General features: G+C 43.1%; 41 protein-coding genes and 1 pseudogene (1 of these 42 running past the window's edge). 14 read left to right on the top strand and 28 right to left on the bottom strand.

All coding sequences use genetic code 11. The annotated features are described in order from the left end of the window. Nucleotides 1-360 carry the 5' end (the start) of a sensor histidine kinase gene (locus tag BWI97_RS13995; protein WP_102201419.1) on the bottom strand. It extends 1,374 nt beyond the left edge of the window, so only the first 360 of its 1,734 coding nucleotides appear in the window; the start codon lies at nucleotides 358-360; its stop codon lies beyond the left edge, outside the window. A gap of 435 nt (nucleotides 361-795) precedes the next feature. Here BWI97_RS13995 and BWI97_RS13990 point away from each other — a divergent pair, with 435 nt between their 5' ends. Both BWI97_RS13990 and BWI97_RS13985 read left to right on the top strand, forming a co-directional pair. Continuing rightward, on the top strand, nucleotides 796-2,322 hold the full coding sequence (locus BWI97_RS13990) for a type IV secretory system conjugative DNA transfer family protein (protein WP_102201418.1): 1,527 nt from the start codon (nucleotides 796-798) through the stop codon (nucleotides 2,320-2,322). Nucleotides 2,323-2,353: 31 nt separating this feature from the next. Next, entirely contained in the window at nucleotides 2,354-3,121 is a 768-nt protein-coding gene (locus tag BWI97_RS13985; RefSeq protein WP_102201417.1) for a hypothetical protein, read from the top strand. Nucleotides 3,122-3,526: 405 nt separating this feature from the next. Here the strand turns inward: BWI97_RS13985 and BWI97_RS13980 are convergent, their stop codons facing one another. After that, the gene (locus tag BWI97_RS13980) at nucleotides 3,527-3,730 is read right to left on the bottom strand and encodes a hypothetical protein (RefSeq protein ID WP_102201416.1); all 204 of its coding nucleotides are present in this window, start codon (nucleotides 3,728-3,730) and stop codon (nucleotides 3,527-3,529) included. A gap of 476 nt (nucleotides 3,731-4,206) precedes the next feature. On the opposite strand from BWI97_RS13980, the gene mobF reads away from it, so the two are divergent. Both mobF and BWI97_RS13970 read left to right on the top strand, forming a co-directional pair. Continuing rightward, the gene (mobF, locus tag BWI97_RS13975; protein WP_233207853.1) at nucleotides 4,207-6,951 is read left to right on the top strand and encodes a MobF family relaxase; all 2,745 of its coding nucleotides are present in this window, start codon (nucleotides 4,207-4,209) and stop codon (nucleotides 6,949-6,951) included. Next, nucleotides 6,935-7,339 (top strand): hypothetical protein, encoded by a 405-nt coding sequence (locus BWI97_RS13970; RefSeq protein ID WP_102201415.1) that lies wholly within the window; start codon nucleotides 6,935-6,937, stop codon nucleotides 7,337-7,339. Before mobF ends, BWI97_RS13970 begins: the two co-directional genes overlap by 17 nt. 107 nt (nucleotides 7,340-7,446) lie before the next feature. On the opposite strand, the pseudogene BWI97_RS13965 reads toward BWI97_RS13970, so the two are convergent. The 8 genes and pseudogenes from BWI97_RS13965 to BWI97_RS13930 all read right to left on the bottom strand — a co-directional run. Further along, nucleotides 7,447-8,205, bottom strand: a pseudogene (locus BWI97_RS13965) (endonuclease/exonuclease/phosphatase family protein); the annotation flags it as partial. 57 nt (nucleotides 8,206-8,262) lie between these two features. Beyond that, nucleotides 8,263-8,514 (bottom strand): hypothetical protein, encoded by a 252-nt coding sequence (locus BWI97_RS13960; protein ID WP_102201413.1) that lies wholly within the window; start codon nucleotides 8,512-8,514, stop codon nucleotides 8,263-8,265. A 158-nt stretch (nucleotides 8,515-8,672) separates the two neighbouring features. Continuing rightward, complete coding sequence (locus BWI97_RS13955; protein ID WP_102201412.1) at nucleotides 8,673-9,284, bottom strand: hypothetical protein; 612 nt, start codon at nucleotides 9,282-9,284, stop codon at nucleotides 8,673-8,675. Between the two features lie 133 nt (nucleotides 9,285-9,417). Further along, on the bottom strand, nucleotides 9,418-11,019 hold the full coding sequence (locus tag BWI97_RS13950; protein WP_102201411.1) for a T9SS type A sorting domain-containing protein: 1,602 nt from the start codon (nucleotides 11,017-11,019) through the stop codon (nucleotides 9,418-9,420). A gap of 192 nt (nucleotides 11,020-11,211) precedes the next feature. Continuing rightward, nucleotides 11,212-11,646, bottom strand: a complete 435-nt coding sequence (locus BWI97_RS13945; protein ID WP_102201410.1) for a hypothetical protein — start codon at nucleotides 11,644-11,646, stop codon at nucleotides 11,212-11,214. Nucleotides 11,647-11,650: 4 nt separating this feature from the next. Beyond that, the gene (locus BWI97_RS13940; protein WP_102201409.1) at nucleotides 11,651-16,360 is read right to left on the bottom strand and encodes an RHS repeat-associated core domain-containing protein; all 4,710 of its coding nucleotides are present in this window, start codon (nucleotides 16,358-16,360) and stop codon (nucleotides 11,651-11,653) included. Between the two features lie 21 nt (nucleotides 16,361-16,381). Continuing rightward, nucleotides 16,382-22,480 carry a CARDB domain-containing protein gene (locus tag BWI97_RS13935; protein WP_158242758.1) on the bottom strand — a complete coding sequence of 2,033 codons (6,099 nt, stop codon included), beginning with the start codon at nucleotides 22,478-22,480 and terminating at the stop codon, nucleotides 16,382-16,384. Between the two features lie 98 nt (nucleotides 22,481-22,578). Then, nucleotides 22,579-23,631, bottom strand: a complete 1,053-nt coding sequence (locus BWI97_RS13930; protein ID WP_102201407.1) for a hypothetical protein — start codon at nucleotides 23,629-23,631, stop codon at nucleotides 22,579-22,581. 629 nt (nucleotides 23,632-24,260) lie between these two features. Here BWI97_RS13930 and BWI97_RS13925 point away from each other — a divergent pair. Next, complete coding sequence (locus BWI97_RS13925) at nucleotides 24,261-25,049, top strand: TIR domain-containing protein (RefSeq protein WP_102201406.1); 789 nt, start codon at nucleotides 24,261-24,263, stop codon at nucleotides 25,047-25,049. 36 nt (nucleotides 25,050-25,085) lie between these two features. On the opposite strand, the gene BWI97_RS13920 is transcribed toward BWI97_RS13925, so the two are convergent. From BWI97_RS13920 to BWI97_RS13900, 5 genes are all read right to left on the bottom strand, one after another. After that, nucleotides 25,086-26,018: an ArdC family protein gene (locus BWI97_RS13920; RefSeq protein WP_102201405.1), complete on the bottom strand. Its 933-nt coding sequence runs from the start codon at nucleotides 26,016-26,018 to the stop codon at nucleotides 25,086-25,088. A gap of 213 nt (nucleotides 26,019-26,231) precedes the next feature. Further along, nucleotides 26,232-26,708, bottom strand: coding sequence for a JAB domain-containing protein (locus tag BWI97_RS13915; RefSeq protein ID WP_102201404.1), 477 nt, complete (start codon nucleotides 26,706-26,708; stop codon nucleotides 26,232-26,234). Further along, entirely contained in the window at nucleotides 26,709-27,356 is a 648-nt protein-coding gene (locus tag BWI97_RS13910) for a hypothetical protein (RefSeq protein WP_233207851.1), read from the bottom strand. It lies immediately after the preceding gene. 350 nt (nucleotides 27,357-27,706) lie between these two features. Next, nucleotides 27,707-27,871 carry a helix-turn-helix domain-containing protein gene (locus BWI97_RS13905; protein WP_233207859.1) on the bottom strand — a complete coding sequence of 55 codons (165 nt, stop codon included), beginning with the start codon at nucleotides 27,869-27,871 and terminating at the stop codon, nucleotides 27,707-27,709. A 306-nt stretch (nucleotides 27,872-28,177) separates the two neighbouring features. Further along, nucleotides 28,178-28,867: a hypothetical protein gene (locus tag BWI97_RS13900; protein WP_146010936.1), complete on the bottom strand. Its 690-nt coding sequence runs from the start codon at nucleotides 28,865-28,867 to the stop codon at nucleotides 28,178-28,180. 151 nt (nucleotides 28,868-29,018) lie between these two features. Here BWI97_RS13900 and BWI97_RS13895 point away from each other — a divergent pair, with 151 nt between their 5' ends. Continuing rightward, nucleotides 29,019-29,786, top strand: a complete 768-nt coding sequence (locus BWI97_RS13895; RefSeq protein WP_102201400.1) for a LysM peptidoglycan-binding domain-containing protein — start codon at nucleotides 29,019-29,021, stop codon at nucleotides 29,784-29,786. A gap of 10 nt (nucleotides 29,787-29,796) precedes the next feature. Here BWI97_RS13895 and BWI97_RS13890 read toward each other — a convergent pair whose 3' ends face one another. Beyond that, nucleotides 29,797-31,047: an integrase arm-type DNA-binding domain-containing protein gene (locus tag BWI97_RS13890; protein ID WP_102201447.1), complete on the bottom strand. Its 1,251-nt coding sequence runs from the start codon at nucleotides 31,045-31,047 to the stop codon at nucleotides 29,797-29,799. 782 nt (nucleotides 31,048-31,829) lie between these two features. On the opposite strand from BWI97_RS13890, the gene BWI97_RS13885 reads away from it, so the two are divergent. Genes BWI97_RS13885 through BWI97_RS13870 form a run of 4 tightly spaced genes read left to right on the top strand, consistent with a single transcriptional unit; the run spans nucleotide 31,830 to nucleotide 39,395 of the window. Further along, nucleotides 31,830-32,750, top strand: coding sequence for a DUF4007 family protein (locus BWI97_RS13885; RefSeq protein ID WP_233207850.1), 921 nt, complete (start codon nucleotides 31,830-31,832; stop codon nucleotides 32,748-32,750). Next, a complete protein-coding gene (locus tag BWI97_RS13880; protein WP_233207849.1) occupies nucleotides 32,740-35,961 on the top strand; it encodes a hypothetical protein in 3,222 nt (1,073 codons plus the stop codon). Before BWI97_RS13885 ends, BWI97_RS13880 begins: the two co-directional genes overlap by 11 nt. After that, entirely contained in the window at nucleotides 35,958-37,061 is a 1,104-nt protein-coding gene (locus BWI97_RS13875) for a phosphoadenosine phosphosulfate reductase family protein (RefSeq protein ID WP_102201398.1), read from the top strand. The genes BWI97_RS13880 and BWI97_RS13875 overlap by 4 nt, the downstream gene beginning before the upstream one ends. A gap of 30 nt (nucleotides 37,062-37,091) precedes the next feature. After that, nucleotides 37,092-39,395 (top strand): DUF262 domain-containing HNH endonuclease family protein, encoded by a 2,304-nt coding sequence (locus tag BWI97_RS13870; RefSeq protein WP_102201397.1) that lies wholly within the window; start codon nucleotides 37,092-37,094, stop codon nucleotides 39,393-39,395. A gap of 76 nt (nucleotides 39,396-39,471) precedes the next feature. Here BWI97_RS13870 and BWI97_RS13865 read toward each other — a convergent pair whose 3' ends face one another. From BWI97_RS13865 to BWI97_RS13805, 12 genes are all read right to left on the bottom strand, one after another. Then, nucleotides 39,472-40,614 (bottom strand): cysteine desulfurase family protein, encoded by a 1,143-nt coding sequence (locus BWI97_RS13865; RefSeq protein WP_102201396.1) that lies wholly within the window; start codon nucleotides 40,612-40,614, stop codon nucleotides 39,472-39,474. Between the two features lie 286 nt (nucleotides 40,615-40,900). Next, entirely contained in the window at nucleotides 40,901-41,368 is a 468-nt protein-coding gene (locus BWI97_RS13860) for a hypothetical protein (protein WP_102201395.1), read from the bottom strand. Nucleotides 41,369-41,419: 51 nt separating this feature from the next. Beyond that, the gene (locus BWI97_RS13855) at nucleotides 41,420-42,754 is read right to left on the bottom strand and encodes a radical SAM protein (RefSeq protein ID WP_233207848.1); all 1,335 of its coding nucleotides are present in this window, start codon (nucleotides 42,752-42,754) and stop codon (nucleotides 41,420-41,422) included. Nucleotides 42,755-42,923: 169 nt separating this feature from the next. Then, complete coding sequence (locus BWI97_RS13850) at nucleotides 42,924-43,565, bottom strand: recombinase family protein (protein WP_102201394.1); 642 nt, start codon at nucleotides 43,563-43,565, stop codon at nucleotides 42,924-42,926. 426 nt (nucleotides 43,566-43,991) lie between these two features. Then, complete coding sequence (locus tag BWI97_RS13845) at nucleotides 43,992-45,206, bottom strand: site-specific integrase (RefSeq protein ID WP_102201393.1); 1,215 nt, start codon at nucleotides 45,204-45,206, stop codon at nucleotides 43,992-43,994. A 670-nt stretch (nucleotides 45,207-45,876) separates the two neighbouring features. Then, the gene (locus BWI97_RS13840) at nucleotides 45,877-46,368 is read right to left on the bottom strand and encodes a hypothetical protein (protein WP_146010935.1); all 492 of its coding nucleotides are present in this window, start codon (nucleotides 46,366-46,368) and stop codon (nucleotides 45,877-45,879) included. Between the two features lie 717 nt (nucleotides 46,369-47,085). Next, on the bottom strand, nucleotides 47,086-47,982 hold the full coding sequence (gene bla / locus BWI97_RS13830; protein ID WP_102201390.1) for a class A beta-lactamase, subclass A2: 897 nt from the start codon (nucleotides 47,980-47,982) through the stop codon (nucleotides 47,086-47,088). 381 nt (nucleotides 47,983-48,363) lie between these two features. After that, a complete protein-coding gene (locus tag BWI97_RS13825) occupies nucleotides 48,364-48,612 on the bottom strand; it encodes a hypothetical protein (RefSeq protein WP_094811127.1) in 249 nt (82 codons plus the stop codon). A 782-nt stretch (nucleotides 48,613-49,394) separates the two neighbouring features. Then, nucleotides 49,395-50,321: a PPC domain-containing protein gene (locus BWI97_RS13820; protein WP_102201389.1), complete on the bottom strand. Its 927-nt coding sequence runs from the start codon at nucleotides 50,319-50,321 to the stop codon at nucleotides 49,395-49,397. A gap of 83 nt (nucleotides 50,322-50,404) precedes the next feature. Then, nucleotides 50,405-51,109 (bottom strand): 2-phosphosulfolactate phosphatase, encoded by a 705-nt coding sequence (locus BWI97_RS13815; RefSeq protein WP_094811123.1) that lies wholly within the window; start codon nucleotides 51,107-51,109, stop codon nucleotides 50,405-50,407. Nucleotides 51,110-51,217: 108 nt separating this feature from the next. Beyond that, nucleotides 51,218-53,050 (bottom strand): DNA polymerase III subunit gamma/tau, encoded by a 1,833-nt coding sequence (locus BWI97_RS13810; RefSeq protein ID WP_102201388.1) that lies wholly within the window; start codon nucleotides 53,048-53,050, stop codon nucleotides 51,218-51,220. A 140-nt stretch (nucleotides 53,051-53,190) separates the two neighbouring features. After that, nucleotides 53,191-53,814: a Uma2 family endonuclease gene (locus BWI97_RS13805; protein WP_102201387.1), complete on the bottom strand. Its 624-nt coding sequence runs from the start codon at nucleotides 53,812-53,814 to the stop codon at nucleotides 53,191-53,193. A gap of 337 nt (nucleotides 53,815-54,151) precedes the next feature. Between BWI97_RS13805 and BWI97_RS13800 the strand changes: the two genes are divergently transcribed. From BWI97_RS13800 to rpmA, 4 genes are all read left to right on the top strand, one after another. Next, nucleotides 54,152-55,324, top strand: coding sequence for an aminotransferase class I/II-fold pyridoxal phosphate-dependent enzyme (locus BWI97_RS13800; RefSeq protein WP_102201386.1), 1,173 nt, complete (start codon nucleotides 54,152-54,154; stop codon nucleotides 55,322-55,324). A 47-nt stretch (nucleotides 55,325-55,371) separates the two neighbouring features. Next, entirely contained in the window at nucleotides 55,372-56,211 is an 840-nt protein-coding gene (locus tag BWI97_RS13795; protein ID WP_102201444.1) for a prephenate dehydrogenase, read from the top strand. 213 nt (nucleotides 56,212-56,424) lie between these two features. Further along, the gene (gene rplU / locus BWI97_RS13790) at nucleotides 56,425-56,736 is read left to right on the top strand and encodes a 50S ribosomal protein L21 (RefSeq protein ID WP_094811119.1); all 312 of its coding nucleotides are present in this window, start codon (nucleotides 56,425-56,427) and stop codon (nucleotides 56,734-56,736) included. Between the two features lie 70 nt (nucleotides 56,737-56,806). Continuing rightward, a complete protein-coding gene (gene rpmA / locus BWI97_RS13785; protein WP_094811117.1) occupies nucleotides 56,807-57,079 on the top strand; it encodes a 50S ribosomal protein L27 in 273 nt (90 codons plus the stop codon). The last annotated feature ends 592 nt before the right edge of the window (nucleotides 57,080-57,671 follow it).

Below are 57,671 nucleotides of genomic sequence, written 5' to 3'. Positions count from 1 at the left end.
GATGTAATGATTTTCCGATAACCGGGTGTAGACCTTCCCCACGGCTTCGGAATATCCCTTCGGCTCTCTGATTCGTAAGCTTCGGAAAAACCACTGATTGGCAGCTAAGTAATCGCCGAGTGCGACGTAACGTTTACCAAGCAAATAACACACTTCACCTATTTGATCCGAGTCCTTCTTTGCTACTGCTTCACGATACCCTAATTGAGTATCTAGTAAGCGGGTATAATTTGTTTTTCCAATGATGGGCTTAACTCCTTTGGGGATAGCAAAAACCGCAGAATCCGATTGTCCATAGCTATCGTAAGGACAAAGGGAAAATACTACATAAATAAGAATTAAACGTAGAAAATAAACCACTAGCGGATGGGTAAATACCCTAGATAAGAGACATTACAAATAATTACAAATCACGAATACTGCCAAATAAATATACTTATTAAAATTTATTTAGTTATATAAAGTTTTGAATTAAAGTCACTTTTGTGAATGAATAAGCTATTGAATGATGGTTAATAGGTTTTTATTTAAGAGCTTTCTTTAAGAGAAAAGAAGTATTCGTTTGGTGGAAAGTGGCTTTGCTTTGGACTTCTCAGCGGCAATTAAAAAAGGGAATTATTTTGAGTATTTATAATCCCTTTATAAACCTATCCGCCATGCCATTCTACCGATCTATCGTTCGACTAAGGCTCTTTTTTTGTATGGTCGGTTCTGACCGCATGATCTTTTCCTCGGCGAATACTAATCACCAGTACTAATACTTTCCAGTACGTTTACGTAAGCCCACCCAAACCGATGAAGTACGTATGTGATCTCGACCAGCCCATCCTGACGCTGGACGCGTCAGCAGGACGCGGGTACTGGACCATTCGCCATGCCGTCGAAGGGGTACAAATTTTTGGAGGCATTGGCTCCGGCAAGACCTCGGGCTCGGGTAGAATGCTTGCACTCAAATACCTCAGGGCAGGCTTTGGCGGATTGGTGCTCACCGTCAAACCGGATGAAAAACAATCTTGGATCGACTACTGCCAGCAAACGGGGCGGAGCGGTGATCTCGTCATTTTGGAACCTGGCGGCCCGCATCGGTTCAACTTTCTTCGCTATGAGTCGGCTAAGTCCAGCGGTGGCAGTTCCCTCACCGAAAATCTGGTCGATGTCCTTAAGACCGTCATTCGAGCCGCCGAGGAAAAAGATGCGGGTAAAAGTGATGACGCCTTTTGGGAAACAGCCTTGGACATGCTCATGTTCAATGTCATCGACCTTTGTCAATTAGCATACGGCCATGTGTCCGTTAGTGATCTTTATAACATTGTTCAAACTATACCCAAGACCATTGAAGACTTAAAAACTGACGATGAGCACGGCGGTACCAAGCATTTTCATGAAGCCTTTGAACGGGCCAAATACCAAGTCAATGCCCTAGCTGAAGAGTGGTTCACAGGCTTGTCATTTGCTGAGCAGCAACGCTTACAACAGGAGCCAGAGGTTGAAATGGCACTTCTGGATGCTGTCCCTCAAGCCCGGCTTTTTAAATATATTGATCAATTCTTTGTGGAAAACTTTATTCCGCTCACGGATAAGACTCGCTCCATCATCGACTTTATTTTTTCAGGATTTCTTTTCCGATTACTTCGAGAACCGGTCTATTCCCTGTTCTGTCGGTACGATCAATCTACCATCACACCTGAAGATTCGCTTTCGGGTAAAATCATCCTCCTCAACTTGCCCGTAAAGGTTTATCACAAGGTGGGGCGGGACTGCCAGATCCTATTTAAGTACCTCTGGCAACGAGCCATGGAGCAGCGTGATCCGCAAAAGAATGAACGACCCGTTTTTTTATGGGCGGATGAAGCTCAGAACTTCATGCACGAACACGATGCCGATTTTCAAGCCACGGCTCGAAGTAGCCGGATTGCTACCGTCTATATTTCGCAAAACCTGCCCAACTATTACGCCTCTATGGGTGGAACGAAGGCTGAGTTCAAAGTCAAAAGTTTTTTAGGAACATTGGCTACTAAGATCTTTCATGCTAATGCGGATATTGAAACCAATAAATATGCTTCGGAACTCATTGGCGATGCTCTTTTTGAAGATCGTTCCGAAAGTATAACGGTCGCCCAAAATTTCTCTCAAACGCATTCACGATCCCTGAAGCTGGAACGGGTCGTTAGACCGGAAGGCTTTGTACGGCTTAAAACGGGTGGTCCCCTCAATGATTTCCGGGTGGAAGGCTATCTCCATCGACAGGGTGACAGTGTGTTCGGAAATGTCAACTACGTGAAGATGCGTTTTAACCAGCAATACCAGCCTACAGATTCATAAGTGTATCCTTTAACTACCTCATTAACTAATTATGAAAAAAAATCTTTACTACCGCAGTGTGTTTAAACGAACGTCGAACGCGAAAGGAGGTATTCTCGTTGTTATCCTACTCTTCTCTTCTTGGCCGCGATTGTTACTGGAAGTCTTCTTGCGGAGAAATATGGGCGAACGCTATTTTTCTTTTTCAACCGCACTTTCCATCACGGTAGCTTTATCTCTAATTCCTCCACTATTTGCTTTAATCTCAAGCAATGTAATCCCAAACTATGGATTTGTTTTTTTCCTGTTGACGTATGGCACTTGGTACGTATTCCTAGGATTTTTTGTTTTCATGGCCATCCAGCGACGTGAAGAAATCAAGCGACTACCCTCCGTTTTTGACTTTGCTCGTTTTAGTCTTTCCACCGGACAAGCACACCCTTTTTTTATAAAGTTTAAATGGAGAGGTCGTTCGGGTGACCGGCGAACGATTGAAACACTCCTTGAACCAGGCTTCTGTTTCTTGGTGGGTCTCGTCTTATGGTTCTTAGCTCAGTACATAGGAGCCGTTATCATGATTAGTAGTGTGATGTACGGCTTAAGTTACCGAGCTCTTTATCGGCAAGGGGATCACTTCATTATGGATAAAATTGATGAACGCATTAGTAACGAAGAGCTCACGAAAGCTTTCGTCGAAGGGCGACCTATGGATGAAACGCGGGGGTTTCCATTTTACGGACGAGGACCAACGGATCCCGACATGCGACGCGAGCTCGCCAGCTCATTTATGGTTGATGATGAGGTCGTCGATGTTTCGTGACTAGCCTTAGCAGTGCTAAGGGGAGATGTCTGATGCAAAAATGATTGATGGGGATTAACGACTCTGTGAGCACGGTCACCCTTTTCGCTACACTGCTTTGAGTTTTATGGTCTTTAATATCAAAGCAAATAAAGGGGCATATGTGGGGGCTAGCGAGAGACTAACGTTTTGTCAGCTAGCTCAGCTAGTGGTCGAACAGATTAGGCATGCAGGTAAGCGGTCCTCGTATAAATCTTCGACCAAGCGTTTGATAAGGCTCTATGAAGGACAATGGATCAACATGTCTGGCTGTGAAGTGTGCAGAATAAATGGCGTCTTTGTGGATCATTTCCATTCGAAAGAGACACGAAAAAGCCGGGCAAATGAACCTGCCCGGCGAAGTGATTAAGCTTTAACAGAAGACTGCTATTCTTTCGGTTTTACCTTGCGTACAACCAGCGGGATCTGCTGACCGAACAGATGAAGCGAGAGGTTCATGCCGTCATTGTCCAGATGAATCCAGGCAGCACCGGCTTTGTTCCATTCTTTCTGGTCACTGCCCTTTTTGTCCGTCAGGAAGTATACAGCGTGAGTTGGGTATTTCTTTTCGGTTGAGGTTTCTGTAGTCATCGTAAATCTCCTTTCAGGGTTGGTCGATGATGACAGCGAAAAATAGTGCAAAACAGACGGGACAGCTCCCCGGAGCGAAGCGGAGTCGTCAGATGATTTTTTACACCGTAAAAAATCAGTGATAAGCGTCGTCCCGTCCGGATTGCACTACGCTGACAGCATAGATCGACATACCCTGAAAGGAGATGCTCTCCCATGACGTTAAACACAAAAACGATAGAAGCTACTCTAATGATCGCCATACTGCCTGGTGGAACATCGCTTGTGAGTCAGCAAATGATCAACTAGCTGATTCGTTTAGCGAAACAGGGCTTTCGTATGACACTTCACCTACTGGTTTTCTGTTTTCCGCTGTGTTCTTTAGCTTGAGGCATTCGGTAGGCTATTCGACGGCTCGGCATTAAAGCTGTTGCTTCGTCGTTAAGGCCCGATGGAATTAAAAGCTGGTTTCAAGCTCCTATGGTAAGCTTACTCCCATGATCCGGATGATTCAGGCCAGCAACGCTGACCACGCCAAATCGTATTTCAGTCAGGCCCTCTCCAAAGCTGATTATTATATCAATGATCAGGAGATGAACGGTTATGTGCGGGGCAAATTGGCCGAACGATTGGGATTAATGGGTCCAGCTAGCAAAGAGTTGTTCTTTGCCTTGTGTGAAAATGTCAATCCAACGACGGGAAAACCCCTGACGCCTCGAACCAACGAAGAGCGACGCGTGGGGTATGATATTAACTTTCACAGCCCAAAATCTTTATCGATTCTGCACGCCCTAGCCAAGGACGATCACCTGCTCAAAGCCTTCGAGGCGAGTGTTCATCAAACGATGCTTGATATTGAAGCCGATAGCAAAGCCCGCGTTCGTAAAGAGGGTGAATACAGCGATCGATCCACCGGTGAACTGATTTGGGCGGACTTTATTCACCAGACCGCCCGGCCTGTTAATGGGCATCTTCCGGATCCTCACTTGCATGCCCACTGCTTTGTCTTCAACGCCACGTTTGATGAAGCCGAAGGCCGCGTCAAAGCAGGCCAATTCGGCGACATCAAACGCGACATGCCCTACTACCAGGCCCGATTTCACAAGTATCTTTCAGATCAGCTCATCGATCTGGGGTATGAGATTCGTCGAACCGAGCAATCGTTTGAAATTGAAAACGTCCCTGAAGAGGTCATCAAGCTGTTTTCCAAACGCACGGACGAGATTGGCCGGGTTGCCAAAGAAAAAGGGATTACGGACATCCACGAGCTTAGTGAACTGGGAGCCCGCACCCGCAGTAAAAAACAAGCGGGTGTGGGCATGAACGAGCTGAAAGCCGACTGGCGACGGCAAATCCGGGAGCTAAACCCGCAAGGGAGCCCGGATGACGGAGCCCGGATCATCCGGCACGCACCGGAGATGATCCGGGAGATCGTCCATGCCAAGGATTGCGTTGATCAGGCCGTGCTCCACGGATTCGAGCGGGCTTCCGTGTTGCCTGATCGCCGCCTATTGGCGAGTGCCTACCGGCAGAGCATTGGACAGCGATCCATTGCACTCGATGCTGTGGATCGCTGTCTCCAGGCCGATCCACGGGTCATCGCGATTGACGATGGGAATCAGAGGCTCCTAACGACCCGGCAGGTCATTGCCGAGGAACATCGTATGGTCAAGCTTGCTCGCAGTGGTCAGGGCAAACTCAGACCCTTGTATCTAGAAGCTCCCAAGCTTGCCCTGGACGGGAAGCAAGCTCAGGCCGTCGAACATGTCCTGACTACCTCGAACCGGGTTTCCATTATCCGCGGGGTAGCTGGTTCTGGTAAAACGACATTAATGCAAGAAGCCGTCAAGCACATGGAAGCTGCGGGCAAGACGGTCACCGTCATCGCTCCCACATCGGAAGCCTCGCATGGGGTCTTACGAAATGAAGGTTTTAAGCAGGCAGACACGGTCACGCAATTGCTCCTCGATAAAAAAAGGCAGGAAACCCTGGCAGGGCAAATTCTTTGGGTGGATGAAGCGGGGCTTTTGGGCACTCAGGACATGACCGCTCTGCTGGAACTAGCGACCCGGCAAAATGCCCGGCTTATCCTGGGTGGTGATACACGTCAACATTCCAGCGTGGTTCGCGGGGACGCCTTACGTATTCTCAATACCGTTGGGCGAATTCAAACAGCTGAGGTAACTAAAATTTACCGACAGCGTAACGAGGATTATCGATCGATCGTCACGGATCTGTCCCATGGGATGGTTGAATCGGCCTTCAAAAAACTCGATGGACTGGGGGCAATTACACCGGTTGATCCCCTGAACCCCACTAAGGAACTACTAGTGGACTATAAGCAGGCGATCAAAAACAAAAAGTCCATTCTGGTCATTTCTCCTACCCGTCAGCAGGCAGATGAATTAACGTTGAGCATCCGTAAGGACTTGCGGGAAGAAGGTCTTTTGGGAAAGAAGGAGGTCGTTGTGAATCGGCTAGTGAATCGTAATCTAACCGAAGCTGAAAAAGGAGATTGGTCGATCATTGAAGAGGGAAATATCATCCAATTCAACCAGAATCTTTCGGGCATTCAGCGGGGGAGTCGCTGGAGAGTCACGGAGCGTACGGATCATCACGTAAAAATTGAAAACAGTCAGGGTGAAACGCAAGTGTTACCGACCGACAAAAGCAGTTCCTACGAAATCTATCGATCCAAGCCCTTAGCCCTTTCCAAAGGAGACAGAATTCGTATTACCCGTAACGGTTTTGATGATCAGGACAAACGGCTCAATAATGGGCAATTGTTGGAGGTGGCATCCATCAAGAAAGACGGTCAAATTACTCTGCTAGGTTCAGGTGGTAAAACCCGCTATCAGGTAGGTAAGGAGTTTGGCCACCTTGCTCATGCGTATTGTGTAACCAGCCATGCCTCGCAAGGGAAAACCGTTGACGAAGTTTTCATCTGGCAGCCCGCTGGAACGTTTCCGGCAACGACCTCGAAACAGTTCTACGTTTCAGTTTCGCGTGGCCGAGATCGGGCTCGCATTTACACGGACGATAAAGAGACGTTATTAGGCTACGCCAAGCGGGTGGGAGATCGCACTTCTGCTTTAGAGCTGTTGAGAAAGCAGCCTCAAGCCCAGCAACTGGCCGAGCAAAACATCCGCCAGCAATTGCCAAGACAACCGATCAAGGACCCACTTAAGCAACCCGCTCCCAAACAAAAGCAGATCAGTAAAGACGATGGACCACGGATTTAAAACTCGCTTTGACCAGATGCGGGAAAACAACCCGGCGAGTTTAGAAGCCAAACAGCCGGGGCAGATTGTACCAAATCATGAGGAGTTTCACTCCATCGGCTACGCCCGTAACCTGTGTCTAGTTTGGCCCGATGGGAGACGTTATATTCTTAATTATGCTTATCTGATTGCCGCTGAGTTTTTACCCGGCCAGGATATGAACCAGATCCGATTGGAGTTTGCCTCTCATCAGGTGATCTTGAAAGGCTATGGATTAGAATCTCTTTTTATGCAATTGCTGGACCACTTACCTCGCATCGTTACAGTAGTCCATCCCCGCTATGTAAGCACAGGAATTGAGGGAGAATGTATAGTTATAGGCATAGAGGTTCAAACGGCAGCAATGTAAATACCAAGTTGAACTATTTGCCGGGTCGCTTTTATCAATGGAAACACTACAACAAGCCGATAGTTGTAGGTTAATGGCATAGTATGTTCAACTGTTAGAAACTACTTCTAGGGTAATAGAAACTCTGCAACTACGGCTGCATGATCAGATGTCTGATTGCGAGGGCTAGTAACTGTTGGGTAAGGAATCCATTTTGTCTTTGTGTATACTCCTCGCCGCTCAAGCCTAACGTTTTGTAGGTGGTGCTTTAAAGCTTCAGAGACAAACACATAATCTAATTGCTTCTTACTTGTCCCATAAGTGCCGCGTTGCGTTTCAGGAAGTTGTAAGAGCGTATTGTAAAGATGATTCTTATTTATTAAAGGAGCCATAGATGCACTGGAAGGATCCGAGTTTAAATCCCCTGCTACGATGACATAGTCTTTGGTAAGGTCATGCTTATCCAATAGTTCGACTACCCGTTCAGCTTGCCCCAGACGTCGTCTATTGCTCAGGGGATCAGATGGAGAGCTATAGCCCATCGACTTAAAATGATTGATTTTTAAGTGCAAAGCTTTTTGATCTGGAGCCTCAAGTTCTACTTCCAAGCAATCGCGCGAGAATGTTTTAACCGTTTTTCCATCATAAAGTGTTGTCTCGTGAATGTGACTGCAAAAGGACGTTACCGGAAGGCGTGAAAGAAACGCTACATCAATACCTCTTGGATCATTTCCATCAATCAAATAGACATATTTGTACTCTGCTTTGTTTGCTGGCTCTAAAAAGTCCTTGTACAGTAAGCCATCATGAAATTTTTGAAGTAGGTTACGATCCTCCACCTCAATTAAGCAAATGACATCAGCATCTACATCAGCAATTACTCTTGCCGTATTTTCAACAGCAGCATCAGAAAAACCCGTTCGAGTTAGTTCGACTCCGCCAAGTCAATCTTTTGCTCCAAGCACTGAAGCAGAATCGTGCTTACCACGCAAATCATTAATTGTCGCAAACCCTTTGAGTTTACTTTCTAGTTGTTTGATACGAGACTTGTCAAAAATATCATTTTTAAGTGCTTCCTGCAACTCCGAAACATACCCTAGCAACTCTTTGGCTTTAGCGGGGGTCTGTTCAAAAATTTTGGGACGACTAAACAAATTTTCACAGTTAAAAGTCGCAATACGTAGAGTATGAGGCATATTCTTATATGGATAGATAAGTAGCAAACGACTCAGTTTCAGACTATACTTTAAATATAATGTGGGGAATGATATTTTTTAATAGTTCCTTTTAGAATAGTTACTGAAATGGCTAAAGTATTATCTCTACTCATGGAGCGAGTGTGTTATTTTACAAATCATATAACTTTCTTGCCTAGTACCCATAAATAGACATTACTCTTTTTGTCTTTTTCAATGATTTCAATTTTTATATCAGAGGATAGATCTATTTTATTGGTTACAGTATTATTCTCTCTATCTATCTCAATATTATTGTTTGGGCCTAGTTTTATTATAATACCTGTACAGTAGCTTTTGCTTCTTAGTTTTTTTATTTTTAAAGTTATCTCAGGTGATAATACTAAATTCTCCTTTTTAATTGATGATAAATTCACTCCAATTAGATTGCGCTCTACTCTCGCAACAGGTTCACCATTAGGTTGATAGGCATGAGAACCACTCCACGCAACTGTGTTATATTGATAACGCAACATAGATCCGTTCCAAGCATGATTTTTATCCGGATAGTAAACAATATGCCCGTCCCATAATCTTTTATTCTCTTTATAATAAACCGTTTTGCCCTTAAAAGCAGCTGTTCCATTAGAATAATTAGCACGGTTACCATTCCAAGCAAGTTTACCATCCAGATGCTTTGCAAGAGATCCGTTCCAGGCCGTGTTACCATTTGGATATCGTAATATGACTTGCATCAATAAGCATGTGATTAAAATACTTAAAATTTTCATTGCTTTAAGTTAGTGATTGTCTCTCCTTTTGGAATTTAAACAGTTAGGAATATTGATTGCATTACTTCAAAGTGCCACAAATGCAGACACTCTTGAGTGAAGCATTATAAAAAATCGCTCTGACGCGGTTTCCTTATTCCTTAAGCATCCTGAACGTATATTGCTTATCCTGAATAGATACCCGTAAAACGTACACACCACGTGGCAGGACTGGTAACTCATCCAGTAAAATAGTTGATCCGTTGGCGTTTTTCAGGTTTTTCTTGTAGAGTGATTTTCCATCGCTTGAATATAATACTACCTGATCCCGTTCAGACGTTGGAGCAAGATTGACGAATTCTAACGTTAGGGTCTGCTTAAACGGGTTGGGATATGCTTTAACTGTAGGCTCAGGTCCGCCAGGGGTAAGCTGAACAGAAATGATGGAGGAATGGCTCCGAATACCGTCTTTATCCACCTGCACCAATCGGTAATAGAGGACGTTGGTTTTCAATTGCAAAGCTTCAGCATCCAGGTATTGGTAATTCCTCGTTTCACGGGACTCTCCGGCAGCAGTGATTTTGCCAAGATCGGTGAAATGCTTACCATCCAGAGATCGTTCGATTACAAAATGATCTGTATTCACTTCCCAGACGGTCGCCCACGAGAGGTAGACTCCTTCGATTGTTGGTTTTCCTTTAAAGAAGAGCCATCGCACGGGCAAGCCGGTTTCGGCCAGAATTTTTACGGAAGCATCAGCTCTTGATTTCATGGCCTCCTGGTTCCCCACCAAGTCAGTAGCCAGAGTAAAGAAGCCGTAGGTATTACCAACGGCCCCGGTAAATTGCGTTGAAGCCCTAGTTAAGCCAGATTTGTAGAGAGAGAATGGCCCGCTATTTTCAGACACATATAAGCTATACTCCCGAATGCCAACGCCGTGTAAATCGTCAGCTCCTTCCCAGGAAACGTTGAAGGAACGGGCATGAGCTTCCGCTGCCATGGGTTTGACCTTGCTTTGAGGCATACCTGCATCAATCGTGTTCTTCCACAGATTAGTGGCAATGATCTCTTCTACATCAAATATGATGCTGGCCCGGGCTGAAATGGTATCCTGGGTTTGACTATTGCTCAGAGGCAGAAGACTGAATGTAACATAGCCCTCACCATTGTGTTTCAGACTGTCATTGACGGGTAGAAAACCTGCGTTAGCCGGCAAGGTAGCAGCTAACCCCGTCGCGGGATCGATGCTTTGGAAAATCCAAAATGCCCGACGGTTGGTTACATCCAGGCCCGCTGTGACGTCAACAAATACACCGAGACTATCCCGCACATCCAGGCGATTAGTATAGACGCTGGTATTGGGCGGAACGGAAAAATTAAAACGGCCAAATCCAAAATCACTAACCCGGAGCGAAGATGGGTTTAATTTGGCATGGATGGGGACATAAATGGTGACGTTCTGAGCCGGAGCCGTGGCAAAATCTGGATCGTTTTCAAATAGCACCTTGTATTCCTGCGTCTGCTTGACCGACACCCAACGCCTTAAGGTGTCATAACCCGGACGGCCAATGATTTCATTGGGGTCTGAAGCACGAACCACTGGAATAGAAATGCCAGGAGGTAAGTTTTCTAAGCAATCGCCGCTGGGGCAACCGGGTTTACCCTCTGAATCTCCTGGATTGCAGGGAGGCTTCGTCTGGGGAAAGCAGATACCTAGCGACAAAAAAAACACTAGTATTCCATATAGATATTTCATTACGATTGAAATTCTTAATGATTATAGAATTACAGATAGAGGCATGTATAAATATGTTTATACATGACATAAATTATACTTATATTTTCATAATGAATTGATTGAAATATATTTCAATCAATTCATTATTTTTTATTTTAAAAATCTACCAATAAGAATTTACTGTACCACGCATAGTACAAAACATTCAACCTAAGTATCTTCTAATTCCATTTTCCTAACGAAGTATGTTTGCTGAGCCACTTCATCTCTATTTATAATAATATTTTCATATGAGTTCATATCAAAACAAAGCTCATAATAACCAAATATAGATTGAATAAAAGGATATATCATTTCATTTTTTTCTATTAATCTAAAGTGCCAATTTGGGCTTATATTATGATCAATTATCTCAAATAATTGACATGGACATAGAGTTATAAATCCATCATCATCTATTAAATAAGCCTGATAGTTTCTAAAAATTATCAATCCCATAACCAGGTAGGTAGAACCAACTTTTATTTCATTATATTCACTATATTCAGAAACTCCAAATCTTCCAAATTCACTCGGATTACCTAGGGTGCTGTACTCAAACTCCCTAAGGGCTTTACCTGTATTAAATATGCAACGAACTTTCATGAGATTACTTGAATTTAAAATCGTCAACTGCTTTCAGAACTCCATTTTCTATCTTTCCTACATAATGTATGGTAGTTTTAGTTCCGTCCAATGAAGTGTGAGTATATTGCATTTTATCCCAACCTAGCCAACGCTCATCTTTTAGCCCCTCCATTACTTTATTACCAAGTTTAGGATTAGACATAATTTCCTCCATTGCCAACTTTTCTGTGAGATTTACTGGTTCTGTTCTTCCAGTAGAACCCAAACCCAAAGGTTTAAGACTTGATTTAGCAGCAATATTAGCTGCTTTCCTTGCTATTGCAAGTCCTCCCAAATTCAATGCAAGATCTGCCCCAGTTGCTACTCCTTGTAAAAATTCGCTGCATGGATTAATTTTACGGGCTATATCATTAAATAGTGCCCCAGTACTTGGCCCTTCACTATCATTGACAGCATTCCAAAAATTCGCTAAATTTGCAGCTAAGCCATATGTAGAATTAACTAATATAGCACCCCCTAAGATCAGTCCTCCTCCAGTAGAAGCTAATCCAATCCCACCAACAATTCCTCCTATATTTCCAACGATCCCAATGCCTGATGCAATTGCTTGGCTTACTCGAATTGTTCCTAATGGATCCGTTGCATTAATGGTGTTATTATTAACATAAGCATAATTGTTAAGCCCATCGATATACTCTAGCGGATCCCTCTGAGCAAAACGTCCCAAGATCGGATTTAACTCTCGATTCCGATAATGATAAGTTTTAAAAGCAAATTCGTAAGGTCTTCCCGTATATAGCAGATTATTAATGGAAGAAGCTGCTAGCTCTACATCTGCTGGACTAAAGACATGAGGAGTGCCAAATGGGTCGTAGGTATAATATTCCAGTAAATTTCCCGAGCCGTCAGTTATTGATTGAACCGTATTGAGATCGTCGGTCTGGTAGAAGTAGTCTTTGCCTGCGGTGTTGCTGTAGAGTATTTGATCAATCCCGTCTCGATACACATAGGTTTTGGTTGACGTACCTGTCACTTCCTCAATTACTTGATCTAGATCGTAGTAATATTGGGTGGTCATACCGTTTTGGGTTCGGCTGATGCGGCGTCCTAGGGCATCATAAGCATATGTTATCCGATCCGTTCCCTTCTGGATGGAGGTGACCCGGTTTTCAAAGTCATAAGTATAGGTATTGAGCCCATCGCTAAGCAGGTTCCCATTTCGGTCATATACCGGAGGAGCGTTGCTGCCATTTGTATTGATGGCTGTGTATTGGTTGACGTAGTTGGACGAATAGGTCTTCTCCGTCGAGCCTTCTACTGCTTTAGTTCGATTGCCTAAAGCATCGTAGGTGTATTGAAAATTCAGGTTAGGGCTGAGCTGATTGTTACTATACTGCCCAACTTTCGCACTGATTAGCTGAAAATTGGCATCATAGCCGTACTGCTCTGAGCGGGTGGGTTTATGCACTCGTTCCGTTAATGTTCGTTGATCCGCCGCGTCGTATTGATAGCGTAGATTTAACTGGGACGCAGGCGTTGCCGTCAGACTCAACAAATTGTTCATCTTATCGTAGCTGTAGCTGGCGGACGTTCCGTTTTGAAACGTTTTCTTCATTAGTCGATCCGCTCCGTCGTATTGCAAGCCAGCCAACGAAGCCCCATTTTTCTTGATGTCGAGCAGTCGATCCCGCACATCAAGCGTCCATTCGATCTTCGTTCCTCCGGGGTAAGTTATAGTCTTCGTCTTCCCAGAAGGGTTGTGGGTATAAGTCGTCGCCTTACCATTGTTATCTTCTTTTAGCAACCGCCCAGCAGCATCGTAGGAGAGTGTGATGATTGCATTCGCGTTAGCCGCTTTGGTGAGAAAGCCAGTAGCGTCATACGTCAGGGTTTCCTTGACATTGCCAGGGTATTGACGTTCAGTCATTCGTCCCAGAGCGTCATAGGTATATTGAATCTTGGTCCCGTTACCCGTCGTTTTTTCGATTAACCGTCCAGCTGCATCGTAGGCAAAGCGTTTGGTTGAACCATCTGCATAGGTTTGCAAAGCAACCTGGTTGCGAGCGTCGTACGTATAGGACGTTGCATTCCCCTTGGCATCCAGAATATTGACCAAATTGCCTTTTGCATCATAAACAAAGCGGTTGGGGTGCCCCAAAGGATCGGTCAAGGTCGTGGTCCGATTGAGTTTATCATACACCAAGAGCGTCACATTCCCTTTCTGGTCAATCTCTTTAATCTTGTTGCCATTGGCATCATAAGCCCGCTGAATCGTCGTTTGATTGGGAAAGGTGGTTTTAATTAGCCGGTCATTGGCATCGTATTGGAAGGAGGTACTATTGCCGTTACCGTCTTTTTCTGTGAGCACATTACCGTTGGCATCATATGTATAGGCAATGATTGCCCCCAGTTGATCCGTTGTCGCCAACAGCTGACTATTGTCATCGTAAGTATGCGTTTCGAGTTTGCCATTGGGATGAGTAACTGTTTTTTCGTTTCCTAAGGCGTCATATGTATAGGCCGTTACTTCATTCAGAGGGTTTGTCACACGCATCAGACGACCCAGGGCATCGTAGTTATAGGTAGTGGTACGGTTCAACGGGTCTTTTTCCGACGCCCTATTTCCCATTGCATCATACGTGAACGTCGTTACTCCACCCAACGCATCGGTGAGTGTTTTACGTCGATTGAGTTTATCGTAAGTGGCCGCGGTGATACGGTCTGTTTTGTCTTTTACCGATAGACGGTTGCCTACCGCGTCATACGCATATTCTTCCGACTTTTGGAAAGGGTCGGTCGTTTTTACGAGCCGTTGCAAGGCATCATATTGGTAAGTCGTCGTGTTCCCATTCGGATCAATCTCGGCGATGCGGTTTCCCATCGCATCGTAACTGTAGGTAGTAACGCCACTCAAAGCGTCGGTAACTTTAATCAGACGATACAGGTCATCATACGTGAATCGGGTGATGTTACCATTCTTATCCGTTTCACTGGTTTTATTGCCGGCTCCGTCGTACTCGTAGAAGACCGTATGTCCCAAGCCATCCGTGATTGATAAAGGCTGCTTACGACTGTTATAGGAATATTGGGTGACACTTCCCCGGCTGTCAGTTTCCCTGATGAGGTTGCCTTGCCCATCATATTCGGACAGCGTACTGTTTCCCATCGGAAATGTGGTTTTGATGCGCCTTCCTAACCCATCATACTCGTATCGCGTGGTTTTTCCTAAGGCATTCTTTTCTGATTCCAGCAGACGAAGCTTGTTATAGGTATACGTTGTCACTTGACCTAAAGCGTCTGTCATTTTGATCCGCTGATTCAGAGCGTTGTAGGCGTAAGAAGTCTGGTTTTCATTCGCGTCGGTTTCCGTCAAAAGGTTGCCGTAGCAGTCATACGTGAACGTCCGAATACCGCCTTCAGGGTCGGTTGTTTGCGTCAGCAATCCAGCAGCATTGTAGGTATAGCTGGCGGTTGCATTGTTAGCGTTCGTATAGGACTGGCGGTTACCTTTGGCGTCGTAGGTAGATTTTTCAGTACTGCCTAGCGGCTTACTAATGGTTAGTAAGTGACCCTTAGCATCGTATGTATAAGTGGTTTTGTTGCTCTTTTTATCCGTTATACTGGTAACTCGATTTAAAACCGGATCATAGGTATAGGAAGTCACATGGCCAGCCGGATCCGTTTCTTTCAGTACATTTCCTCTAGCGTCATAGGCGTAAAGGGTTGCTTTCTTGTTGCCATCCGTCAAACGAATGATGTTGTTATTGGCATCGTAACCATATTCGAGATGATAGCCACAGCAATTCCCATTTTTTTCAGTGACGCGGCCCTTTTCATCAAAGGTGTAAGTGGTCACTACATTCTGTCCGTTGACCTGTTCGGCGACGAAGGTTTTAAACTGACGAGATAGATAGCTGAAGGTGTGGCTGGTGGCACAGGAAATCACTCGGGAAACGGCCCCATTACGGTTATAAAGGAAACTCATGTTATTTCCTCCTTCGTCCGTATATCCCGTGATGCGAGCAGACGTATCCGCGTAATAACGAACGTAATCACCGATAGGATTCGTTACCTTGGATGGGTTACCATCCTGGTCATATTCGTAAGTCAACTTACGTTCAGGCGAACAGGTACGATCCTCGATTGTCGCCAAACGTCCCTGCGTCCAGGTAAATTGTAAGGTATGACCCGAGGAATGGGTAAGTGACTGTAACAGGGTATCCGAATAAGCTAGATTAATCTGATTGCCATCCAGATCCTGCATTCGGGTCAGTCGTTTATGACGGGAATTGTCGAAGTAATACCGTAGTCCTTCTTTGGTTTCGACGTAGAATTTACCCGATTCATACTCTCTCAATACGTCGTAAATGCCTGTCGGGGAGTTGTAACTAGCACCTGCTTTCAAATAAAAATCCCGACGACCATCGGCTTGTTCAACCCAAATTCCTTTTGGATCGGGGTAATAGGCCATATTGTAAGTGAAAGTCCAGCCTTTCCCTAAACCCCAGTTCCGCGAACGACGACTGACGTTGTACGAAAACGTAACGTCAATGGGCATACCCTGAGCGAGTATACTGACATCGGTTCGACGGTGGTAAAGATTACCCGTATAGCTATTGACTTCAAAACCATTGGGGACCGGAACCGTAGGCCGGGTCCGGTTCTGTGCCAACAGCTCAGGACTGGCAAGGCCCATGAAAAGAAAGCTTGCGACAAACAGCAGGCGGACCATAGACGTTGGGGGTATAGACAATTAATCGGTGATTACAATATCAATGGACGGAATAGTACGATTATTCGAAACCGTATAAACCTTGAAAAAGCCTTTGGCTCCGGGTCGAAGAATGCCTGGAGGCCCTCCCTCTTCCTTGAACTCGAGTACCAGCTCGCTGTTGTTCGCTTTTAACTGATCGACCGAAAAGGCAACCGGGTTATTCTCATTCAAGGAGAGTAGGTATTTTGTAGGAACTGGGATATCCACCGATCCATTATTCTGATAGCTAACGATGAAGGACGTTACTGCTGCAAAACGGACACTCGCCGGAGTTAAGAGTTCGGTTTCAAACTGATCTTCAAATCCGACGTTTGTAATGGAACACACAAAACCAGATCCAACCGTAGTGCCAGCATTGGTGGACGTAAAGAGATTACCCGTTCCTTGTGTAATGGTGAAGCTCTTTGGCAACACAGCAGTAGTCCCGCCAGCTTGCACGGCCTCTACATCGTATAAGCCAAGGGGCTTGTTGAGCAGATTGAATGTGACGTAAACCAGCGTCTGATCTATGTACTGTATGCGATACGCCGTAATGGACTCCGAGCCGCCTTTCCTAAGTCGGAAACTGGTATGAGAATCGAACCGAGCACCAGTGATTTTCAAGGTCGCTAAACCCGTGTTTCCGCCTTGGTTAGCATCGACCGTTTTAATTCCAAATGGAATGATTCTCGCAAAAAGTGAAACGGGTTGATTTTGTGCCGTCGAATATCCACCGGTCACTAACAAGTAATACGTTCCAGCCTCCAAAGACGGTATTATTAATTCCTGATTAGCCAGGAAAGGTGTAGCCCCGCTGTACTCATATTGATTAACGGTAGGCATGCTTCCCTGACGGATAAAAAGCCGGTTGATGGCACCTTTCGTTGAATCTCCTTTTAAGGTCAAAGCCAAGGTTTCACCTGCTAGAGAAGCCGGAATTTCAACCCGGTAATACAGCGGAGCCGTCGCTGGTAGCGTTGCAGCTGTCAAGGTATTTAAGCGTAATTCTTTGACAGAGACGGCGAAGGTGTTGGTTGATACCGCCTGATTGTTGGTTTCATTTTGCTCAACAATAGTATTGAGAATGTCCGTTTTGACAATGGCGTAATACTGGCCAGTAGGCAGGTTTGCTAATGGTTTTTCCAGCGTATGAACAGTACTCGCTTGAGCCGAAAGGTTAATTACACTTTCTAATGTACCTAGTAATACATCTGTTGCATCCCAAATCCCATCTTGTGAGATATATACTGCTTCACGAAGGATTCCCTTGGAAGCATTCGTTCCGATGTTGTTGAGCGTCCAACGAATAGCGATTTTTTCTCCTGCAAAAGACTGTCCACTGGGCAGTGTTACATCCTTAACGATGAGATCGGAGGGTTGCTGCTGGTTAATAAACAAATTTGCATGAACCACATTGTTATTTTCATTACCTCGTTCAAAGACGGCGTTCGTGGCATCTGTTTTAAAGAGCAGGTAGTAATTTCCATTCACATTCGCAGGGATAATGAACTGTAGTGTATCTATGTATTCTGTTCCTGCTGCTAATGTTGCTGAGTGTGAGCGAGACCCCAACAGTAGATCATTCGTTCCTAACTGCGTATCGGTAGACAGATAGAATTGATCAATCCACGTCTGAGCTGGTGTCGAACCCAGACCGTTATTTTTTACCTTGTAACGAATTGTTAGTGGCTGAGCAGCGATAGCATTGGCAGGAGGTGCTAGCAGCGTAGGAACCAAGTCCACGGGTGGAGGTGTCACAACGGGAATGCTTGTATTCCCGTTCGCTAAACGCATGGTTTGACTGTTATTAGACCGGTTCGGGTCTGCTAACTGTTGCTGACGATCCGTGACAACGATGAAGAACACGTTTCCGCTGATATCCTGTGGTAGCGTAACTGTTAGGTTACTGGTATAAGAACTACCTGGCGTTAAAGGAGAAATAACTGCAATACTTCCCAACAACGCATCCGAAGCATCCCACGTAGCATTCGTACTCAGGTAAACGGCATCTGACCACGTTGGAACTGCAGTTGGGCTTGCACTATTATTTTTAACCGACCATTGTACATTCACAGTCTGACCTGCGATAACAGTAGAATTAAGAATAGAGGCTGTTGATACAGCCAAGTCCGTAGCAGGTAAGGTTACGAGTTTAGTGGGGGTGCTCGCTAGCTTTTCGTTATTCGCTTTAGATCCATTTTCAAAAATAACCTGATCAATATCCGATCGAACGGCAATGTAGTAGGAACCAGCCGGGAGGTTACTGGGACTGGAGAAACCGGTTTGCTGGTTATACGATTGTCCACTCGTGAGACTACGGCTCTGATGAGTAGTGCCGAGTAGAACCCGAGTGGATTCATTGAGAACGGGCGTAGGCGACAAGTAGATCGCATCTGTCCAGCTTTTATTAAGCAGGGCTCCAGCTCCATTGTTCCTAACCGTATACCGAATAGTTATTGGTGTCCCCAGCGTATCTACGGAAGGCGTTACGAGCGTCGTTACTTCCAGATCAGCCCACGAAGAAAGGGTAAGGGTAAGAGGAGCCGTGACAAGGTTATTCGTTTCAATACGTTCAAAAATGGTGTTGGTAGCGTCACTTACCAAGATCAGGTAATACGTTCCAGAAAGGTACGGAGGTAAAATGGCAGAAGCATTTTTAGTATATTCTCCGCCTGGGTCAAGCAATTGATTAGAAGGATTTTCAACTAGTAGCACATCGGATGCTGGATCAAAGGTTTGATCTTTGGACAAGTAAATTCGATCTATCCATTGCCCGGTATAAAGAGTGGCGGCACTTTCGTTTTTTACTTTCCATTGCAATGCTATGGTTGTTTCTGAAGCAGCGGTAGAGGGGCTGGATAGGCTTTCTGGTTTCAAGTCCGGATTCAAAACCTTGATTTTACCTGTTGCGAGGGCAATATTATCGGACTCATCCGTATTTTCATAGACTTGTTTGTACAGGTCGGCTACGACGAATAGATAATAGTCCCCTTCTTTAAGATTGAGTGGAATCTGGACATTCTGCTGCGTTTGAACGCTGCTGAGTGAAAATAGGCTATCCCGTCGAGTCAACTGAGAAATTAAACGTGCGGAGGTAGCATTGAATGTTTGCTCCGATGAAAGATAAACTCCGTCCGCCCAGCTTGGTATAGCCGTTAGAGCCCCGTCATTAGCCGTTGTCCAATTGACTGTAATAGTTTGACCTGCTGATGCTTGCGTGACTGAGCTGCCAACGTTATTAACGACCAAATTGGGGTTCGGTCTTTGAATAATTGTCATGGCAAGACTACTTAGACTATTATTGTCTTCCCGGTTGTATTCAAAAACCCCATTGTAGCGATCCGTCACCACATGAACGTAATACAGGCCTGAGAGATCCAGCGGTAGTTTTAGCCTTTGGGTTACCTGATAGGAACCTTCTTTATTTAGCGAACCCTGCCTGCTATACGTATACAGAATTTTATCTGTAGTTACATTAACCGTTTGTTCTTTGCTGATAAACACTTGATCAGTCCAGCTGGTTGCGGTTGTAGGTCCTGTCCCTTTATTAGAAACCGTGTATACCAGTGTGACTTCACCACCAGAAAAAGCATTCAACGGCGAAACCGTTACGGCCGTCACTTGCAAGTCTGGTGGAGGTGCTAAAGAAATCTTTAGCGTGGAGCTGATTTTTTGATTATTCGTCAGGCTACTTTCTCGAATGGAACGGGTAGCATTAGCAGTAACAATGATATAGTAATCTCCTTGTACGGCCTGCGGAATTTTAAAGCTTAGATTAACCGCCCGGTATGATTGCCCCGCCGATAGAGCGGTTAAATTAGCAACTCTGCCCATTAAAAACTTTTGCGTGCTTTTATCCAGATCAGGCTGATCACACAAATAGACTTCATCAAACCAAGAACTACTAGTTCCCCCTTTTCCCTGGTTTTTGATCGTCCAGTTAACCGTCAATTCTGTTTCTGAAATCGCTGTAGTTGGAGCAGACATAGACTCTACCACTAAATCGGGCAGTTGACTTGTCTGGAAGGACCTAACAGGGCTCGTTAACTCTTTACAGTCACGTTTAGCAACCACCTGCCATTGATAGGTTTGGTTATTGCGGATCAGATTCGTATCAGAAACGACGTGATTAATCGTGCTGATATTGGCAATAGTAGGAACCGTTGGTTTGGAGGAATTTTTAGGCCAGATATACAGATCATAAAGTGTAGCCTTGGCTATAGGAGACCAGGTAAAAGCTACAGGCATGGATAAATTCGTTTCATTATCCTGTGGAAGCAGGTTTTGAAAACTACCCGTCAGAGATTCATTGAACACATTTACAGCGAGTGTTTTCATGGAGTCACTTCCCGCACAGACGCCAGTATAGTTAACCCGGATCGTATGCAGGCCAGGCGTGGCCCACTGAATCGTAGATGTAGTACCATTAGACTGCAAGCTGCCTCCACCAGAAAGAGACCACTTATACAGCCCCGCAGTAGCATCTGCGTTTTTCAAAGCGTAGGTTTTAACGCCTATGCAGGAAACCGTATCTCCTGTTACACTAAATACGGAAGGCACGCGGCTAATACTTAAAGGGATGCTGTTCACAGTACTAATCCGAACGGGATTACTGGAGGTAATCCGAATGCGGTAATTGCTGCCCGGTGGCATAGAATAAGGAATGGTTCCAACAATGGTTCCAGACGAAGTGCTCCGAAAGGTGCCTAAATTTTGAGGTGATGAAAAGTCGCCTTTCGCATCTGACAGCTGAGCCGTAAATACATTACCTTCCGAAAACGGACTATTGACAGTAAAAGGAATGGAAACCTGCTTGCCTATGCAGAGCACCGTTTCGAGTACTCCCATGGTAACAAAGACCCCTGTTGGTGGCTCTACGCGGAATGTACTCCGATTAGTAATCCCCCATTGTCCTTGCTTATTTTTAGCTCTCACGTAGAGCATATGATCACCTAAGGCAAGATTCTGAGCATCAATTTCAAAGACCAAAGCATCAATAGTTGTTGCAGGGGTAAAGGCGAGCTGTTTTCCTTTTCCAAAGCCAGGGTCTTGATCCAGAAAATATTCGACCTGTGTAATTTCAGAAGGTGGCTGCGTCTGAGGGAAATCCTGCTTGTAAAAAGATCGGACATTCGTTTGGCTCCAGCTTCCATTTTCGTTTTTGATGCGGGTGTAGAGTTGATGGACACCACTGGATAAGCTTGAAACATCAACCGCAAAGTCTACACTGGTGGAGGTAGTACCGCCAGGTAGGGAAATGACTTTTGCCTTACCAAAGCCTGGGTCTACATCAACAAAATATTCGCCCTGAAGGATTTTAGGCAATGTGCTTGTGGGGGCAAGGCTGACATCTTTGTAAAACGTACGATTAGCCGTCTGTCCCCAATGCCCCGTGGCATTTTTAAAGCGTGTATAAAGTCGATGAAATCCTGGCGATAGGCCACTGAGGTCACAGATTAGCGAAACATTGTTAATATCTATACCACGCGTAAAGGAAATGGATTTCCCCTGACCAAAGCCCGGATCCTGATCGATGAAATACTCACCTGCAACAAGCGGAACTAAAGTAGAGGATTCTAAAGATACATTTTCCTTATAAAAGGTTCGCATTTGCGTAAGGCTCCAATGCCCTTTGTTGTCTTTAAAACGAACATACAGGCGATGAAAGCCACTGGGTAACGTTGTGAGATCAAACGTCAAAGACGTTCGGCTAGAGTCCGCCACTGAGGTAATGGATACATTCTTGCCCTTTCCAAAACTCGGATCTACATCAATAAAATATTCGCCCTGGATGATTTTAGCGGATGTGAGAGCTGGGGTGTCAAACGTTTCCTTGTAAAATACACGCGTTTGAGTCAACGACCAGCCGCCCTTGGTCACAGTCACAGCTCCCTCATTTACCTGGTAGGGTTTTACTTTTGACCGCACATATAACGTATGAAAGCCTGTCGATAAGTTTTTGACGTCCACCGAGAAGTTGGCCGTGATGTCTTGACTAGCCGTAATAGAAACGGGGGCGGCTTTACCGAATCCTGGATCTTTATCAACGAAATACTCAAGTTGCGAGATTTGTTGGGCACTTAGTCGAAAGGGTAACAAACAGCATAGCAATGCTATCAACCTAATCCCATAGGTATATAGTAGTCTCATACCAGCAGTATTCTAGTAGATTGACGGAGAAAGAATATGCTTAGTGCCTAGTTGTTGGATCGCACCTTAATAGTTACATCTATTGGATCACTATTGCTGCCGACGGGTTGATTCGTGAAGAAATAAATCGCAGGTATGGGTGGAATCCCAGAAAGCACATAGGGAGCTGGTCCGCTAAAGATGCCGCAATCAATGGAGTTTTGAGCAGTACTTCCGTAACCAGCAGCAAGAGCGGGAGAGCCGGCTTTTAATTTCCAATAGGCGTCTCCATTCGTAGTGGCTTCGAAAACCGTACTCATGTTAACGTTCGCTTTATTGCCATTTTGCGAGCCAAACTGCGTGCCTGACGCAATATTATTGGAAATAAGATTGCCTGTTCCTTCGAAAGTTCCTGCGTAAAGGATGTTGTTGGTGATGGTGCTGTTATGAGCCGTCACTTTTCCCCGTCGAAATATATTATTCTGCAGAATAACAACGGCATCTGCATGCATGCTTAAAGCTGTTGCATTTGTGTTTTCGCCAGAAGATGCATTGTATGCTATGTAGTTATTGGTGATGATGATACCGTTGGATGCATAGACAATATGAATCGTAACGCCGTAATTTTGATTGATTAAAATGTTCGTTACGGGCGTGCTAGCGTTTTGCTTATTGTATAAATAAATTACTCCTGTATTTTGATCTGGAATATTTGAGCTGATACGCGAAAACTTATTTCTTTTTACAGTAATGTCATTGCAATAAATCGATAAACTACCACTATCAAAATCTAAACCCATAAAAATTGAACCCTCTGCTCCTACATTACAGGTTACAGCTGAAACGGTTGCTGACAGTGTTAAAACCTGGAGCCCAGAATTTAGATCCAAAAAGTAACCAGGGCCTAAAATAACCAGCTTTTTAACTGAGGTTAGCGAGCCATAACTAGTGGGTGAGCCTTCCAAGTGTAGTGTATCACCGGACGCTGCACCATTATGAGCGGCCTGCAAAGTGGTAAAATCAGCGGCAACTCCGTTATTATTATTAACTCGCCAGATTTTTGCATGGGCACTCATGCATGTACATGCCAGAACCGCTACCAGAAGTAGAATGTGTTTCATACAGAGATTAGGTTAATTGATGGGTGTATAGCAAGCTCATTTATAGTTAAAAATAAGTTTGCTATGTAAAAATTAAAACTTAAACACTGAATTGGATATACGAACAAATGGACTAAATATAACTGAATAATAAAATGCCTATAAATGGGTATTTGACTGTTAAGGCAATACTAAGCGTTAAAATGTTTTTATGCTTCATATTCTTTACGCTACTTCTTATAAGAATAGACCAAATATAAAGCAATAAATGAACGGATTTTTAGATAGCAAGAGACTATATGAATAATATATTCATAGTTTTAATTAACTACAAACTATCTCCCCTAAGCACTGCTTGTCTAAACACAAAACTAAAAAAATACCAATGCTCAATTTTTGTTCGTACAGTAATGATCACGGTTAACCAAGCAACTCAGCAATGGTTGATTTATTCTTATCTCATACCTAAGAGTAATGGCGGTTATTTACGCGATAGAAAAAATGGCTGCTACAGAGAAAAAGATTGGTTTGTTGGCTTCACATTTACCATAGGCAAGGGCTATGGCGAAACAGTGTATTTTTAGTCAACCCTAGGGAAAAGAAAAAATAGTTCTTATTTTAGATTATATATAATAATTCACTTACCACTAATGCATTTAGACAAGACAAAGCTTCGTCAATTAATAGAGAAAGCCAATACCCTAGATATAGGATTATCAAATGGCTTTCAGACCATCTCAAAGCAGACGCCCCCGGCGAAACAATTAAGTACTTTACTTTCGGGCCTTTCTGGATGGTTAACAAAACATCCTAATCTAACCAATGGGGCGTCGTATGGAAGGAAACTTGCTGAACTAAAATCTAAATTACCTGACTCCAACAGCCGTCAGGGTTCATGGATTTCAGATCAAGCATTAAAAGAATTGCGAACAGGTCTTATCAATCTTCTGCGATTGATTGATAAGGAAAATAAATCAATATTTATCGTTCATGGTAGGGACTTATCCATGCGTGACAATGTTCAGAGTGCCTTAAGAGGATTGGGATTGCCAACGGTTATATTAGAACGGGAAGATGATGGTGGTCAGACGGTGATCGAGAAATTCATTAAAGAGGCTGATCGCTGTGAATATGCTGTGATTCTTTGTTCAGCGGATGATGAAGGGCGTCTGCGTGTAAAAGGCCGTAGCAACAAAGATGCACCAACAAAGCCGAGAGCACGGCAGAACGTTGTATTAGAGCTGGGCTATTTTTTAGCCAAATTAGGCCGCAAAAATGTCTTTGTACTACACCCTGAAGAAGCTATTGAACAACCCAGTGATTTTACTGGTGTGGTTTATCAGACCTATGATAAAGCTGGTAAGTGGAAAGCAAAACTGGTACGTGAGTTAAAAGCCGCTGGCTTCAAGATCCCCGTTAATTTTTCAGATCGTATTTGATATACTCCTCTATTCAAAGATATAGAGTAGTTTGAACTAGGCTGACGGTTGTAGGGCGTGTAGGTACTCAGCCGCTTTCTGAGCATGAGAAGCCGCCTGAACGATAAAGCGTTTATCCTGTTTAAGCACGTCCAGCCAAGATTGAATATAAGCGGCATGCTGGCTTTCGGGCATAGGTTCAAAGCCCAGATCAGCCGCCAAAAAGCAAGCTCCGAGTTCAGCTACCAGTTCTTCTTTGGCATAGCCTGCATCCCCGTAGTTTTTTCGGCCCAGATCCCGATTGAGGCGGCTGGGGTGACGGGTCCAGTGCGTGATTTCATGGGCCAGTACGGCGTAGTAGCTTTCGGTGCTTTCAAAGCTTTCGAGGGGCGGCATTTGCACGCGATCCGTCGTGATCGAGTACGAAGCCTGCGTACCCGTATAAATATCCGCTTTGGTCTCGGCAAAGAAGCGGTCTAAGGTTTCATTGCGAGTTACTGCGGATGTTTCTTTCGGCGGTGGAGCGGTATAAAATCGTTCGTCCAGCCCTTCAATTTGCTGGGCATTAAAAACCGTATAGGATTTTAAGAACGGAATGGAACGGGTCGTAATTTCTCCCGAGGCATCTTCTTCCTCCCGCGTCATGGTATTGGCATATACCACGAGTGAGCCTTTCTCGCCTTTTCTGACGTTGGCTTTTAACTCCAATGCCTGTTTGAAAGTCATCCAGTAGGGAGACAGATACCCTTTTTCAGCGGCGGTGCTCCAAAGCAGCAACGTGTTGATGCCTGTATAATATTCCTGATTCCAACGTAACGGTCGCATGAGGTGACCGTTCAGGTGTTCGGCGTTCCAGGGCTTACGCCATGTAAGCTGGCCCTGCTCTAAATCTGCCATGATTTTACCGGTGATGCGGGCATAAAGATCGTTGGTGGGAGGGGATGCATCGCTGATGTGATGAGAAGAAACGGAAAGTGACGTACGGGTCATGAGGAAAGCTCCATGTCAAGAGAGGGTTTACAGGAATGAAATGACTCGGCTATCAAGTGAGTGCACCGGCCAGAATTTTGGCTCGCGAGGAAGGCTGAAAGCCGGGGGAAATTGTGGTCTGTGAAAGCGAGCGGGCCGGGTACATTCCTGGCCATAAACCCGATTGACGATGGCAGGCTTGATTGATGTACCGCTTCCAAACCCGTTTCACGCTTAAGGCAACAAGCCCTCATCGGCTAAAGACCGATAATGCTGGGGCGTGATGATAAGATGGTCTAAAATGGCAATGTCGAGTATCCTACCGCCTTCCTGCAACTTCGTCGTTAAAGTTTTATCGGCGTAGCTGGGTGTCAGGTTGCCGCTAGGATGGTTGTGTGCCACAATCAAGCTGGTCGCTCCGGCTTTGAGAGCCGTAGCAAAAATGAGACGGGGATCCGCCAGGCAGGATGCTAACCCGCCCGACGAAATCGTCGAAACGCCCAGGCAATGATTTTGCTGGTTCAACAGCAGGATTCTAAACTCTTCGACGAGTTCAATGCGGTTTTCATTCCAAGTTTGGCGAAGAATGTAGTACGCAGCTTGTGAGGAGCAGACCTGAAGTCGGCGCTCGTATGGTATGGGATTGCGATAAACAAGTTCGACCTCATTGACTTTTAAAAGAGAGGTCAGATCCAAAGCTTCTGATGTCATCTAGGCCTCCGCGTTCCCAAGCCGGGCTAAATGCCACGTGTGTACATCCCGGTGCGGAGCGAAGACTGGACTCATCGTCTTATGATGCAGGCCTTCGATGGAGTGGATCGAGTGCGAAAGATAAGCCGTGGCTTGTCTACCCGCTGCATCATGATCCATCCAGGAATACAACGTTCGGTAGCCGTAATGCTGCAAATAAGGATACACCTGCCCTAAACACTCGTACGCATTCAAGACCAAACTATCTGACTTAAACGGGGCTATATTTCTAGTTCGAGCTGAGAGAAAATCCCAGCAGCTCTTAAAAACGTGCACAGTAGCCGTACCGGGAACGCTGCCTCGAATGAAGGATAGTGCTTTGGGCCGAAGGCAGCCTTTAAAGAAAGGATTGCGTAATTCGTAGCCGCCCTCTTCGTTATCAAAGCCTAAAACGAAGAGATGCTTTCTGGTTTTCTTATGGAGTATATAGACCTGCTTGAGATGCTGCTGGGCAACTGCCAAGGGAATGCCCTGCTTTTCCAGATAGCGAATAAGGCCTAGATGCTCGATGAGTCCGGCTTTTTTGAACACCAGCGGAGCGTCTTCGCGTTGATGTCGCTTTTCGTTTCCTTGAAGAGCCAGTGGTAGGTGCTCCGGTATGCGAACCATATTATATATCCAGCGCGTTGCATCCGCTTTCGTAGAGGCTTCCTTTTGGAAAGCGAGATATGCACACACAAAATCGATGAGCGTTCCGCCCGTTTCTAGGCTTTCGTCATACCATTCATTCGTATTCGTTTTGATGGAAAATGTAGGAAGCTGCTGGGGATGAAAGGGCGAAGGATAAAAAGATTCGTTTTTCGTTTTATGATTAGGACAAATATTCAACTTGTCCATAATCATAGACATAGGTATAGTGTTGCCAGGTTCGTTATCCATAGCGAGCTCCGAAAGACGTGGGTGGATAGGGAATTAGGGAAAGATATGTTTTCTCAGAACAGATCTTTCCCGCTTCTTTTTTAAGAGCAGAGTCGCTCTTCGAGGAATTGATCCAGATCGCATTTGCGATAGCGCACGGAGCGTCCGATCTTGATATGTTTGAGATTATAGCGTTTGGTGCAATCCCAAACGGCGAGCGTACCTGGCGATACGCGTAAGTAGCGGGCCGCACTTTTACGGTCCATTAAAGGCTCAGGAGCCAACTGTTTTTTGTTAGGCATTCAACAATCTTTCCTTTTGAAAAGAAGAAACCATATAAGCAGAACTCACGCTGGGTAATTTCTACTTGCAGCTCAGGCAGATACCGGATTTGATCATAGAATGTCAATTCAATGCAAGGTTGATTAATGACCATTAAACATGGTTAGACCTATTTAATAATATCTCTGCCACATATGCTATGAAATGATTTGCAAATGCGTCTCGTGTAAATTTTACAAAAGAGGCCCTGCTGGTTACTAGCAGGGCCTCTTTTGTAAAATGATTCTTTATTACTCAGGCTGAGTATTGAGCTCTTTATATCTATTTGTAACATTGTACAAGGTCTGTATATGCCATTTCCCTTTACCCCTTGGGGTTTCAATACCTTTTTCGTTAAGTATTTTAACCATATCCTCAATTGTAGCTATATTCTCTTCCGCTTTTAATTTCTCTATAATATGATATGTGTTAATTGCGAACTCATCTGCTTTTAAAGAACGTTTCTCTCCACTCGCATTACCTCGTTTTCTAGCTGCCTCACTAACTGTTACTTCTTTAACATGCTGGGCAAATTCAGCTAAGGTGTCTGCAATTTGTCTACTCAGCTCTGGTTCTGCTTTCGACAAAAACCTAAAGTCAGGGTCTTGAATTTTCGAGGCGAGATTGACACCTTTTATCACACCCTTTTCCCTTATAACTGCCAATAGGGAGATTACGGGATCATCAAAAACTAGAGTATGTATGCCTCGCTTTTCATAGTCCTGCTCAATAGAAGAGATAGTTGCAGTGATTAAACTATGTTGAGGAGTCTTGGCTTTTAGCCTTACCCCTCTCTGAGCTTTATTTTTTAGACTCTTTTGTGCTTTAGCCATTTTACCACCTCTGTGGCCATTTTGCTTATGACTAATAGGCGAGTCAACCTTACTTCTGAGTTTACCAGGATGTTGTTCAGGAGAATTTTGAATTCTTGGTCTAATCATAATTATATCAATATATTATATAATTATTTCAATTTAAAGAAATTAAGTTTCAGTGAAGCTAGGAAATTATATTAAAAAAACATAACTCACATTCAAGTTAAAATTTTAATTTGAATGTGAATCATGTTTTAAACTCCTAAACAGCTTCATCATGGCAGAAGACAAAGATTTTAACCGTCAGAAGGAATCAAATGAAGAAGGAAGGTCATTCATGGATGACCTGTATGACTTCACCCTCAAATTGACTAAAATCACAAGGCTGTTAAGCGGAAGTTTCTTAGGCTTTGCTTTTGCCGTAGGCATAGGCCTAATAGTACTGAAACTGAGCTTCAATTATCCAGCTTTGCCTAAGGTCACGGGTATAGAAAAAGATACCTCTCAAAATGAGCAAAAAGAAGAAGAAGAGCATGTAGACAATACGCCTCGTTCAAGAAGCCCAACCAAAGCTTCTAAGATTCCGAACAACAGAAACCTATCTAAAGCTAATGATTCTGAAGAAAGGCATCCATATTTGATCATAATTCAAAGCGAAGAGGATCAATTCAAAGAAAATGTTCAGGGGAGTAAGTATCAATCTGAAGTCTTTGAGGATGAAAACGGAAAGCCAATTCTATATTCGGAATATATCATACGCAATGACAGTATTGTTCACAGAAGAAAGCCTATACAGACCGACACAATAGTCTGCTATAAAAAGAAAGCACTTTCTGAGCCTACTAAAACAAGTAGAAGTGTCAACAGATCTAACTTAAAAGTTGTGCATACGGTTGGACCTAGAGACATTCTGAGCGTTGTCGCAAAAAAGTACAATGTTACGCTGAAGAATCTCATGAGGGCGAATGGAAAAACTAGAAACTACGTCAAAAAAGGAGAAAACTTGATTATTCCTTTAACAGAGAGCCAAATGCGTTCCCTATGATCCTGTATTATTACTCTGAGTTTTTCTGATCCTTGTATATAGGCACAGTTCTAATATGATAGGACTGTGCCTGTAATGCGTTTAAGTAAACTTTATCAAGATAGTCTGAATAATCTTGCATCATTTGAATTCGCTGAGGTAGAAACTTAGCGCGGTCATAGGCCCTGTCGGTGCTACTTCTCGGAGCATGGGCCAATTGTCGATCCGCAACTTCATGCGAATAACCCAGTTTTTCTTTCAAAATGCCTAAAGCTAAGGCACGAAAGCCATGTCCTGTCATACGTCCGCTATAGCCCATACGTTTAAGGGCTATCAGGATCGCCCCTTTACTCATGGGCTTAAGGGGCCTTGGAAGACTTGGAAAGACATACTCCCGTTTTCCATTCATTTCTTGAAGTTCATTTAAGATGTCCAAGGCCTGACGAGATAACGGAACTAAATGCGGGCTACGCATTTTCATTCGTTCAGAAGGTATCGTCCACATCGCCTGATCAAAATCAAATTCTGCCCATTTCGCTTCAACGAGTTCGCTGGTTCTCACAAACGTAAAAAATAGAAAACAGATCGCTAGATACGTTTGGCGATAGAGACGTGCTTTATGGTCATGAAGCGATATGATGAAGGCAGGCAATTCATCAATATCCAATGAAGCGAAGTGGCCTTTTTTGTAACGCTTGAGAACGGTTTCAAGGCCAATGGTCGGATCCGTTTCGGTTCGACCTGTAACGATAGCATAACGACAGATATGGCTAATCAGCTGCTTTACCCGGCGGGCCATCTCAGGTGCAGTTTTTTCAATTTTTTGGAGACAACCTAAGACTGTCAAGGGTTTAAGAAGATGAACCGGATACATTCCGAGTTCATCAAACACATATTTCTCTAACCGATGAAGGATAGTTTTGGCATACCGTTCGTCCCAAGTCTCTAAGCCTTTGCTATGCCACTCAAGGGCAACTAATTTAAAAGTTTGGCCGTGCTCAAAAGCGGCCCGTAGTTTTCGCTCTTGTCTGGCCAGCACCGGGTCCAAACCTTCTTTGAGTTCACACTTGATCTTTTCTTTAGCCTGGCGAGCTTCTGAAAGGCCGACCTTAGGATAGACACCAATAGCGAAACGCTTCTCTTTACCATGGAGACGATACTTCAACCGCCAGTAACGACCACCCGATGGTAAAACTTCAAGATACAGTCCTTCACTATCTGAAAGCTTATAGGGTTTGTCTTTAGGTTTTGCGGTTCGGCATTGCATATCGGTGAGCGGCATGGCTCCCTTCCTTTCTTTAATTGTCAGTTGTCGAACAAGGTGGGGGACAAAGAATATGCCCCCGATATGCCCCCATATTGAATAAATATGGGATAATCGTGGTCCATGCCCGTAAATCAAAGGGTACGCCAAAAGCCTTGAAAAACAGGCATTTTTGCAAGGCTTTTAAGAACAGATAACGATGATTAAAGGGAGTACTGGCTCCTCGAGCAGGATACATATATTTTCCTTAAATTATTGATAATCAGACACTAAAAATATTAAATTACGGGATTTGTCCCCCATTTATGCCCTCATATAGGTACTTAGACATGATTGTCAAACGATAATATCAAATGCTGATTCGTGTTTCAAGAAAAATTGACAGAGGAATTCAAAACTATTATCTATACGACTGTACTAAATAAGTATTATACATTATAGAAAAATGTAGTAACCCTATAAGTATTCTGGAATTGACAATGCCTACTTCATTGAAAGTCATTTGAAGATCTCTGAAGAAGCCAATCAACGTTTAGACTTTATGCATTTCTAATTTTTTAGCAATGGTTGTTGGTGCTGATTTGGCCTTGATCTATAGCTTCCGAACTCAAAAACTAATATGAACGAGAGTTTTTAAATTCAATTTATTGATAGACAGTATATTAAAATAGTAAAACCTCACAAAGTGAATTCCATAAAATAATACAGATTTCAATCTCCATAAATTTGCATATTTTATTCTATATTTGATAGAATACTACAATTACATATATTGCACTTAAACATTAAAAATTTGTACTTTGGCATCAAAAATTGAATTTTTCTCACCACAAGAAAACGTCGAGAAAATTACGGTACCTAAATATATTTTCTCAGGGCATGATTCCTTCCAATGCCGTAATCTTTGGTTAAAAAAAGGATACGACTTTGTTGCTAATGGTAAATCATTTAATAGCAACGATGCTGTTGTTGACTTAGGGGTCGGTAAAAATATGGTTTCATCAATACGCTATTGGATGAGAGCATTTGATCTATTAGACAATGCAGACAACCTAACAGATATTGCTCACTGGATATTAAGAGATGATGGCTTCGACCCATATCTTGAAGATGAAGCAACGCTTTGGATCTTGCACTACCATCTCGTCAAAAAAAACTTCGCATCCATATATAACTTGATTTTCAATGAGCTTAGACGAGAAAAAATAGAGTTTACACGTGATAATTTTCTTGCTTTTGTGCGTCGTAAAGCGGAATCTCAGAACATCAATTACTTTAATGAGAAAACGCTTGTTGAAGATTTCTATGTAATGTCAAAACTGTATATTCGATCAACCAGTCAGATGAAAGATAAGGAAGATGGATTTTCAGGTGTACTCACAGAGCTTAATCTTATCCGACAATACTCCCGAGGTAGAGATGATTACTTTATCATCGAAAATGATGAAAAATCTGTAATTCCTGATGAAATAATTCTCTACGCAATACTGGATAGCAGAAAAGGCGAGTTGTCGATTGACTTTAATACACTCGAACAAGCCAATAACAGTATAGGGATGATTTTTGCTATTAACCGAACGGGTATTCTCAATAAAATAGAAAACTTAATTGAATCATACCCAAATGAAATAACATTTAGAGAACAAGCAGGAACTCGTGAGATTCAGTTTAAAGAATCAATAGAACCGTTCTCTACACTCGAAAAATATTATGCAGTTTAATACATATTCTACGTCAACGAACATTATCCGTGATCAGGATCGAGAAATAATTTATCATACGACTCCAAATGCAATAAGAGTTGTTGATCAAATAAGTAATGATTTCAAAAAAGGTCTTCGATCATTTAATATCATTGGCTCTTATGGAACCGGTAAATCATCCTTTCTATGGGCACTTGAGAAAAGTCTGAAAGGACAAAAAAATTACTTTGATGCACGTTTAGTTGAAAAGCCAACTGTTAAAGTTATAAACTTTATAGGCGAATATAAATCCATTACTCAATCATTTGCCGACTATTTTGACATAGAAAAAGATGTTGATACACCAAAGTTTATCATCCATAAACTGCATTCTCTCTATCAAGAAATTAGTCAATCTAACAAATTATTATTAATTATTATTGATGAATTCGGTAAGTTTTTAGAATATGCTGCTAAAAATTTACCCGAAAGTGAGCTTTATTTTATACAGCAACTTACTGAATTTATAAACAATTCAGATCTTAACATCTGCCTCATAACAGCAGTTCATCAGAATATCAGTGCTTATGCGCATGGATTGGATGGTATTCAGCGTCAGGAATGGTTGAAAATAAAAGGACGGTTTCGAGAAATTACATTTAATGAACCCATAGAACAGCTTCTATTATTGGCCGCTAAACACTTAAACAATGAACAGGCGATTAAGTCTAAAGATGCATTAAGACAAGCTATAACAATTGCAAAACAGAGTAAAGTTCTAAAATTATCTACGGAATTCACTAAAGAAGTTGCCGGTAAATTATACCCGCTTGATTTATTAGCGGCAAATGTACTTACAATCTCTTTGCAAAAATATGGCCAAAATGAAAGATCGTTATTCTCATTTCTTGAATCTACTGATCACACTGGGATAAACAGCATCACTATATCAAACAGCAACCCTTTTTTCAACGTAGCGGATGTTTATGATTATCTCAACTATAACTTTTATTCGTTCCTAAACTCAAAAGATAATCCCGATTATCTAGCATGGCTAGGAATTAGATCAGCATTAGAGTCTGTAGAAAGATCATTTGAAGAAAGTCTTACTAGTTATGATAAGCTTGTAAAGACGATTGGCTTATTAGCTATTACAGCTCCAAAAGGTTCCGTACTGAATGACGATTTTATTCTTAAATACGCCAAGATATGTTTAGGTATCCAAGAACCTGGAATATTGTTAACGAACCTCGAAGTTAAAAAAATAATTTTAGAGAGAAAATATAACAATAGGTATGTATTATTTGATGGTACTGACCTCGATATTCAGTTAGCTCTTAATGAAGCTGGCAATATTGTTAGTCAAGTTAATGATGTAACTACACTATTAAAACGTTACTATGATTTAGCTCCAGTATTAGCTAAAATGTATTCTTACGTATATGGAACTCCTCGTTTATTCGAGTATAGAATTTCCGAGGTTCCTATATCAGAAATTCCTGCAAATGAGACAGATGGATTTATTAATCTTGTTTTTGACGAAACATTGAAGCTTGATAAGTTAAAGCAGTTTTCTTTAAATCAAGTCGAGGCAATTATTTACGGTTATTATCAAAATGCAAAACGCATTAGAGAACAGCTATTCGAGATTGAGAAAACTCAAAAAGTAATTGAAACTCATAGTGAAGACAAAGTCGTCGTTCGTGAATTAAACAATGTTCTTGTCCATCAAAAGAATTTATTAAATCATTACATTCTCGATGGCCATTATAATGGTGAAGTCATTTGGATTTTTAGAGGAGAAGAGCAGATAGTAAAAGGTCCGAAAGATTTTAATAAATTACTGTCTCATGTTTGTATGAGAATCTATGATAGGACACCAAGCTTTAAAAATGAGTTAGTTAACAAACATAAGATTTCCTCATCAATTCATAGTGCTAAACGTAATTTCTTACAAGCGTTAGTGCGTAATTGGAACGTACCCGATCTAGGATTTGCTAAAGATAAGTTTCCTGCCGAGAAGACTATATATATAACGCTTCTCAAAGAGAATGGAATTCATTCTTTAGCTGGAGATGCAACATTTGTTCCAAGCGTTGCAAATAATTCTACTTTCAGACCTCTTTGGGATATATCTGAAGAATTTATTGCATCTGCAAAGCATACGCGACGTAAGGTTTCAGAACTAGTTACTTTACTATCGAAAAAACCTTTCAAGCTTAAACAAGGTTTGATTGATTTTTGGCTACCAACCTTGCTTTTTGCGAAACGCGATGATTATGCTCTTTTCAATGAAGGTACATACGTTGCATATCTCACAGAAGACATCTTAGAATTAGTTGTAAAAAATCCCCATAAGTATGAGATTAAAGCGTTTGATTTAGAGGGAGTTCGATTAGATTTATTTAATAGTTACCGTCAATTGTTAAATCAAAGTAATAGTTTACAATTCAGTAATGAAACATTTATTGAAACGATCAAACCGTTTTTGGTATTTTACTCTAGCCTTCCCTTTTATTCTAAAAACACAAAACGGTTAAGTAAGGAAGCCCTTTCCATACGTGATGCTATTGCAAGATCAACTGATCCTGAGAAAACATTTTTTGAAGATTTTCCCACAGCACTAGGTTATTCGATTGAGATACTTCAAAATAAATCAAGAATATTGGAAATATATACAGAAACTCTTCAAACAGCGATTCGTGAAATCAGGACAAGCTACGATGAGCTTTTAAATCGCTTTGAGGAGTTTATAATTCATGATTTAATCGGACAAGAAGTTACGTTTGAGGGGTATAAGTCAGCCCTAAAAAACCGTTATTTAAAGGTAAAGAAACATTTATTAATCTCTTATCAAAAGACATTTGTACAGCGGATAGAATCTGAGCTTGATGACAGAAATGCTTGGTTAAACTCTATCGCTCAAGCTGTTATTGGAAAATCACTTGATGTTTTAAAAGACGAAGAGGAGCTTATCTTATATGATAAGTTTAAAAGGCTAATTTTAGACCTAGATAGTTTAACATCTTTAACAAAGGTCGATTTAAATGTCGAAACTGAAGATGTATTAAGTTTGGAAATAGGTAGCCTTGTTGATGGAATTCAGAAAAATTTTGTCCGCATGCCTAATGCCAAAAAGGTAAAGGCAAATGAACTTGCTGAGACAATTCGAACGAAGTTAAGTGGAGATATTACTCTTGATATTGCTGCTTTAACTGAGGTGTTAAAAAACTTATTGAAAAGCCAATGAAAGTTCGTCATGTATTAGGAATTTCCGGGGGGAAAGACAGTGCTGCATTAGCGATCTACATGAAGGATCACTACCCTCACTTAGATATCGAGTATTATACTTGTGATACAGGTAAAGAACTTGATGAAACGTACCAACTTATCAAGAATTTAGAAGTTTATCTAGGCAAATCCATAACTAGGATACAAGCAGCGCAAAGTAGTAATGAAGTTCCATTTGATCATTTCCTTGAAATGTACGGAGGGTATCTGCCGTCATCAAGCTCTCGTTGGTGTACTAAAAAGCTTAAACTAGAACCCTTTGAAAAATTTGTTGGGAATGACCTTGTAATCTCTTATGTTGGAATTCGTGGTGACGAAGATAGAGAAGGTTATATTTCAAAAAAAACTACTATACAGTCTATTTTTCCTTTTAGAAAAAACATTTGGAGTGAAGATGTTATCAATAAATTATTAGGCAATGTTGATAGCGATATAATAATGTCATTGTATAAACAATTAGAAAAAAACGAACGCTCTCAGAGATTTCAAGAAATCCTTAGTCAACAAATATCTTTTGGCTATACGCAAAATCAAAAACTCAATCAGCTTCTCGACTGTGATACACTGAAATTCAATCAACTAGTATTTAGTTTTTTAAAAACGACAGACTATCCGATAGCTAAGATTGATGATTTTCCTTTAATAGAAAATGACGATGTCCTGGTCAGAGATGACATATTTAATATTCTTGAGAACAGTGGTGTTGGCATTCCAGAATACTATAAAAAGATACCTTTTAATATAAATGGAAAGGAAAGCCACTATTCACGTAGTAGATCTGGGTGTTTTTTTTGCTTCTATCAGCAGAAGATAGAATGGGTATGGCTTTATGAGCAACATCCCGACTTATACTTACAAGCTATGGAATATGAAAAAGATGGATATGCGTGGAATCAAGAAGAAACCCTAGCTGATCTCATCAAACCAGAACGTATTAAGCGAATCAAGGAAGAATATATTAAACGAACCTCTCGAAAAGCTCAAAAATCAAACTCCCCTTTCTTAGTAGATATTTTAAGTGATGCAGAAAGTGAAGGTTGTGCATCTTGTTTTATTTAGTAATATTTTTTTATCATTAAATCCACACTAATGATCAATATTGAAAAAGCTTTTGTAACTGAGAATAGGAGTGTTTTTGATTTTTTCCAACAACCTGGGTTAGGTTTCTATATTCCACTTTATCAACGCGAGTATAGTTGGGATTCTGACAATATCGCTCAACTTTTGGAAGATATATCTAAGGGAATTACACGACTTGTAGAGGAAAAAGATGAAAATGAGATCCGTTTTTTAGGCACAATTATTACTGTTGTTGAAAGTGATAAAAATAACATTCAACCGCAAGATACACAAGCTCTTCCATCTAGAATTGACAAGCTTATTGATGGGCAACAAAGGTTATCGACTATTGCTGTATTTGCAACGTTACTTTACAAGCATATAGATTTGACCTTGAAAAAATTGGGAGAAAAAGAGCCTTTGAAAAACGATATAATTGAAACTTGTGATAACTGGAAAGAAAAGCTATTAGAAATTTATAGTCTAGATTTACGTAGAGGTACTCCTAGGCACAAACCTAAGATCATTAGAGGGCAAGATGATAGATGGACTAGAGATGGAGCTATTGTCGGTAACTATAAATCCCCTATTGCAAAATATTTAGGAACATTTATTGAAGAAGTTGTACAGAAAAAAGAAATAAGTAAACCAGATAAAGTAGCCCTGGGTCAAAATTTAGTGCAAAATATAAGAAGCATTGATAATTGGCTTGCTAATAAAGTCAGATTAGCCCATGTAAATGAATCTGAGGATTTTGAAACTGCTTGGAATATTCTTGATAATATGCATCAGGAAAATATATGGTCTTTTGAAAGGCAGAGTCTTAAAGAGCAGGTTGATTTAAAAGAAAAAATTGAGAGAAAATCAGTAAGCTACATTCTTTGTGAGCTTGTGCAATTATTTTCTGTTTGTCATTACCTTACAGAAAGATGTTGCTTTACCATCATACAGCCTAGTAACGATGATTGGGCATTTGACATGTTTCAGTCATTAAATGCCACAGGTACACCTCTAACTGCCCTAGAGACTTTCAAACCGAACGTTGTTCAGACAACTGAAAAGGTTGAACAATTCAAATCTTCTTTAAATGAAAAAAGTTTTAGTAAGGTAGAAGATTTGTTTTTAAACGTTAATACGGCTGCCCAAAAGAGCAAACTTACTAATGATTTCTTAACATCATTTGCTATATCATTTAATGGAGCAAAATTGTCAAGTCATTTCAGCCACCAAAAAAAATGGCTCGATGAAAAGCTCAAAGATTTAGAAAAGGGTCTAGATTTAACTGATCCAGATGTTTCGAATAAATTATATAATGATAAAAGAGATTTCATCAAGTATTTTGGAGATTATGCTGAGTTTTACAAAAAAATTTGGCTTGATTATGAAGGACAAAATGCCCAAGTTATTTCTGCAATTGCTTCTTCTCCTGAAGCAGATTTAGCATCATTGCTATTACTTTTTTTGAAAGAAAGTAATCATAAAATGGCAATAACCTTTTTGGCTAAATTCTATAAGGATGTTATTGATGGAAAAGATGCTTCTGTTGAACATTTCGTATCGGCGATAAAAGCTATCGGCGCGTTCTATGCCATTTGGCGCTCTGCCCAAACCAATTCTGGCCTCGATAATGTGTACAGAACATTTTTCAAGAAAGGCAATATCCAATATAAAAGTGTTGATGTGACAGAACTCAAAAGTTATTTAAGAAATACTCTTAGTGAGTTAGGTATTTTTAATGAAGGACTATGGATTGAAAAGTCATTTATAGATTTAAAATATAATAAGGCGACTTCTGTATGTAAACTTGCTCTTTTTGTTGCAGCTCATGATACTATGCCTGACGATTTAAGTCCTGGTTTAATGAAACCAGCTGCCAAAGGTTCTTCAAACTACCTCAACCTTTTGAAATGGACTAATTCCGATTTAAAGACTATTGAACACATTGCTCCAAGAAATGGTGAAGCTAACTGGGATGAACGTCTATATGACTTTGAAAAAGAATTATTTCAATCTATAGGCAATTTAACTTTACTTCCTACAGAAATAAATTCATCACTTAGCAATAAAGGATGGAAAGCAAAATATATTTATTATAAACATTTAAGTGAAAAAGACCCTGTTAAACTCCAAGAGCTTTCTAATCGTGCCTTAGCTTTAGGAGTAACATTAAATTCTAATACAATAACATTATTGCAAGATGCGAATTATCATGATCATATCAGTCATTTAGTTACTCTAACAGAACATGGACAATGGGATAGTGACTTAGTCGAAAAACGAGCTAAACGAATTCTAAAAATTTTCTGGGATCGTATAAGTCTGTGGCTAAATTAATTAGCTATAACTTTAAATGCTTTCTGAAATATTTTTAATTCGTAATTAAGAATGTTAGCAAATAGTCTCAGAGCTATTAAGCTAGCATTCTTAATTTTTGCACTAACAGATTCACAGCCGAAACTGTATCTAGAATCTCATCGCTATTATTAAAACGTCCTAAACTAAATCTCAAACAAGAAAAAGCATCCTCTTTATTTAGTCCAAGAGCTGATAGCACATGTGATGGCTCTATGAGAGCTGCCGTACAGGCAGAACCATTTGAAACAGCTATATCATTTAAACCTAAAATTAAAGCATCTGAATCACAGTCTTTGAATAAGATATTTGTGACATTATAAAGCCTTGTTGTTTTGTTTCCATTTACTTTGGTATTAGGGATGGACAACAAAGATAATTCTAAATGATCTCTTAAGATCCTTATTAATTCTGCATCTGCATGCATTTGTATGTTAGATAGCTCAGCTGCTTTTCCTAGACCAACAATTCCAGGAACATTAAGCGTACCACTTCGAAGCCCTTTCTCATGCCCTCCACCATGTATAGCTGCTTGAAGTCTCAAGTTTCTTGTTGAATGTTGACGAATATATAAGCCGCCAATTCCTTTAGGCCCATAAAATTTGTGGCTAGAAAATGCCAATAAATCTATATCAAAAGCCTCTACGTCTATTGCCATTTTTCCGACTGCTTGAGTTGCATCAGTCATAAATAATGCACCATTTACATGAGCTAATTCTGCTATTTCTTTTATTGGTTGAATGACGCCTATTTCATTATTGACAGTCATTACACAGACAAGAATTGTATCAGGCCTAATAGCTTCTTCAACTGTATTTATATCTAATAACCCATCTGGTTGAACTGGCAGATAAGTTACCTCGAACCCTCGCCCCTCCAAATAGTAACATACATCTAAAACAGCCTTGTGTTCCGTTTGAACAGTAACAATATGCTTGCCCTTTTGACAATAACTCTCAGCAACACCTTTTATAGCCAAGTTAATAGCTTCTGTTGCTCCTGATGTAAATATAATCTCTCCTGGATTGCAGTTTAATAGTTCTGCAACTTGCTGTCTTGCTAAGTTAACCGCCCTCCCTGCCATGACACCGAACTTATGAGTGCTCGAAGCATTCGCAAAGCTATCTGTTAGAAATGGCAACATCGTTTCTAGAACACGTGGATCAATACGGGTTGTAGAATTATTATCTAAATAAATCATTTACTTTATTTATGATTTGCTTTATTATGATATTGTGACATGAATGTAATTCATTACCCAGAATATCATCATTTTGCCTATGAATAATTATTGTTAAGATCGAAATTACACATGTCTTTTAACGAAATGTATGTCTTAACTATTTACATTATCGTTAATCAACAAACAACATTTTTGAAATGATGATTCGAATATTTCTTCATTTAATTTGAACAATTCATATATAGTATTTTATCAATAAATTTTATTTATTTAACAATATTGATAAAACCTAATGAATCAAGATTCATTTTTTTCTTAAAAACCATTCTAGTGATCTGTTGACAATAGAAGAATTATCATAAATATCTCGATAATGTGCTTCTACCCTAATAGGTGCTAACTGCTTCCGCACTTCAACGATTTTGTCATTTTCTACTCTAGTTTCAAAAACGATCAGCTGAGCATTCGGTAGGATAATTTTCTGAACGGACCCACCGACGGTGATACTGGTGTAAGAACTAGCGTCTAGTTCCAAACATTCCTTGATCGAGGTGTACTTTTTGCCATCTTTTTCGAAACGAATTTCATCTAGGATCATTGGTCCCATGCCATTGTTGCTGATCCAAACGGCCACGTGCCCTTTCCGATCTTCCAGATCAATCTGCCCAAAGGGGCGTACTGACTTTTCGTTATGGCTGCGTTGGAGATAAAGTTGATAAAACGTGGCAAATAATGCCAGCAATGAAATAACGATGGTACCATCAAAAGACATGTTCTCGTACACCTTTTGCTAGGGATGTAAAAGAACATAGAGCAAAAAGGGTTAAAGCATGTTGAATTCCTGAAGCTGCTTGAACCGCTCCTGAGCCTGAAGATCGTAGATCAGAGGAATAATCCTGTGGTAGAGACTGCACTGCGGATCTTTGTCTTTTACCCGATATACCGGGCAACCACTTGTGCACACGGAGCGGTAGCGGCAGGCCCTGCAATCCGCTGAGCGTTTTTCTTCTTCATGGCTGCCCTGCTCAATCATTTCAACCATATCCACATCGGTATCAAAGATAGAGTGGGAGAGTTTAGAGGCGTCGCCAACATGCACATGGCAGTAATGCATCGTCCCATCCACATTGATAGCTCCGCCCGAAAATCCGGAGGCACAGGTTTGAAAACCCAGCTCCGTGGGCTTTAAATCACAAAACTGGTGACGGCGACTAAACGACCAGCCCTGGCTTATGGCCTGCTTCATCACGGCATACGAAGCTAGTAGCTTCTCTTCCAGCTTATCCGCGTCAATGGCTTCCCCTTTCACAATTGAGTAGCGAAAGGGAATGTCCAGGTCAATTAGATACTGAGTTAGCTCGGGTAGTCCGTCCAGGTTGTGATTATTGACGACCGTGTTGATCGATACCGGAATCTGCTCGGTCAGTAGCCGTTTTAGATTTCGATTGACGAGATCAAAGGTGCCCGTCCCTTGCTTAAACGGACGGCTAATGTCCTGATAAGCCTTTACGCCATCGAGCGAAACGCCAAAGCTAATACGGTGAGCTTTGGCGAAGGCGATGATCTCCTCGGTTAGAATGGTGAGGTTTGTAAGAAAGGAAACCTCAAACTGACAGCCATAGGGAGCAAGCCGTTTTCGCAGGTCGGGAATAAAGGCTTTCCAGGATTTGAACTGGGTCAAGGGTTCTCCGCCCGCCAGGCGAAACCTTACTTGCCTGAGTTTTCGAGCTTTGACCGTTTCTACGACTTTTTCAAGCAACTGATTTCGGGTCGCTTCATCCATCCCATCTGGATTGTGCAAGGTTGGAATGTAGCAGTAGCTACAGCCGAGATTGCAACGGTTGGTGGTATGAATCCAGAAATTCAAGGACTTAGGTGATGGAGGTTTAACAGGCTGCGAAAAAACCTGATCCGTTCGAACGATTTCCGTTTGGGCCAACAGAAAGAGTAGTTCTTCCAGGGTCTTTAAAGAAAGCCCCGTTTTTTCGGCGATGGCAGCCACGGAGGTCTTACCATCAATAGCAGATAAGACCTCGGTTTGAACGGGAGAGAGAATACGCAGTGAACGCGGAAAGGAGCAGTTCACTGCATAGAAGTAGCCCTTGTCAAGCGGCCTAAGCAGCAAGTGCGGGGAGCGAGCAGGAATCAGATTCTTCATGATCCTCAGAGGGATGAGATGGATAATAGCCCGAGCAGTCACAATCGGCATGGACTAAAGAGGTAGGCACGGCATTTGGACCCATCGCCTTTTCCAGGCAGGCTACATCATCAAAAAGGGCGGAGATCTCAGCTTTTGCGTTCATAAACAATTTTATAGAAAGGTGAGATTATTTATTTAATCGATGTAATAAGGCGAAAACGGTACTGGCGTGCCATTGAGCGTTGCCACGGAAGGTAGGAACGCCTTGTAGATTGAGTTCATCGGCGATCCCCCGCAAAGTGCTAATGCCTCGACTCCTGAGTTTTTGAATCAGTGGGAAAATCTGCCGGGCAAAAGCCTGAGCCGCCCGCTTGTTCTGTTTGGCTAATCGCTTGCCATTTTTTCCCAACACGACACCTCGTTTACGAGCAGCGGCCAATGCATCTTTGGTAGTTTCACTAATACGCTGGCGTTGTTCTTCAGCGACAGCTGCTAGAATGTGAATAGTAAACCGGGTCGCATGGGGGTTATCGGTGACGATAATTTCCACGTCTGACTTGATGAGCCGAGCTATCTTCTCTACATCACGACCCAACCGGTCAAGCCGGGCGACCATCAGTGAAGCATTCATTAATTTACACTGTTCTAAAGCCTCAAGTAATCGGCTTTGTTGCTTTCGAGTGGATTTTACCTCAATCACTTCGTCGAGCAAAGCATAATCATGGAATTGACAGTAACTGGCAACTGCTAATTGCTGGGTTTCCAGTCCCAGACCACTACGTCCCTGTCGCTGGGTGGATACACGATAATAGGCAATAGCCTCTTTCATAGCTGATTACCTGTTCTTCTGTTCAAGAGTAAACGATGGTTTATATTTGAACAGAATTTGCTTAAAGAGATGTTATTTGAGCAACGGATTGACCCTGATTTACAAGCATTTACAGGGATTGAAAAACGCTCAAACGAAGAGCCTCATGTTCGTAAGTAAACCATGGTTTACTTACGAACAAATCTTTATATCAGAATTTTGATAAATCGGTTTAACACCCCGTTACTGAAAATAAAGTGGAGAGTCAAGGTTAGGCCAGCGATCACTTAAATGCCTAACACGAACTGCGGGAGCGTTAGGAAAAGATGCTTCGTGTTATCACTGCGGCAAACTCAAGCTACTTGAAAAAGCCCATGAAATAAGCGTGAAGAACAAGAAAGAACAGTGTATCTATCTGGGTGTCTGTACTGCATATACTATTTACGTTTATCCCAAAATTTTCTCGTTATAATCATCCAATACATTAGCAGGCAGCCCCTTCAGATAAATTTCTGTGGTCTTCAAACTAGAATGGCCAAGCATGGTACTAATCGCCGCGAGCGGAATTTCATGAAGCATCGCCTGTGTTGCAAACGAGTGTCGGCTAACATAGCTGGTCAAATTGGAGTCAATCCCACATAGAGTGGCAAGTGTCTTGAGTTTCTTGTTATATCTTTTTCGGGCCCACTGAATATCCTTGTCACGAAGTACCGGATCTTCCCGCTTTAAAATCGGAAACACAAACTTCGATTCAGGATTTTGTTCCAGATAGTGCACCAGTATCTTTTCAAGCGGAGGAGTGATCTTAATATCGTAAAGCTTTCCGGTTTTTCTTCGGCGATATCGAATCCGTCCGTTGACCATGCTGCTTTTTTCTAGGTAAGCCATGTCAGCGAAGTTCATGCCGTACATCATGTAGCTAGCCAAAAAGTAATTACGGGTGTTGTAACAGATGTGGTTAGCCGGGATGTCTAATTCAATTATCTTTTTAAGAAACTCGCCGTCCAGTGCCCGTTTGTCCGTGGGAGACGTTTTAATCTTGTAATCGTCGAACGGATACAAGTCTTTATCAACTAATCCGGATTTGATCGCTTTGTTGTAAATGGCACGGATTGTCCGCATGTAAACGGCCAAGCCATTGGCTCCATTTCCCTTACTCTTGTGATGCGTGTCAAATCTTGCCAGGAAATCATAAGTAATTTCCTTGAAGAGCAAATCTTTGCCCTTGCGGTAATCTTTTAATACACTGATCACTCCCTTATAGGATTTAGCCGTACCCACCCGATGTGCCTCGATCAACTCATCGACACACTGACTGGCAAATTGAAAGAAAGAATCACGCACATCTTTTTGAGTAATTCGATCTTTTAAGGATGTGATGGATAACGTTTGAAGAATATCTGCCTCATGGAGCTTCAGAATAATGTCCATGGCATCCGATTTAACCTTCTGAATCTGGTTGTTCAGTCGCGTGACCGAATTAACCCCGACATAGCTTTTCTTTACAGTGCGTTTTTTCTCATCCCAGTCTTTCTCATTCAGACTTATTCCAATGGGAATGGATGTTGTTTTACCATGATGCCCGAGCCGCATGATCAGTGGGCATGTACCATCTTTTTTAGGGCGGCGTGTATCCAGCGAAATGACAACGTTCGTGTTCATGCATGGAAGGTACGGAAAAATTTGCACAAGATTTGCACAAGAAATCTGTATTTACAAGGATCATCCTGATCTCTTTAAATTCATAAACAACTATAAATCAATATTTTATAAATCATATCAAACCATATAAAACCAATAATCCGATGACTGTTAATCAGAGGGTCGCTGGTTCGAGCCCAGCTTCGGGAGCCTCAAAGTCAGCCACTTACGGTCAAACGTAAGTGGCTTTTTCTTTTATTTGCATAACATCCGATTTTAAGACACATCTGCGAGTGAGAGAAAGAGGAGAGAAGAGTCGGAAAAATTTCATCAAAATACGCCAAGGGGGTACTCTGGTATAGTTGCTCGCACAGAAAATATTTGTTTGATTAAGATCTACGTCTCTTTCGCTACTAAATGGCGTGGCGATATTGGCATTTTTGACATTTTAGGAGTCGCCAATTTTGGCTACACCCTACCATTAGTCATTTCACATAAAAGTTACAGTCAATAGACCTTTGGTAGAGTCTCTTATCTCAGCGACTCCACGAAAAAAGATTTTGTTTGCCCGTCACTTCTGTGACCTACGTCCCTCTTGCTCTTACAAAGCACGTCTTGTGATAATTACACACGCTTGTCTAGCCTATCCCACGGTGAAATAGCTTATCCTGGATAAGTTTATTAACTGGACCTAATGATAAGGTAGGTCCAGCAAGTGCTTTGGATAGCTCACCGGAATCTCTAATGCCTCTGCTGCACCTAGAATTCTTTGGATCACCGCTTCCTGAGGAGGTATATAGAGGGATAGTCCCCATTCTCTCCATGAGCTAATGATTACCTGAGCCCCTAAGTTCATCAAGCTATGAATGGTTTCTAAGTTATACCCTTCCGCAGTGTGCGATTGCATGATTAGCGTAGGATTATAGGCAAATAACGGTTTATTGTATCTGCTTAAAAGCCTGTTCTTCCCTATCAGTCCAAACACCTGATAAGTCTGCTTAGCCTGATGAAGCACTTCCTCAGTGAAAGCAGGAAGCATAAACAGACCTCTTAAGTCAAACCTGTTTTGGTCTATGACGGCTTTACTAAGGTTTTCGTGTAAGTGATTTTTGAAAGGATTCCACCAGATGGCCCCCGTCAATAGCTCCTTAATAAGCCTAAAGCCTTCATCTTGGTGTTGCAAGCCGATGCTGTTAAACTTCTCTTTTGGGTAAACTAGCACGTGGTATGAGTGAAGATCCCCTTTTGCTTTTAAAGTACCAGCTAAGAATAAGGGATGTAGTAGAGCACTAGTGAGTTGGATAAGATGACAAAGGCAATAGCAAACGTATAACTAAACAAGCCTGAAAATTGCCGAGCTTGCTTGGTAGAGATTCTACCTAAGGTTGAGTGTATTCACTTTTAGGTCCCCCTGATAATCAAAATCCTCAATTTTGAGAAAACCCTAATTTTCAATCTTATCCTTCACAACTTGGGGAAGTTCTGAAAAGAAGTTAAGCTTAGCCACTTGCTCCAGCTGTCTCACGGTCAGTTGTCATCTCCACCACCCGGTACCAGCCACATCCTGGCTGTTTGGAATGAGAACGGCAATGACTTCAACCTTTTCACTAGCAATGCGTTTAAGATCGTTCGTGCCCTCAGGCATAATGAGGAGACTACCTTCCACCAAAACTGAGGAACACTGACCTTGCTATTGGCAATCGTATTGGCTGATCCATTCGAGCCTGCACCTCCTTTCTGATGTCCACCCGCGTAGATGTAAGCTTCATAGTCTAGCTCCACTTTGGTTTGGCAGTACTACTCTAAATCATTCCAGACACCTCAGTGCAAGGCAGGATTCTGCGGAATCACATTCGCGTGGATAAGCAAAGTACAAACGATTCATGCATTCCGCTCCCAATCACTTCGCCCGGGCAAAGTGATCATAAGCCAGCTTGGCAATATCGGCTATGATTTGCTCATTCTTCTCTATCCCTTCGCTTGTGTTTGTTACGAATACGCTAATGGCGATGTGTTTGCCGTTGGGTAGGGCAATGAAACCGACATCATTCACGGCACCCATCATGCCTTCTTTATTCGTGCCCGAAGTACCCGTCTTGTGAATGACCAGGGTGCTCGTGGGAAGTAGCTTCTTTAGTCGGTTCTCACCCGTAACCGTTTCGGTCATCACCTTCCATAAGAAGTCATGACTACGCTTCGAGAGAATTTTTTGCTGATAAAATAATTTCAGCAGATCGAGCATGGCCGCCGGTGTGGTCCAGTTGGTATACTGAACGTCCCAGTTTCCCTTGGCCTGCATGGTTTCTTCCGTTTCCCGAATAGCCACCTCTTTTATGCCCAACTGGTGAATAAAGGCATTGACCTGTGTAGGTCCACCCAGGAGCCTGAAGAGATAGTCGCAGGCACTGCCGTCACTTTCGGAAACCATGTAGCGGATGATCTCCGAAAGGGGTAAATCTACTTCGCCATTTGGATGATCTTCACCCATCGGACTGTGCAAACCGGGTACGAGATCGCTCTTTTTCACGTGCAGCTTCTGCTCCAGCTTAAATCGTCCTTTATCGACTTCTTTCAACACGGCTAATGCCACGTGAAATTTATAAACACTTTGCATGGGCAGGTGTTTATCGCCGTGGATCAGCAGGATCTGCTTGCTGGCAAAATCGTAGATACTTACCCCAACAGTCGCTTTCTTAGGTTGGATAAGTTGTTCAATCTGGTTCTGTAAAGACTTCACCTGGGCATGCAGGGATGAAAACATAAAAAGCAGCCCAACGACTAATAAAGGGATTCTCATATGGGTAGTGACTGGGAATTTAGGTTTAGATTGAAAGATAAGAAAACCACTCATTCTGCTCTGAAATTTTTATGAATACGATCAGCAATAGCTGACAATAAGATCAAATGAGGCAGACACATGAACATTCCGCAAGGCCTGCAGGTCTACTGAATTCTGAACCAGTCCGCGAAGAAAGCTTTATTTTACAAGACAGAATGCTGGTCAGGCCCCTCTGAATTTATGTTTTTACGCCGAAGTTATTCATCAGCGTCAACCAAAGGTTTATGAGGCTAAAATCGGAACTTTATTTCCTAGCAGGTGTCCAGGTCATCAAACATTCCGTGAATGAAGCGTTTAGCTTTGAAAAATATTGATAAACCCTGGGAAGTACTTCTTCTGTTACAAAGCAATGAGTTCGTCCTGGTGAAAGATACCGCTCTGCCAGTTTCCCTGAAGATCATTCCAGCCGCAGCGAACCATTCCCTTGAATACGCGGGGGCGGGGCGTCATTTCGATATTACTGAGGTCTCTTGTTTCGATGAGTTCCCGGTTCATATCCTGATCCATGCGGTTTTCCAGTACTTCCCGAATCACGTCCAGCTCTTTAAACCATTTTACTTTTTCACCGATTTCGAATTTCCGTATCATTAGTATGTACATTTACGTGTGGATTTATCGGGGTAATCTGGCAAATCATAGAAGAGCGATAAAGATAGATTAGCCACCTATCTTACCTATTCCGTTTATCGAGAATACGTACCCGTTCATCGGGCAAATCCTGCCAAACAACGAATATTCCTAACATTTACTAAGGACCTTGCGTGTTTTGTCAGGTAATCCGTTTCACCTGCCCTCTTAGAAGCGATTACTATTCAGCATTGAATCTGTTACCGTAAAGGTAAATAACTGATATTCAATATTCCCAACCGCCACGGGAAATGAATTAATCCCACCCTTTAATACATATGTACTTTGCCCGTTTTATTCTGGCAAAGTCTATATCGTTTACTTCGGTTATGAAAAAAATTATTTACCTACTGCTTATGGCTATTGTCTTAGGCGTAATCGGCGGCCTTCTGGAAAGTCATACGCAAGTACATGCCTCTTCCGAAAAGGCTCAAACCTCTCGTTAAAGAAAGCGGTACTCTGATAAAACGCAGTATTTTCATTTACGACTTTCAAGTCGGCTGAAATGCTATATCGTAAAAAAACCGTCCGGCAAGGCCAAACGGTTTTTCAAGAATTAACCCACACCTTTAACTTAATCGGTGAATCACAAAGTTAGGGAGAGAATAGCCTGAAAACAGGATTATTCTACCCTATTTTCATTTTCTTACCATGTGTTAATAGGATACAGTGTTTTTATAAGCACTGTATTAGTACCTTATAACCTGGGTGTTTCGATGTATAGAGTGTTTTTAAGACTTCACCTAATCCAGTCCTAACACAACCTGGTATTTTTTCTTTCCTGCTTCTTTCAGCATTACGGTCAAAAAGTCGGTATAACTCGACATACTGAACTCCTGAAATTTTTCACCCGAGAATTCGTCACTTTGCCAGCCATCCAGGCAGGTTTTCACTTGCTGTATGTATTCTTTATGCACTTGCAGGGCCTGTTCTTTCGTAGGAAATTCTGCAAGAATCGTCTGGTACTTCATTTTTTCCTGTTCGGTTTCCAGTAGAATTTCGGAAGGCTTTCCGGGTAGAAAGGCAAACGCAGTCTGGTAATGTTCCGTTATGCCCGCTTTTTTATCCGTTCGGGTTTTCTTTCCCTTGATTCGCGAAAAATGATCCTGGTGCTGGGCTAGCAAAAAGTGAATCCGATCACAGAAACTCGCCGTTTCTGCGGGCAATACGGATTCCGCCGGAAGCAGGTATTTTCGGATCAGATAATCTCCCGTCTGATTCGGATCGGTTGAGGAAATTCGTAACGTGTACGTACCGGACGCGGGTACTGTATATTTTAGTTTCTGTATACTAAAGCCCGGAAACTCTTCATGATCCGTTTGAGTCGTTACTTGTTTATCGGGCGTTTCCAGGGAAAAGGAAACGCGGTACCAATCCGAAGCTACTTCCAGCCGTACTTCCTCGCCAGCGTTTAGGGTCAGGGTGTAGGAATCCGCGTAGCGTTTCTCAGCATCTGCTGCATCTGTTTTACTCAAAGTGCCTTTCACTACATCATACGCAAACGCCTGCCCAGCCTGCAAGCGATGAGCATCCAGAGCGGTTTGCGAAGCGGCCGGAGCCTTTACGGTTACCGTTCCTTTCTTTCGGGCCGGCTTACGTTTTTTTACTTGCTGAGCAAAGCTGGTAAAGGCTAGTAAGCTCAATACTACTAATAAGAAGGATTTTCTCATACACGACAGGAGAAGAGGTTTGAAACAAGAACGCAGACAAAAGCTAGCTTCTGTCTGCGTCCGGTATAAAAAAATAAGAAAAATTACATCCGTACGAGTTGATTGCCCCGTAAAACGGGCAGTACATCGTACAAGTCATGTTGTAAACAATACGAAATGTCTTTGTGAATGCCCAATCGGTGCAGGCGGCGTACGTGAGAAGAGTTGGCTACAAAGCCCAGCAAATCATTCTGAGCTCCTGCGTACAGGCGTTGAGCCATCATGGCGGCGTCTTCAGAAATCATGAAGTCATTCTGTAACCGATTTACCAACGCTCCCGCAAACAAGGTATCCTCTAAGTTCGGCTTGCCTTTCCAGCCCGCACACAAAACCAGCACATCATACTGCTGCGTTCGCAAGTAGGCCGCTAATGCTTCCAGGTTCAGAAATGACCCAATCATCACTTTCACTGCCGCCCGCGACTTGGTAATCGCCAGCGTACCGTTAGTAGTGGTTACAGCAATGGTCGAACCGACAAACTTTTCGTTCATGTAACTGAAGGGCGAGTTATCCAGGTCGAAACCATCGGGGGTCATGCCATTGCGTTCAGCAGCGGCGTAGTAGCCCTGATCGCGTAGTTTAACACACTCATCGATACTCGCCACTGGAATAATGGATTGAACTCCATACGCGAAGCCAGTAACCATACAGGAAGTGGCCCGAAAAATATCCACAACCACAACAATAGCATTATCAATTTTGTGCTGATACAGCAACTCGGGAGTCAGGCAGACGTCTATTTGTTTCATTCGTGATGGGCCACGCGGAGTCATCTACTCCAATTCGCGGCGGCAAAGATACTGAATGTTAGGAGGGAAGCGGTACATCTGGCTAACAATACCGGGATTAACCAGACTTTACCAGTCGAAATCCAATCCCAGACTATTTTTTAATTCGAGCAGAGCGGGATTTTTCTCAGCGAGATAATTAAATTTTTCGGCTTGCGTATAGGGCTGACGACTCGTTTGATGTTCAACCAGAAAGCCGTGAATTTGAATTTGACCGTTCTTTAGCGTCTGCCGGAGGTACGTCAACAGATCCGTTTTCAGATCGCTGAGTAGTTCCAGTTGTACCGGATTGTCCAGTCCTAACTGAATAACGTGTCCTTCCAGGGTGAAAACACGATCCAGCATGACCACTTCCGTCATCGAGCCTTTTCCCCGGCGAATTTCTACAAATTCCGCCCAGGCCTTGTGGAGGTCTTCTTCCGTATACGACTGTCGAAGTTGAATAATGGCCTCTTTCTGTTCCGAAGAAGCTTCTGATTTCTCCTCGAAATTATTCAGATCAATGGTCACCTTCAACCGGGAACTGCCATTCACCGCTTTTACTGGCCGAGCGGGCGGGGGAGGCGTGACCGGCTCCACAGGCACTTCTGCCACCACGGGTGAAGTTATTACAGGTGGAACTACTGGCGTCGGCTCGGGGGCTGGCGTTTCTGCTACTACCACAGGGGGTGCAGGCGGAACAACCGGGGAAGGGGTAACGGCCGTTTGGCTAACTACGGGCGGCGTTACGGGTTCAGTTGACTTTTTTTTTTCGGCTTCTTCCGTATCGGACTGCGTAGGCAACCCGGCCAGATTCAGTACGGAAGGCAGGTGAGCCATCTTCGAGAGCGTAATCTCGACGTGCAGCCGTTGTTGTTTCGCCTGTTTGTAATTGATGTCGCACTGACTGCCCAGACTCATCGCTGACAGCAGGAACGACAGCGAGGTTTTCGCCGATTGTTCGAGATAACGATTCTGTACTGATTCCGAAACTTGTAATAAACGTACCGTCGATGGATCCTTACAGACCATCAGATTTCGGAAATGCTCGATTAAACCGACCACAAACTGGTGTCCGTCGAAGCCTTTTCGCAGAATTTCGTCGAACAGGAGCCAGGTCTGGGGTACACTTCCCGCCAACAACGCATCAGTCAGGCGGAAGTAATAATCGTAGTCCAGAATGTGCAGGTTATTCAGTACATCGTGGTAATGAATCTGACCATCCTTGGAAAACGTAACGTTCAGATCGAACATTGACAGAGCGTCCCTTAACCCACCGTCGGCTTTCTGAGCGATCAGTTCCAGAGCATCATACTCCGCTGTAATGTCTTCTTGCTGAGCGATCGAAGCCAAGTGATCGGCCATATCCTTGATCTGAATGCGGTTGAAATCGAAAATCTGACAACGACTCAGAATCGTGGGCAGAATTTTATGTTTCTCCGTCGTCGCCAGAATGAAAATGGCGTAGCTCGGCGGCTCTTCCAGTGTTTTCAGAAACGCGTTAAAGGCACTCGTCGAAAGCATGTGTACCTCGTCAATGATATACACTTTTTTGCTACCCATCTGGGGCGGATAGCGTACCTGATCGATCAGGTTCCGAATGTCTTCGACGGAGTTGTTGGAGGCCGCATCCAATTCGTGTACGTTCAGCGAAGCATTGTTCTGAAACGCCACGCAGTTTTCACATTCCCCGCAGGGTTCTACGTGATCGTCCAGACGAAGGCAATTGATTGTTTTTGCCAAAATACGGGCACAGGTCGTCTTGCCTACGCCCCGTGGACCGCAAAACAAAAAGGCCTGAGCCAGGTGATGGGTTCGAATGGCGTTTTTGAGCGTCGTTGTAATGTGCGACTGTCCCACTACCGAATCGAATGTCACCGGACGATACTTCCGTGCCGAAACCACAAACTGCTTATCTTCCATGCCGTGAAGTTACGAACGGATTTTCGTTTGTCCTTCGGGAAAGGGCCAGCTTGTTCCTCAAAAAAAGCGGCGACAAAGCTCCATTTTTTGCGAAGATTTGTCGCCGTCCTTCTGTTTCTCAAAGTGTTACGAAAAAAGGATTACCGGATCGTAAATTCTTCTTCCGGTAAATTTTCAATCTGGCTATACACGTCGTCGATCAGCAGATACGCATCAATCGATTGCAGGTGTACCATATCCGAACCGTGCTCGGCCTGAAGTACCAGAGCCCAGTGTTGCGACTCATTTTTTCGCCATAGCTCGGCGTAGATGCGACGGGAATCCACCACCAGATATTCCTCCAGACTTTCGAGGCTACGGTAGTTCTCAAACTTACTGCCCCGGTCGTAATTACTACTGCCCGCCGAAGACACTTCAATCAGTACCGTCGGATTCAGCAGCGTATCGACCTGATCGTCCGAAAATTGGGGTTCACCCGCCGTAATGGCCAGATCGGGGTACGTGTAGAAATTCTTGTCGGCTACGAAAACTCGCTGATCTTCCGTGAAACAATGCCCGCTTCCCCGTTCGCTCAACTGCTCTTGAATAGCCCGGCTCAGGTTGGTCTGGATGGCATCGTGTACACTAACGGTGTCGGCCACTCGCTCATTCAAACTGCTCATGGCCAGGAGCTGGCCGTTGAAATACTCGCTTCGTACAGTTGTGGTACGCTCAATTTGCAGGTATTCTTCCTGACTAATAAATGTTCGCTGAAGGTTAGCCATAATGCGTGATTTAGTTAGAAGTACGAACACAGGTAACTCAAAAATTTTTTGCCAGCTACCTACGCTTGGACGCTGCCTGCTTGAGAACGTTTAGCGTTGGCTAGCAGTGCTTACCAATGCCCGTAACATTTTCAGTCATTTCTTTGGCGATTCCAAAATTCCCGGATACTTTTGCCCGGTCTATTGAACACGATGGCAACTTTTCTGTACACGGCTTCTTATTATTACTACTACGCCAACGCGTAGAGCCGGGTAGGAAATTGTCTTTTCAGAAAGCATCGTCACATTCCGCAGCCGGCCCGTATGGAGTCGGTTTTTTTGTTTTATACCCAACAACATGGCAACGATTCAGCCCGCCCAGCGGCTCAACCTGGTACAGGAGTACTACTTTTCGACGAAACTCAAGGAAATCGCCGAAATGAAGAGCCGCGGCCTCGATGTGATTAACCTTGGTATTGGTAGTCCGGATTTACCTCCTTCGCCCCAAACCATCGAGGCGTTGAGTAACTCCGCTCACAACCCAAAGCATCACGCGTATCAAAGTTACGTTGGGCTTCCGGCTCTGCGTCAGGCTTTTGCGGGCTGGTACCAAACGTATTTCCACGTGGAGCTTATTCCGGCGAACGAAATTCTGCCCTTGATTGGGTCGAAAGAAGGAATCATGCACATCGCCATGAGCTACCTCGAACCGGGTACGATCGCTCTGGTGCCTAATCCAGGCTATCCCACTTATCGGGCGGCTTCCTTACTGACGGGTGCGGAAGTACAGGATTACGAATTATCGGCGGAAAACGGCTGGCTACCCGACCTGAAAGCTCTGGCCCAGACGGACCTTTCCCGCGTACGACTCATGTGGGTAAATTACCCACATATGCCAACGGGTGCTCAGGCGACCCCTGCCTTGTACGAAGAATTAGTGGCTTTCGGAAAGGAACATAATATCCTGATTGTCAATGACAATCCCTATAGTTTTGTATTGAATGAAACCTATCAGAGCATTCTTGCCGTACCTGGTGCGAAGGAAGTGGCTCTGGAGCTGAACTCCCTTTCCAAATCCCACAACATGGCGGGCTGGCGAATGGGTATGCTGGCGGGGGGAGCCGAACACGTTTCGAATGTGCTTCGCTTTAAATCGAATATGGATTCGGGCATGTTTTTGCCCCTGCAGGAAGCGGCCATTCAGGCCCTGGCGAATCCGCCGTCCTGGTACGCCGACCTGAACGCGATTTACCGTGAACGGCAGAAGAAAGTATTTGAATTACTTGATCTACTAGACTGTGCCTACGATTCGCAACAGACGGGTATGTTTGTCTGGGCCAAGATTCCGGCTTCGTACGCTGATGGCTACGCTCTGTCGGATGAAATTCTGTACAAAGCCAACGTCTTTATTACGCCGGGTGGCATTTTTGGCTCACAGGGTAACGGGTACATTCGAATTTCGCTGTGTGCGGAGGTAGAGGTTTTCAATGCCTCGATTTTACGCATTCGGCAGATAAAAGGTATTTGTTAGGTTTCACCCCGCTGAACACTGAAAACCGTAAACTGAAAACTACGAAGATGACGATCGCAATTGTGGGTATCGGATTAATCGGGGGCTCGATGGCTCTTGCTCTCAAGGAATCCGGCTATGCTCAAACCATCATTGGGGTGGATAAACAGGTCGAGCACGTCGTGAAGGCTCTTGAGCTGAAACTAGTCGATAAAGTGGCCTTGCTCGATGATGCCATTAACCAGTCAGACCTAATTATACTGGCCGTACCCGTCGATGGGTTGCTGAGCCTGCTTCCTTACGTACTGGATCGGATTGATAAACAGATTGTGATTGACGTGGGCTCCACCAAACGCCCAATCGTTGAAGCAGTCAAGAATCATCCCAACCGACGTAGGTTCGTGGCCACGCACCCGATGGCGGGTACGGAGTATTCCGGGCCTGAAGCAGCCGTCCGGGGTTTATTCACCGGAAAATACAACGTCATCTGTGACGCCGCTGACTCGGATTCGGACGCCGTAGCTACCGTGAAGGAATTGTACGAAGCCATCGGGATGAAGATTACGGAGTTTGATTCTACTTCGCACGATGTTCATACCGCTTATATTTCCCACATTTCGCACATTTGTTCGTTCGCCCTGGCATTGACTACGCTGGAGAAAGAAAAAGAAGCGAATCGCATCTTCGAACTGGCAAGTTCGGGTTTTGCCAGTACGGTCCGTCTGGCCAAAAGCTCGCCCGAAACCTGGATTCCCATTTTCCGGCAAAACCGGGAGAATATCCTGGATGTCCTCGACGAATACATTAATAACTTATTGAAATTTAAGGGATTAATGTTATCGGACAGCTACGAAAAATTCCAGAGTTATCTGAAAGAAGCGAACGATATTCAGCGAATTCTGGAGTAGTTTGAGGTTAATGGTTCGTAGTTGTTGGTTGCTGGATGTTGGGTCGTATTGATGATTGTTGGTGAACACATGAAGAGCCCAACAAACAACCAGCAACGAAAAACTAACCACTAATCCTGATCAATCATCAACATTTTTTTCCAGAGATTGCTGATTTTCAAAAGATTTTCTTACCTTTGCAGTCCATTTTTCAGGACCAAACATAAGTAAGAAATGTACGCAATTGTCGAGATCGCAGGTCAGCAATTTAAAGTCGAAAAAAACCGCTACCTCTACACGCATCGTTTAGCGGGTGAGGAGGGTGCTGCCCTTGTGCTGGATAAGGTTCTGCTGGTGGACAATGACGGTGTAATTACAGTAGGTGCTCCCACCGTAGCGGGTGCCACTGTTTCAGCCAAGATCCTTAACCACGTTCGTGGAGAAAAGGTCATTGTCTTCCGCAAGAAACGCCGCAAGGGGTATCAGAAGCAAAACGGCCACCGTCAAGACCTGACGAAAATCCTAATCGAAGAAATTTCATTGTAATTAGTTGATTGTTCTTGGTTGCTGGCAAGTCCACCAGCTAAAAACCATCCACTAAAAACCAAACAAGATCATGGCACACAAAAAAGGGGTCGGTAGCTCCAAAAACGGCCGGGAATCGGAAAGTAAACGTCTCGGCGTAAAGATCTTCGGCGGACAAGCAGCCATCGCTGGTAACGTGCTGGTTCGTCAACGCGGAACTCAACACAATCCGGGTCGCAACGTAGGTATTGGTAAAGACCATACGCTATTTGCTTTAACGGACGGAGTCGTTGAATTTAAGAAAGGCCTGAAAGGTCGTTCTTTCGTTAGCGTACTTCCCGTAGCGGTTGAAGCTGAAGCGTAGTTTACCATCCGGTAAAATCATTGAAAAAGCCTGTCTGACAAGTTCAGACAGGCTTTTTTTATTCCAGTTTGTAAGGCTGACCGATTTGCGATTTTTAAACGATGTGTACTCTATCACCGAAATACGCATAAATTTATCTGGATGGAGGGTACGATAAACCTCGCATGCTCATTCGCCGTTCCAGATTTGCAGTCTGGAACCTGCCTGCGGCGTATCGATACGTACGGGATCACAAATCCCATTCATTCTGCTATTGGATGACAACTCCGAGAAAGAGGAGAAATTCGCGTCTGTGACGCGAAATCCTACCACCCCGATCATTAACCATGACGGTTGAAATCGGAGTAAACCTGTACACACGCTCAATCCGATTCACTCCGTCGAACATCTCAACCCCGGAGGGGTTTAATTTGAATAGCCCCGTATGAAATGCGGGGTGTGTCCCGCCCGGTAGGCACAGCCTACTAATTAAAAAGTCCGTAGTGAATACTACGGACAACCCGTCCCGCTATCTTTATCGATTTTACCTTCCAAAACGGAAAACGGAAAACGGAAAACGGAAAACGGAAAACGGAAAACGAAAACSAAACGA

Origin of the sequence: Siphonobacter sp. BAB-5405 (assembly GCF_002872335.1) — a bacterium.
Lineage (GTDB): Bacteria > Bacteroidota > Bacteroidia > Cytophagales > Spirosomataceae > Siphonobacter.
The sequence above is the reverse complement of the archived record's forward strand: the minus strand, read 5'-3'. Positions and strand labels throughout refer to the sequence as shown.

Bases quoted from the DNA above. Each gene is read 5' to 3' on its own strand.
- BWI97_RS13990 (WP_102201418.1), top strand. From the start codon at position 796: ATGAAGTACGTATGTGATCTCGACCAGCCCATCCTGACGCTGGACGCG.
- BWI97_RS13985 (WP_102201417.1), top strand. From the start codon at position 2,354: ATGAAAAAAAATCTTTACTACCGCAGTGTGTTTAAACGAACGTCGAAC.
- BWI97_RS13980 (WP_102201416.1), bottom strand. From the start codon at position 3,730: ATGACTACAGAAACCTCAACCGAAAAGAAATACCCAACTCACGCTGTA.
- mobF (WP_233207853.1), top strand. From the start codon at position 4,207: ATGATCCGGATGATTCAGGCCAGCAACGCTGACCACGCCAAATCGTAT.
- BWI97_RS13970 (WP_102201415.1), top strand. From the start codon at position 6,935: ATGGACCACGGATTTAAAACTCGCTTTGACCAGATGCGGGAAAACAAC.
- BWI97_RS13960 (WP_102201413.1), bottom strand. From the start codon at position 8,514: ATGCCTCATACTCTACGTATTGCGACTTTTAACTGTGAAAATTTGTTT.
- BWI97_RS13955 (WP_102201412.1), bottom strand. From the start codon at position 9,284: ATGAAAATTTTAAGTATTTTAATCACATGCTTATTGATGCAAGTCATA.
- BWI97_RS13950 (WP_102201411.1), bottom strand. From the start codon at position 11,019: ATGAAATATCTATATGGAATACTAGTGTTTTTTTTGTCGCTAGGTATC.
- BWI97_RS13945 (WP_102201410.1), bottom strand. From the start codon at position 11,646: ATGAAAGTTCGTTGCATATTTAATACAGGTAAAGCCCTTAGGGAGTTT.
- BWI97_RS13940 (WP_102201409.1), bottom strand. From the start codon at position 16,360: ATGGTCCGCCTGCTGTTTGTCGCAAGCTTTCTTTTCATGGGCCTTGCC.
- BWI97_RS13930 (WP_102201407.1), bottom strand. From the start codon at position 23,631: ATGAAACACATTCTACTTCTGGTAGCGGTTCTGGCATGTACATGCATG.
- BWI97_RS13925 (WP_102201406.1), top strand. From the start codon at position 24,261: ATGCATTTAGACAAGACAAAGCTTCGTCAATTAATAGAGAAAGCCAAT.
- BWI97_RS13920 (WP_102201405.1), bottom strand. From the start codon at position 26,018: ATGACCCGTACGTCACTTTCCGTTTCTTCTCATCACATCAGCGATGCA.
- BWI97_RS13915 (WP_102201404.1), bottom strand. From the start codon at position 26,708: ATGACATCAGAAGCTTTGGATCTGACCTCTCTTTTAAAAGTCAATGAG.
- BWI97_RS13910 (WP_233207851.1), bottom strand. From the start codon at position 27,356: ATGGTTCGCATACCGGAGCACCTACCACTGGCTCTTCAAGGAAACGAA.
- BWI97_RS13905 (WP_233207859.1), bottom strand. From the start codon at position 27,871: ATGGACCGTAAAAGTGCGGCCCGCTACTTACGCGTATCGCCAGGTACG.
- BWI97_RS13900 (WP_146010936.1), bottom strand. From the start codon at position 28,867: ATGATTAGACCAAGAATTCAAAATTCTCCTGAACAACATCCTGGTAAA.
- BWI97_RS13895 (WP_102201400.1), top strand. From the start codon at position 29,019: ATGGCAGAAGACAAAGATTTTAACCGTCAGAAGGAATCAAATGAAGAA.
- BWI97_RS13890 (WP_102201447.1), bottom strand. From the start codon at position 31,047: ATGCCGCTCACCGATATGCAATGCCGAACCGCAAAACCTAAAGACAAA.
- BWI97_RS13880 (WP_233207849.1), top strand. From the start codon at position 32,740: ATGCAGTTTAATACATATTCTACGTCAACGAACATTATCCGTGATCAG.
- BWI97_RS13875 (WP_102201398.1), top strand. From the start codon at position 35,958: ATGAAAGTTCGTCATGTATTAGGAATTTCCGGGGGGAAAGACAGTGCT.
- BWI97_RS13870 (WP_102201397.1), top strand. From the start codon at position 37,092: ATGATCAATATTGAAAAAGCTTTTGTAACTGAGAATAGGAGTGTTTTT.
- BWI97_RS13865 (WP_102201396.1), bottom strand. From the start codon at position 40,614: ATGATTTATTTAGATAATAATTCTACAACCCGTATTGATCCACGTGTT.
- BWI97_RS13860 (WP_102201395.1), bottom strand. From the start codon at position 41,368: ATGTCTTTTGATGGTACCATCGTTATTTCATTGCTGGCATTATTTGCC.
- BWI97_RS13855 (WP_233207848.1), bottom strand. From the start codon at position 42,754: ATGAAGAATCTGATTCCTGCTCGCTCCCCGCACTTGCTGCTTAGGCCG.
- BWI97_RS13850 (WP_102201394.1), bottom strand. From the start codon at position 43,565: ATGAAAGAGGCTATTGCCTATTATCGTGTATCCACCCAGCGACAGGGA.
- BWI97_RS13845 (WP_102201393.1), bottom strand. From the start codon at position 45,206: ATGAACACGAACGTTGTCATTTCGCTGGATACACGCCGCCCTAAAAAA.
- bla (WP_102201390.1), bottom strand. From the start codon at position 47,982: ATGAGAATCCCTTTATTAGTCGTTGGGCTGCTTTTTATGTTTTCATCC.
- BWI97_RS13825 (WP_094811127.1), bottom strand. From the start codon at position 48,612: ATGATACGGAAATTCGAAATCGGTGAAAAAGTAAAATGGTTTAAAGAG.
- BWI97_RS13820 (WP_102201389.1), bottom strand. From the start codon at position 50,321: ATGAGAAAATCCTTCTTATTAGTAGTATTGAGCTTACTAGCCTTTACC.
- BWI97_RS13815 (WP_094811123.1), bottom strand. From the start codon at position 51,109: ATGAAACAAATAGACGTCTGCCTGACTCCCGAGTTGCTGTATCAGCAC.
- BWI97_RS13810 (WP_102201388.1), bottom strand. From the start codon at position 53,050: ATGGAAGATAAGCAGTTTGTGGTTTCGGCACGGAAGTATCGTCCGGTG.
- BWI97_RS13805 (WP_102201387.1), bottom strand. From the start codon at position 53,814: ATGGCTAACCTTCAGCGAACATTTATTAGTCAGGAAGAATACCTGCAA.
- BWI97_RS13800 (WP_102201386.1), top strand. From the start codon at position 54,152: ATGGCAACGATTCAGCCCGCCCAGCGGCTCAACCTGGTACAGGAGTAC.
- BWI97_RS13795 (WP_102201444.1), top strand. From the start codon at position 55,372: ATGACGATCGCAATTGTGGGTATCGGATTAATCGGGGGCTCGATGGCT.
- rplU (WP_094811119.1), top strand. From the start codon at position 56,425: ATGTACGCAATTGTCGAGATCGCAGGTCAGCAATTTAAAGTCGAAAAA.
- rpmA (WP_094811117.1), top strand. From the start codon at position 56,807: ATGGCACACAAAAAAGGGGTCGGTAGCTCCAAAAACGGCCGGGAATCG.